56 protein-coding genes (1 of these 56 only partly in view) are annotated in these 57010 nt (G+C 63.4%); 29 read left to right on the top strand and 27 right to left on the bottom strand.

From position 1 onward, the window contains the following. The 6 genes from HHL25_RS04840 to HHL25_RS04815 form a co-directional block, all read left to right on the top strand. Positions 1-310 carry the end of a peptidylprolyl isomerase gene (locus HHL25_RS04840; RefSeq protein WP_169587794.1) on the top strand. 1580 nt of this gene lie to the left of the window's left edge, so the window shows 310 of its 1890 coding nt (coding positions 1581-1890); its start codon lies off the left edge, out of view; it ends in the stop codon at positions 308-310. Positions 311-324: 14 nt separating this feature from the next. Further along, positions 325-1353, top strand: a complete 1029-nt coding sequence (gene trpD / locus HHL25_RS04835) for an anthranilate phosphoribosyltransferase (RefSeq protein ID WP_169587792.1) — start codon at positions 325-327, stop codon at positions 1351-1353. A 3-nt stretch (positions 1354-1356) separates the two neighbouring features. Next, positions 1357-2169, top strand: coding sequence for an indole-3-glycerol phosphate synthase TrpC (gene trpC, locus HHL25_RS04830; RefSeq protein ID WP_169587790.1), 813 nt, complete (start codon positions 1357-1359; stop codon positions 2167-2169). Next, complete coding sequence (gene moaC, locus HHL25_RS04825) at positions 2169-2654, top strand: cyclic pyranopterin monophosphate synthase MoaC (protein ID WP_169587788.1); 486 nt, start codon at positions 2169-2171, stop codon at positions 2652-2654. Before trpC ends, moaC begins: the two co-directional genes overlap by 1 nt. Continuing rightward, the gene (locus HHL25_RS04820) at positions 2654-3877 is read left to right on the top strand and encodes a molybdopterin molybdotransferase MoeA (RefSeq protein ID WP_169587786.1); all 1224 of its coding nucleotides are present in this window, start codon (positions 2654-2656) and stop codon (positions 3875-3877) included. The genes moaC and HHL25_RS04820 overlap by 1 nt, the downstream gene beginning before the upstream one ends. 377 nt (positions 3878-4254) lie before the next feature. Further along, a complete protein-coding gene (locus tag HHL25_RS04815) occupies positions 4255-5418 on the top strand; it encodes a pilus assembly protein TadG-related protein (protein WP_246701685.1) in 1164 nt (387 codons plus the stop codon). Positions 5419-5524: 106 nt separating this feature from the next. Here HHL25_RS04815 and HHL25_RS04810 read toward each other — a convergent pair whose 3' ends face one another. Together HHL25_RS04810 and HHL25_RS04805 are read right to left on the bottom strand one after the other, a co-directional pair. Continuing rightward, positions 5525-6058: a DUF992 domain-containing protein gene (locus tag HHL25_RS04810; RefSeq protein WP_169587784.1), complete on the bottom strand. Its 534-nt coding sequence runs from the start codon at positions 6056-6058 to the stop codon at positions 5525-5527. A gap of 221 nt (positions 6059-6279) precedes the next feature. Next, positions 6280-6759, bottom strand: coding sequence for a cupin domain-containing protein (locus HHL25_RS04805; protein WP_169587782.1), 480 nt, complete (start codon positions 6757-6759; stop codon positions 6280-6282). A gap of 98 nt (positions 6760-6857) precedes the next feature. Here HHL25_RS04805 and HHL25_RS04800 point away from each other — a divergent pair, with 98 nt between their 5' ends. Continuing rightward, entirely contained in the window at positions 6858-7832 is a 975-nt protein-coding gene (locus HHL25_RS04800) for a LysR family transcriptional regulator (protein WP_169587780.1), read from the top strand. A 33-nt stretch (positions 7833-7865) separates the two neighbouring features. On the opposite strand, the gene HHL25_RS04795 is transcribed toward HHL25_RS04800, so the two are convergent. The 4 genes from HHL25_RS04795 to HHL25_RS04780 all read right to left on the bottom strand — a co-directional run bounded on the left by HHL25_RS04795 (position 7866) and on the right by HHL25_RS04780 (position 11952). Further along, positions 7866-9503: a CTP synthase gene (locus HHL25_RS04795; RefSeq protein WP_169587778.1), complete on the bottom strand. Its 1638-nt coding sequence runs from the start codon at positions 9501-9503 to the stop codon at positions 7866-7868. Between the two features lie 134 nt (positions 9504-9637). After that, positions 9638-10039 carry a preprotein translocase subunit SecG gene (gene secG / locus HHL25_RS04790; protein ID WP_169587776.1) on the bottom strand — a complete coding sequence of 134 codons (402 nt, stop codon included), beginning with the start codon at positions 10037-10039 and terminating at the stop codon, positions 9638-9640. A gap of 92 nt (positions 10040-10131) precedes the next feature. Further along, complete coding sequence (gene tpiA, locus HHL25_RS04785; protein WP_169587774.1) at positions 10132-10905, bottom strand: triose-phosphate isomerase; 774 nt, start codon at positions 10903-10905, stop codon at positions 10132-10134. Positions 10906-11064: 159 nt separating this feature from the next. Continuing rightward, positions 11065-11952 (bottom strand): alpha/beta hydrolase, encoded by an 888-nt coding sequence (locus HHL25_RS04780; protein WP_169587772.1) that lies wholly within the window; start codon positions 11950-11952, stop codon positions 11065-11067. A 231-nt stretch (positions 11953-12183) separates the two neighbouring features. Here HHL25_RS04780 and parE point away from each other — a divergent pair, with 231 nt between their 5' ends. Together parE and HHL25_RS04770 are read left to right on the top strand one after the other, a co-directional pair. Next, the gene (gene parE, locus HHL25_RS04775; RefSeq protein ID WP_169589576.1) at positions 12184-14274 is read left to right on the top strand and encodes a DNA topoisomerase IV subunit B; all 2091 of its coding nucleotides are present in this window, start codon (positions 12184-12186) and stop codon (positions 14272-14274) included. A gap of 518 nt (positions 14275-14792) precedes the next feature. Continuing rightward, complete coding sequence (locus HHL25_RS04770) at positions 14793-18359, top strand: putative Ig domain-containing protein (protein ID WP_169587769.1); 3567 nt, start codon at positions 14793-14795, stop codon at positions 18357-18359. A gap of 19 nt (positions 18360-18378) precedes the next feature. Here HHL25_RS04770 and HHL25_RS04765 read toward each other — a convergent pair whose 3' ends face one another. Next, a complete protein-coding gene (locus tag HHL25_RS04765; protein ID WP_315853025.1) occupies positions 18379-18840 on the bottom strand; it encodes a GNAT family N-acetyltransferase in 462 nt (153 codons plus the stop codon). Positions 18841-18998: 158 nt separating this feature from the next. Between HHL25_RS04765 and HHL25_RS04760 the strand changes: the two genes are divergently transcribed. Then, positions 18999-19442: a hypothetical protein gene (locus HHL25_RS04760; RefSeq protein ID WP_169587767.1), complete on the top strand. Its 444-nt coding sequence runs from the start codon at positions 18999-19001 to the stop codon at positions 19440-19442. 12 nt (positions 19443-19454) lie between these two features. Here the strand turns inward: HHL25_RS04760 and HHL25_RS04755 are convergent, their stop codons facing one another. Further along, positions 19455-20591 (bottom strand): DUF2336 domain-containing protein, encoded by a 1137-nt coding sequence (locus HHL25_RS04755; RefSeq protein WP_169587765.1) that lies wholly within the window; start codon positions 20589-20591, stop codon positions 19455-19457. Between the two features lie 35 nt (positions 20592-20626). Between HHL25_RS04755 and HHL25_RS04750 the strand changes: the two genes are divergently transcribed. After that, complete coding sequence (locus tag HHL25_RS04750) at positions 20627-21418, top strand: hypothetical protein (protein ID WP_169587763.1); 792 nt, start codon at positions 20627-20629, stop codon at positions 21416-21418. Here the strand turns inward: HHL25_RS04750 and HHL25_RS04745 are convergent. After that, positions 21409-22029 (bottom strand): flavin reductase family protein, encoded by a 621-nt coding sequence (locus HHL25_RS04745; RefSeq protein ID WP_169587761.1) that lies wholly within the window; start codon positions 22027-22029, stop codon positions 21409-21411. The genes HHL25_RS04750 and HHL25_RS04745 overlap by 10 nt on opposite strands. After that, complete coding sequence (locus HHL25_RS04740; protein WP_169587759.1) at positions 22029-22610, bottom strand: nitroreductase family protein; 582 nt, start codon at positions 22608-22610, stop codon at positions 22029-22031. The genes HHL25_RS04745 and HHL25_RS04740 overlap by 1 nt, the downstream gene beginning before the upstream one ends. A 109-nt stretch (positions 22611-22719) precedes the next feature. Between HHL25_RS04740 and HHL25_RS04735 the strand changes: the two genes are divergently transcribed. Further along, on the top strand, positions 22720-23667 hold the full coding sequence (locus HHL25_RS04735) for a hypothetical protein (RefSeq protein ID WP_205927710.1): 948 nt from the start codon (positions 22720-22722) through the stop codon (positions 23665-23667). 9 nt (positions 23668-23676) lie between these two features. On the opposite strand, the gene HHL25_RS04730 is transcribed toward HHL25_RS04735, so the two are convergent. From HHL25_RS04730 to HHL25_RS04710, 5 genes are all read right to left on the bottom strand, one after another. Then, positions 23677-24528, bottom strand: coding sequence for a lysophospholipid acyltransferase family protein (locus HHL25_RS04730; protein ID WP_169587756.1), 852 nt, complete (start codon positions 24526-24528; stop codon positions 23677-23679). Between the two features lie 112 nt (positions 24529-24640). Further along, positions 24641-26665, bottom strand: a complete 2025-nt coding sequence (gene thrS / locus HHL25_RS04725) for a threonine--tRNA ligase (protein ID WP_169587754.1) — start codon at positions 26663-26665, stop codon at positions 24641-24643. A 122-nt stretch (positions 26666-26787) separates the two neighbouring features. Then, complete coding sequence (locus HHL25_RS04720) at positions 26788-27207, bottom strand: DUF2267 domain-containing protein (RefSeq protein ID WP_169587752.1); 420 nt, start codon at positions 27205-27207, stop codon at positions 26788-26790. A 17-nt stretch (positions 27208-27224) separates the two neighbouring features. Then, complete coding sequence (gene yidD, locus HHL25_RS04715; RefSeq protein ID WP_169587750.1) at positions 27225-27590, bottom strand: membrane protein insertion efficiency factor YidD; 366 nt, start codon at positions 27588-27590, stop codon at positions 27225-27227. Position 27591: 1 nt separating this feature from the next. Further along, positions 27592-28044: an iron-sulfur cluster assembly scaffold protein gene (locus HHL25_RS04710; RefSeq protein ID WP_169589570.1), complete on the bottom strand. Its 453-nt coding sequence runs from the start codon at positions 28042-28044 to the stop codon at positions 27592-27594. Positions 28045-28318: 274 nt separating this feature from the next. Between HHL25_RS04710 and folE the strand changes: the two genes are divergently transcribed. The 3 genes from folE (at position 28319) to HHL25_RS04695 (ending at position 30476) form a co-directional block, all read left to right on the top strand. After that, a complete protein-coding gene (gene folE, locus HHL25_RS04705) occupies positions 28319-28924 on the top strand; it encodes a GTP cyclohydrolase I FolE (protein ID WP_169587748.1) in 606 nt (201 codons plus the stop codon). 23 nt (positions 28925-28947) lie between these two features. Then, positions 28948-29403 (top strand): phosphoribosyl-AMP cyclohydrolase, encoded by a 456-nt coding sequence (gene hisI / locus HHL25_RS04700; protein ID WP_169587746.1) that lies wholly within the window; start codon positions 28948-28950, stop codon positions 29401-29403. A 110-nt stretch (positions 29404-29513) separates the two neighbouring features. Beyond that, entirely contained in the window at positions 29514-30476 is a 963-nt protein-coding gene (locus HHL25_RS04695; RefSeq protein ID WP_169587744.1) for a patatin-like phospholipase family protein, read from the top strand. 106 nt (positions 30477-30582) lie between these two features. On the opposite strand, the gene HHL25_RS04690 is transcribed toward HHL25_RS04695, so the two are convergent. Together HHL25_RS04690 and HHL25_RS04685 are read right to left on the bottom strand one after the other, a co-directional pair. Beyond that, the gene (locus HHL25_RS04690; protein ID WP_169587742.1) at positions 30583-31017 is read right to left on the bottom strand and encodes a CBS domain-containing protein; all 435 of its coding nucleotides are present in this window, start codon (positions 31015-31017) and stop codon (positions 30583-30585) included. A 117-nt stretch (positions 31018-31134) separates the two neighbouring features. Next, positions 31135-31917, bottom strand: coding sequence for a rhomboid family intramembrane serine protease (locus tag HHL25_RS04685; protein WP_246701683.1), 783 nt, complete (start codon positions 31915-31917; stop codon positions 31135-31137). Positions 31918-32218: 301 nt separating this feature from the next. On the opposite strand from HHL25_RS04685, the gene HHL25_RS04680 reads away from it, so the two are divergent. Then, the gene (locus HHL25_RS04680) at positions 32219-32830 is read left to right on the top strand and encodes a PilZ domain-containing protein (protein WP_169587740.1); all 612 of its coding nucleotides are present in this window, start codon (positions 32219-32221) and stop codon (positions 32828-32830) included. Positions 32831-32863: 33 nt separating this feature from the next. Here HHL25_RS04680 and HHL25_RS04675 read toward each other — a convergent pair whose 3' ends face one another. Beyond that, on the bottom strand, positions 32864-36220 hold the full coding sequence (locus tag HHL25_RS04675) for a YhdP family protein (RefSeq protein WP_169587738.1): 3357 nt from the start codon (positions 36218-36220) through the stop codon (positions 32864-32866). A 177-nt stretch (positions 36221-36397) separates the two neighbouring features. Here HHL25_RS04675 and bcp point away from each other — a divergent pair, with 177 nt between their 5' ends. The 6 genes from bcp (at position 36398) to HHL25_RS04645 (ending at position 41825) form a co-directional block, all read left to right on the top strand. Then, complete coding sequence (bcp, locus tag HHL25_RS04670) at positions 36398-36868, top strand: thioredoxin-dependent thiol peroxidase (protein ID WP_169587736.1); 471 nt, start codon at positions 36398-36400, stop codon at positions 36866-36868. Beyond that, positions 36865-37698, top strand: coding sequence for a ferritin-like domain-containing protein (locus HHL25_RS04665; RefSeq protein WP_169587734.1), 834 nt, complete (start codon positions 36865-36867; stop codon positions 37696-37698). The genes bcp and HHL25_RS04665 overlap by 4 nt, the downstream gene beginning before the upstream one ends. Positions 37699-37797: 99 nt before the next feature. After that, entirely contained in the window at positions 37798-39099 is a 1302-nt protein-coding gene (locus HHL25_RS04660; RefSeq protein WP_169587732.1) for a M23 family metallopeptidase, read from the top strand. 52 nt (positions 39100-39151) lie between these two features. Further along, positions 39152-39775 (top strand): LysE family translocator, encoded by a 624-nt coding sequence (locus HHL25_RS04655; RefSeq protein WP_169587730.1) that lies wholly within the window; start codon positions 39152-39154, stop codon positions 39773-39775. Between the two features lie 145 nt (positions 39776-39920). Beyond that, positions 39921-41417: a DEAD/DEAH box helicase gene (locus HHL25_RS04650; protein ID WP_169587728.1), complete on the top strand. Its 1497-nt coding sequence runs from the start codon at positions 39921-39923 to the stop codon at positions 41415-41417. Continuing rightward, positions 41418-41825, top strand: coding sequence for an NUDIX domain-containing protein (locus HHL25_RS04645; RefSeq protein ID WP_169587726.1), 408 nt, complete (start codon positions 41418-41420; stop codon positions 41823-41825). Here the strand turns inward: HHL25_RS04645 and HHL25_RS04640 are convergent. The 7 genes from HHL25_RS04640 to HHL25_RS04610 are packed head-to-tail and all read right to left on the bottom strand — an operon-like array spanning position 41787 to position 47513. Further along, complete coding sequence (locus HHL25_RS04640) at positions 41787-42173, bottom strand: TfoX/Sxy family protein (RefSeq protein WP_169587724.1); 387 nt, start codon at positions 42171-42173, stop codon at positions 41787-41789. The two genes, HHL25_RS04645 and HHL25_RS04640, sit on opposite strands and share 39 nt — an antisense overlap. A gap of 3 nt (positions 42174-42176) precedes the next feature. Continuing rightward, entirely contained in the window at positions 42177-43811 is a 1635-nt protein-coding gene (locus tag HHL25_RS04635; protein WP_169587722.1) for an NTP transferase domain-containing protein, read from the bottom strand. Further along, entirely contained in the window at positions 43808-44515 is a 708-nt protein-coding gene (locus HHL25_RS04630; protein WP_169587720.1) for an XdhC family protein, read from the bottom strand. The genes HHL25_RS04635 and HHL25_RS04630 overlap by 4 nt, the downstream gene beginning before the upstream one ends. After that, complete coding sequence (locus HHL25_RS04625) at positions 44515-44844, bottom strand: XdhC family protein (RefSeq protein ID WP_169587718.1); 330 nt, start codon at positions 44842-44844, stop codon at positions 44515-44517. Before HHL25_RS04625 ends, HHL25_RS04630 begins: the two co-directional genes overlap by 1 nt. After that, on the bottom strand, positions 44841-46103 hold the full coding sequence (locus HHL25_RS04620) for a vWA domain-containing protein (protein ID WP_169587716.1): 1263 nt from the start codon (positions 46101-46103) through the stop codon (positions 44841-44843). Before HHL25_RS04620 ends, HHL25_RS04625 begins: the two co-directional genes overlap by 4 nt. Before the next feature lie 3 nt (positions 46104-46106). After that, positions 46107-47036 carry an AAA family ATPase gene (locus tag HHL25_RS04615; RefSeq protein WP_169587714.1) on the bottom strand — a complete coding sequence of 310 codons (930 nt, stop codon included), beginning with the start codon at positions 47034-47036 and terminating at the stop codon, positions 46107-46109. Between the two features lie 27 nt (positions 47037-47063). Beyond that, entirely contained in the window at positions 47064-47513 is a 450-nt protein-coding gene (locus tag HHL25_RS04610; RefSeq protein WP_169589565.1) for a flavin reductase, read from the bottom strand. A gap of 212 nt (positions 47514-47725) precedes the next feature. On the opposite strand from HHL25_RS04610, the gene HHL25_RS04605 reads away from it, so the two are divergent. Next, on the top strand, positions 47726-48823 hold the full coding sequence (locus tag HHL25_RS04605; RefSeq protein ID WP_246701682.1) for a branched-chain amino acid ABC transporter substrate-binding protein: 1098 nt from the start codon (positions 47726-47728) through the stop codon (positions 48821-48823). A 6-nt stretch (positions 48824-48829) separates the two neighbouring features. Here the strand turns inward: HHL25_RS04605 and HHL25_RS04600 are convergent, their stop codons facing one another. Beyond that, on the bottom strand, positions 48830-49594 hold the full coding sequence (locus HHL25_RS04600; protein ID WP_169587712.1) for an SDR family NAD(P)-dependent oxidoreductase: 765 nt from the start codon (positions 49592-49594) through the stop codon (positions 48830-48832). A 166-nt stretch (positions 49595-49760) separates the two neighbouring features. Between HHL25_RS04600 and rpe the strand changes: the two genes are divergently transcribed. The 6 genes from rpe to HHL25_RS04570 all read left to right on the top strand — a co-directional run bounded on the left by rpe (position 49761) and on the right by HHL25_RS04570 (position 56627). Then, the gene (gene rpe, locus HHL25_RS04595; RefSeq protein WP_169587710.1) at positions 49761-50438 is read left to right on the top strand and encodes a ribulose-phosphate 3-epimerase; all 678 of its coding nucleotides are present in this window, start codon (positions 49761-49763) and stop codon (positions 50436-50438) included. Positions 50439-50458: 20 nt separating this feature from the next. Then, positions 50459-51166: a DUF2259 domain-containing protein gene (locus tag HHL25_RS04590; protein ID WP_169587708.1), complete on the top strand. Its 708-nt coding sequence runs from the start codon at positions 50459-50461 to the stop codon at positions 51164-51166. Continuing rightward, a complete protein-coding gene (locus HHL25_RS04585) occupies positions 51163-51693 on the top strand; it encodes a hypothetical protein (RefSeq protein ID WP_205927707.1) in 531 nt (176 codons plus the stop codon). The genes HHL25_RS04590 and HHL25_RS04585 overlap by 4 nt, the downstream gene beginning before the upstream one ends. A 58-nt stretch (positions 51694-51751) precedes the next feature. Then, entirely contained in the window at positions 51752-53053 is a 1302-nt protein-coding gene (purB, locus tag HHL25_RS04580; RefSeq protein WP_169587705.1) for an adenylosuccinate lyase, read from the top strand. A 351-nt stretch (positions 53054-53404) separates the two neighbouring features. After that, positions 53405-53953, top strand: coding sequence for an RBBP9/YdeN family alpha/beta hydrolase (locus HHL25_RS04575; RefSeq protein WP_169587703.1), 549 nt, complete (start codon positions 53405-53407; stop codon positions 53951-53953). A 112-nt stretch (positions 53954-54065) separates the two neighbouring features. Then, positions 54066-56627, top strand: a complete 2562-nt coding sequence (locus HHL25_RS04570; protein ID WP_390624494.1) for a sensor domain-containing protein — start codon at positions 54066-54068, stop codon at positions 56625-56627. Between the two features lie 56 nt (positions 56628-56683). On the opposite strand, the gene HHL25_RS04565 is transcribed toward HHL25_RS04570, so the two are convergent. Continuing rightward, positions 56684-56998 (bottom strand): DUF1476 domain-containing protein, encoded by a 315-nt coding sequence (locus tag HHL25_RS04565; protein WP_169587702.1) that lies wholly within the window; start codon positions 56996-56998, stop codon positions 56684-56686. Positions 56999-57010 lie beyond the last annotated feature (12 nt).

Here is a 57010-nt window from a genome sequence, read left to right as displayed (position 1 = left end):
CAAGACTGGCCTTCGCCGCCAGTCCGACGATGCCGTACTCGGTCCGGCTGCCATCGTCGCCGCCTTTAGTGGTCCGGTCGGCACCGTCGGTTCCGCACCCGGCGCCGATCCGGCAAGCCAGATCCTGCTCAAGGTTGTCGACGTCAAGGACCAGCCGCCGGCTGACGCCCTGGCCAACGACGACGCACAGGTCGCCGAGATCGCCAAGGCAGCCGGCGATGACATCCTGGACCAGATGGTCAGCCGCCTCCAGAACGAATACGGTGTGTCGATCAACCAGACGCTCGCCGAGCAGGCCATGGTCCGTTAACGCCGGGGGAAACGATGTCGGGGCTCAAGCCATATATCGCCAAGATTGCCGCGCGGCAGGCGCTGACGCGCCAGGAGGCCAGCGAGGCCTTTGATGTGCTCATGTCCGGCGAAGCCAGCATGGCCCAGATCGGCGGCTTCCTGATGGGCCTCAGGGTCCGCGGCGAAACCGTCGACGAGATCGCCGGCGCTGTCTCGATCATGCGCTCGAAGATGGTGGCCGTCGAAGCGCCGGAGGACGCGATCGACATCGTCGGCACGGGTGGTGACGGAACCAATACCTACAACATCTCCACCCTTGCCGCCCTGATCGTCGCCGGCGCGGGCGTGCCGGTCGCCAAGCACGGCAACCGTGCCCTGAGCTCGAAGTCGGGTGCAGCCGACAGTCTTTCGGCCCTCGGCGTACGGCTCGACATCGATCCGGAAACGATCGCCCGCTGCATTCGCGAGGCGGGGATCGGCTTCATGTTCGCGCAATTGCACCATCCGGCGATGCGCCATGTCGGCCCTGCCCGCGTCGAACTCGGCACCCGCACAATCTTCAACATCGTCGGCCCCCTTTCGAGCCCCGCCAACGTCAAGCGTCAGCTGTTCGGCGTCTATTCGCCCGAATGGCTCGTGCCGGGGGCGGAAGCCCTGCGCGACCTCGGCCTGGTCAGCGCTTGGGTCGTCCATGGCAGCGGCCTCGATGAAATCACCACGACCGGCCCGACCCAGGTTGCGGCGCTCAAGGACGGCAAGATTACCACCTTCGAACTGACGCCGGACGATTTCGGCGTGCCGACCGTGGCGCTCGAAGCCATCCGCGGCGGAGACGGCACCGTCAATGCTGCGGCCCTGAAGGATGTTCTCGGGGGGGCGAAGAACGCCTATCGTGACATCGCGCTCTGCAATGCGGCCGCATCCCTTGTCGTCGCCGGCAAGGCGGAAAACGTGCGCGACGGCATGGTTCTGGCTGCAAGGTCCCTCGACGAGGGCGGAGCCGCCCGGGCGCTCGAAAAACTGGTCGCCGTCTCGAACCAGGATGCAGTGGAGAAAGCTTGAGACATGGCCGACATCCTCAAACGCATCGAAGAATACAAGCGCGAGGAAATCGCGGCGGCAAAGTCCGCGCGTCCTCTTGCTGAACTCAAGGCGGCGGCTGCCGACCAGCCGGCGCCCCGCGGCTTCTACCAGGTCCTCGCCGATCGCCGCGCCGCCGGCATCTTCGGCCTGATCGCCGAGATCAAGAAGGCAAGCCCATCCAAGGGCCTGATCCGTCCCGACTTCGACCCGCCGGCGCTGGCCGCCGCCTATGAGGCCGGTGGTGCTGCCTGCCTTTCGGTGCTGACCGACACGCCGAGCTTTCAGGGCAAACTCGACTATCTCGTCCAGGCGCGTCAGGCCTGCAGCCTGCCGGCTTTGCGCAAGGACTTCATGTTCGAGACCTATCAGGTCTACGAGGCCCGTGCCCACGGCGCCGATTGCATCCTGCTGATCATGGCGTCGCTCAGCGACGACGAAGCAAAAATGCTTGAGGACGACGCATTTTCTCTCGGCATGGACGTGCTGATCGAGGTGCATGATGAAGCGGAGATGGAGCGCGCGCTGAAACTCTCCTCGCCGATGATCGGCATCAACAATCGCAATCTTCGAACCTTCGAGGTCAGCCTTTCCGTCAGCGAGCGCCTTGCTCCGATGGTACCGCCGGAGCGTCTGCTGGTCGGAGAAAGCGGCATCTTCACCTATGCGGACTGCAAGCGGTTGGAAGCCTGCGCCATCTCGACCTTCCTCGTCGGCGAGAGCCTGATGCGACAGGCTGACGTCACCGCCGCGACGCGCCTGCTGCTGACCGGTGAAACGCCTGCACAGGTTGCCTGATGAGCGGCCTGACCCACATCAGCGCTTCGGGCGAAGCCCACATGGTGGATGTGGGAGAAAAGGCAGAGACGGAGCGCAGCGCGACGGCCGAAGGTTTCGTCCGCATGGCACCGGCAACGCTGAATCTGATCCGCACCGGCAATGCGAAGAAGGGCGACGTCATCGCCACCGCCAGAATTGCCGGGATCATGGCGGCGAAACAGACCGCCAGCCTCATTCCGCTTTGCCATCCCCTGATGCTGACGAAGGTGACGGTGGATATCGCCGAGGATGACGCCCTGCCCGGCCTGCGTGTCACGGCGACCGCAAAGCTCACCGGCAAGACCGGTGTCGAGATGGAGGCACTGACCGCCGTTTCAGTGACCTGCCTGACGATCTACGACATGGCCAAGGCCGCCGACAAGGCGATGGAAATCGGCGGGATCCGCCTTCTCGAAAAGACCGGCGGAAAGTCGGGCACCTTTCGTCATCCGGAGGCCGGCTGATGTCGCTCCTCTCGGTCGAAGACGCGCAGGCCCGGCTGCTCGGGGCCACCAGACCGGTCGAACGGCGTGAAACGATTGCGCTCGATCTTGCCGACGGCCGTGTTCTCGCAACCGACATTCGCTCGCGGCTGACCCAGCCGCCCTTCGATGCTTCCGCCATGGACGGTTATGCGCTGCGCGCCGAGGACGTACCTCAGCCTGGAGCGGAACTCAAGGTCATCGGCGTGTCCGCGGCCGGCCACGCCTTTGACGGCACCGTCGGACCGGGCGAAACGGTCCGTATCTTTACCGGCGCTCCGGTGCCTGCCGGCGCCGACGCCGTGCTCATCCAGGAAGACGCCGAGAAACGCGATGACGGCGTGATCCGCACGACGTTCGAGGTGACCAAGGGACGACATATCCGCCCGCGTGGACAGGATTTCGCAGAGGACGAAGTCGTTCTCCAGGCCGGCGATCGCCTCGATTTCAGCCGACTGATGCTGATTGCGGCGACGAACCATGCGACGGTCGACGTCTTCGAAAGGCCTAAGGTCGCCATCCTCGCGACCGGCGACGAACTCGTTCCGCCGGGCACCGAACCCGGCCCTTCGCAGATCATCGGCTCGAACACTTTCGCGATCGCCGCACTGGCACGGCAGAGCGGCGCCGAGGTGATCGATCTCGGCATCGTCCGTGACGACCGCGCAGCGATCACTGCGGCGATCGGCAGGGCCCGCGATGCGGGCGTCGACGTGCTGGTGACGCTCGGCGGCGCTTCCGTCGGCGATCATGACCTCGTGCAGTCGACGCTCGTCGCCTCCGGTATGCGGCTCGACTTCTGGAAGATCGCCATGCGCCCGGGCAAGCCGCTGATGGTCGGTGAACTCGACGGCATGCATGTCCTCGGCCTTCCCGGCAATCCGGTCTCGTCCATGGTCTGCGGCCTTCTTTTCCTTGAGCCCCTGCTCGCCGTCCTCACGCGACGCCCGCCGCTGTCACGCCAGGGGACCGCGAGGACGGCGACCTTTCTGTCTGCCAACGACAAGCGGCAGGATTATCTGCGCGCCCGCCTCGGCCGCGCCGCCGACGGAACGCTGGTCGCCGAGAGTTATGGCAAGCAGGATTCTTCGATGATGAAGATCTTCGCCCGGTCGGACTGCCTCATCATTCGGCCGCCTCAAGCACCGGAAATGGCTGCCGGCAGCCTGACCCCGATCCTGCTGCTTCGTCCCGACACCTATTGAGAGCCAGCCGTTTTCCGCGGCCTCTTCACCTGCAGCCCACGCTCGCCGGTTTCCATGTCGCTCATCGTCAGAACCATCGCCCGGCGCCGGTTGGCGGAAGGCATTCGGGAAGTATCAGCCGACGGTGCGGCGGTCCAGAGTGGGAAACATACTCCAAACGGCCAGATGGATCGAATCGACCTTCGGCCGTAATATTAGTTGCGTGATCATTTAAAAGTCGAAACGCCTCAAGAACTTCATATTAAATCATCCGGACTATTCGATAACGAAACAGTCCATCTCTCGCACCAGCCGGTTTTGACATGCGTCATATTAGAAATATATTGAATTCAGGCTTTCTAAAACGCTATCTGCGCGAACGTGGTGGCAACTTCGGCATGATCACCGCCCTTCTCCTTCCCGTTCTTCTGCTGGCTGCCGGCGGAGCGATCGATGCGGCCCGCGCCTTTGCGGAGAAGGAACGCCTGCAGGCACTGCTCGACAGCGCGGCGCTCGCAGCCGTCCGGGAAACATCCGAGGAAGCCCAGATAGAGAAGATCAAGCAATTCCTGGCCAATGCCAGCGAAGAAGAGATCGACTTCGAAAAGCTGCTGAAGATTGCCCAGAATTCGGACGGAAGCCTGACTCTGGATTTTGATACCGAAATCAATACACCGTTCCTGAGCCTTGTCGGCAAGAACAGTCTCCAGATCGCAGTGCGTTCGACGGCGATCGCCACGAAAAAAACGGCCACGAACACCGGCTGTATCTATGTGCTCGGCAGCACGGGTCAGGACGTATTGATCAATTCAGGCGCAAACGTCTATTCCAAGGCCTGCACCGTGAACGTCCATTCCAAGGCCTCGCCGGCCTTCATCATGAATTCCGGATCGAAGATCGATACCGCCAAGTTCTGCGTAAAGGGTACCAACTACATCAAGAACGGCGGCACCCTGACGAACATGCAGGTCGGCTGCACGCCGGATGCCGATCCGCATGCCGGAAAGCTGCCGGAACCGACCGTCTCTTCGACCTGCACGACCAGCGGCACGAAGGACGGTACCACCCAGTCGCTGAAACCGGGCGTGCACTGTGATGTCACCTTCAACGGTTCGCCGACCGTCACCTTCCAGCCGGGCCTTCACATCATCAAGGGTCGGATGATCATCAACAGCAATTCGACGGTGATCGCCGAGGGTGTGACCTTCTATTTCCCCGATGTCTACAGCGAGATCCGGATCAATGGCGGCGTGAAATTCACCGGGACGGCCCCGACCAGCGGCACCTACAAGGGCATCCTGATGTACGAGAAGACCAGCGACGCCGCGAACAACGCCAACAAGCAGCAGTATATCTTCAACGGCTCCAAGGGTGAGATCCTCGAAGGGATCGTCTACCTGCCCAACCGGAACGTCACCTATAACTCGACGACCAACCAGGTGAACAAGATCTCGCTCGTGGTCAACCAGATGATCGTCAACTCGGCCAACTGGCTGCTCGAACCCTATGACGGCGGTGCCTCGAGCTCTGCGGGCACCGAAGGTGTGCGCCTCGTCAACTGACGGCACGAGTCCGCATCAACATCAGAAAGGGGACGGTCGCTTTGACCGTCCCCTTTTTTCATTCGCGACAGAAGCGAGCGGCTGGCGTGGTCCGCCCGTTCGTCCGTCAGCCTTCCGGGGTGAGCGTCATCGAGGTCCCGGTCGCGGCAAGGTTGAGGCCGAGCTGGCCGGTCACGCTGACGGTCTGCAAGTGGATCGACCCGGCGGTTCCACCGACCAGCAGATTGGCGCCGATCCCTGCGCCGACGGTCGCCTCCGCACTGGCCCCCTGGTAGAGGCCGCCCAGCGATCCATGATGATAGCCCGCCGTCGGTGCAAACACCGCCCAGACGAGCTTCGAGCGGGTGGTGAAGCCGACATCGACGCCCATCTTGCGGACCACGCCGCTGTAGCGGTCCAGCGCCTCGCCCCCCATGGCCGAGGAGAAGACGCAGTCGGCCTGCTTGGCCGAACCCAGTACATAGCCGACGCCTCCCGCGATGTCGCAGGTCAGATAGCCGATCTTCACACCGCCCACCCGGTCGCTTTCCTGATAGGTCGGAACCGGTTCGCGCGCCGTCACCACATCCGCGGACACGGCCATGCCCGCCGATGTCAGCACCGGAAGAGCGGCAATTGCCATCGTGATTGTCTTCTTCATCCCTGTATTCCTTCTTGTCGTCTCGTTATCCGTCCGGGCCGGTTGGCCGACGCAGAGGCGGACCTTGGTGAACGCGCGTGGCGAAAGAATGATCCAATCGCGGCGGCACCGCGACCTTGACGGTTGCGAACGATTTCGGATCGCTGGAGATCAGGACAAAAGGGATATGCGGGTGGAGGGGCCGACCGCGCTCTGTCCTTGCTGCCGGTCCCCGATTGCCATCACGCCAATGGCGGACCGATGATGGCGATGTGATTTCGGGCGCAGGCGGCGACCAGACTGTCGATCATGCCCGGCGTCGGCACAACGGCCGGCGGCAGTTCCGGGCCGGGCGCGGGGCGGCTCGCTTCGCGCAGCATGGTTTCGAAATCGGCGCCGCGCATCAGTGTCAGGCAACGGGCGCCCGACAGGCTTTCCACCCGGAAGGCATGCGGAACGCCCTTCGGCGCGATGAGCGTGTCGCCCGCCCGGCCGATGACTTCGCGTCCATCGACCTCAAACCGCATGACGCCGTCGAGGATATGGAATACTTCGTCCTCGTTGTGATGCACGTGCAGCGGCGGCGCCTCGCCATACGGCATCCAGTGTTCGACGACAGAAAGGCCGTCCGCGCCGCTCGCCGAGGCGAGCCGGATGGCGATCAGGGTATTGCCGAACCAGTAGAGCTTGTCTTCGGCCTTGATGTTTGTCTGTATGTTCATGTCGAAATCCTCCGTATCCTCAAGTTTGGAACGAGGTTCGACTAACGTTTCGCGTGCATTCACTCCAATCCAATGATCGTATAGGCGGAATTCACGGGATGAATTTCAATGCACTCGACCTCAATCTGATCCGGGTCTTCGACGCACTGATGCACGAGCGCAGCGTGACCCGGGCCGGCGAGCGCATCGGCCTGTCGCAGCCGGCGGTGAGCGCCGCCCTGAATCGCCTCAGGCAGATCTTCAACGACGCCCTGTTCGTCCGCCAGGGAAACGAAATGCTGCCGACGCCGCTGGCAAGCCAGATGGGCGAGCGGGCGAGCGCGGCGCTGGCCGAAATCGAAGACATGATCCGCGGTGTCCGCGGCCTGGAGCTCGCGACGCTTGAACGGACCTTCTCGCTGTCGGGCGCAGACTTCTTTTCCATGCTGCTGATGCCGCCCCTCTCGCGCGCCGTGCGGCAGGAAGCGCCTTGCGTGCGCATGCGCCTCCTGGACAGCGCCCGCGGCGACGTGGGGCGCCTGCTCGCCGAAAGCACCGTGGACCTGGCACTCGAACGGCCTCTCGACGTACCCGACTACGTATCGTCCACCAAGTTGTTCCACTCGCCATTCGTGATTGTCGCGGCAAAGGACAATCCGTCGCTCGCCTCCGTCGAACCCTGGCATCCGATGCCGATCCAGATCTTCTCCGCCCTCCCGCATGTGTTGCGGTCCATCGACGGCAGCATGTCGGGGATGATCGACGAGGCCCTGGCCGCGTCTGGCCAGCGTCGCAACGTCGTGCTTGCATTGCCACATTTCCAAGCGGTGGCTCTTGCCGCCGCCGGCGGCGACATGATTGCCGCCCTGCCCGTGCAGTTTGCGCTGACCGTGTACGACGACTTGCAGCTCACGCTTTACCTTCCGCCGATCCCGGTCCCGGCCGGAGCGGTCAACCTCTATTGGCACGCCCGGTACGACAAGGACCCCGCGCACAAATGGCTGCGCGAGGTCGTGACGAGGATCTCGAACGATCTGGGATTCGCCAACTATGCCGCGCACGTGCCGGAGCACGCGCGGGAGCGGCTAGGATAGCGAGCGGCCTGGCCGCCCGCAGGCACGATCGGCTCACACCAGCCGGCTCTGCTCCATGGCCGCACCGATGAAGCTGGCGAACAGCGGATGCGGTTCGAGCGGGCGGGACTTGAGCTCGGGGTGATACTGGACGCCGATGAACCAGGGATGGTCGGGATACTCGACCGTCTCCGGCAGCAGGCCGTCCGGCGACATGCCGGAGAAGACCAGGCCACAGGCTTCCAGCCGGTCCTTGTAGTCGACGTTCACCTCGTACCGATGGCGATGCCGTTCGGAAATGTCCGTCGAGCCGTAGACCTCGGCGATCTTGGTACCCTTCTTCAGGGTCGCCTTGTAGGCGCCAAGCCGCATGGTGCCACCGAGATCACCGGAAGCTGCACGCTTCTCCAGCTGGTTGCCCTTCATCCACTCGGTCATCAGGCCAACAACCGGTTCGCCGGTCTTGCCGAATTCCGTCGACGATGCCTTCTCGATGCCGGCGAGGTGCCGTGCCGCCTCGACGACCGCCATCTGCATGCCGAAGCAGATGCCGAAATAGGGCACCTTGCGCTCGCGAGCGAACTGGGCCGCCAGGATCTTGCCTTCGGAACCGCGCTCGCCGAAGCCGCCGGGCACCAGGATGCCGTTGACCTTCTCGAGATACGGCGCTGGATCTTCCTTTTCGAAGACCTCCGACTCGATCCACTCGAGCTTGACCTTGACCCGATTGGCGATACCGCCGTGGTACAGAGCCTCGATCAGCGACTTGTAGGCATCCTTGAGGCCCGTGTACTTGCCGACGATGGCAATGGTCACTTCGCCTTCCGGTGTACGGATGCGGTTGCAGACCTCTTCCCACTGGTCGAGGCGCGGCTTGGGCGCCGGCTCGATGCCAAAGGCGGCCAGAACCTCGTTGTCGAGGCCTTCCTTGTGGTAGGCCATCGGCACGTCATAGATGTTGGCCACGTCGAGCGCCTGGATGACCGCGGTCGGGCGCACGTTGCAGAACAGCGACAGCTTGCGCCGCTCGGCCTCCGGGATCTCCCGGTCGGCACGGACCAGCAGGATGTCGGGATGAATGCCGAGCGCCTGCAGTTCCTTGACCGAGTGCTGCGTCGGCTTGGTCTTCAGCTCGCCGGCGGCCGGGATATACGGCATCAGCGTCAGGTGGACATAGACGGCCGTGCCACGCGGCAGATCGTTGCCAAGCTGGCGGATCGCCTCCATGAACGGCATTGCCTCGATGTCGCCGACCGTGCCGCCGATCTCGCAGATCACGAAGTCATAATCTTCGTTGCCTTCGACGACGAAGTCCTTGATCTCGTTCGTGACATGCGGAATGACCTGGACGGTCGCGCCGAGATAGTCGCCGCGGCGTTCCTTGTCGATGATGTTCTTGTAGATCCGACCGGTGGTGATGTTGTCGGTTTTGGTGGCCGAACGCCCCGTGAAGCGTTCGTAATGACCGAGGTCGAGGTCCGTCTCCGCGCCATCGTCGGTCACGAAGACTTCCCCGTGCTGGGTCGGGCTCATCGTGCCGGGATCGACGTTGAGATAGGGGTCCAGCTTGCGCAGACGAACGCGGTAACCCCGCGCCTGCAGCAATGCTCCGAGTGCCGCGGCCGCAATTCCTTTGCCAAGAGAGGAAACCACGCCGCCAGTGATGAATACATATCGCGCCATGGGAGTCACCGGATACCTTTTCGAAATCGATTCCGCCAGCCCCAAAGAAGCTCATCCCACTTTTTTTGTTAAGTGGGGCGGAATATGCACAAAAGAAAACCGGCGGACCCGAGAGCCCGCCGGAGCGAAGAGAGAAGACCCGATCAGTTGCCGGTCGGAACGGCGTTCGGATCGGCCTTGGGGGCGGCCGGCGCCGGTGCGGCAGCACCGTTGGCGGCGGGTGCCGTCGTCGTGGCCGGAGCAGCGCCCGGAAGCTGGTCGAGGACATTGCCTGAAGGTGCGGCGTTGCCGGCCGGGATCCGGTCGAGGATGTCCGTGGGCTTCGACTCATAGCGAGCCAGCAGGCCGAGGCCGAGCGACGTGATGAAGAACAGCGTCGCCAGGATCGCCGTGGTGCGGGTCAGTGCATTGGCCGTACCGCGCGCCGACATGAAGCCGGAACCGCCGCCGATGCCAAGGCCACCGCCTTCGGAACGCTGGATCAGCACCACGCCGACAAGCGCCAGCACGATCATGAGATGAATGACAATCAATACGGTCTGCATGGAATTTCCACCTGCCCGCTGAGGGCAAAATCAATCGGTTGGCCGCTCTTTACATGAGAGGCATCGGCAAAGAAAGACCCCTTCCCGCCTTTTCAGGCAGTGAGTTCTTCGTAAGCGCGGTATATGGCGAGGAAATCCTCGGCTTTCAAGCTGGCGCCACCGATCAGCGCACCGTCGACATTGGCAACGCCCATCAGTTCTTTGGCGTTCGAAGGCTTTACCGAACCGCCGTAGAGCACGCGCATTTTCGCGCCGGCCTCACCGAAACGCTTGACGAGTTCGCCACGCATGAAGGCATGCGCTTCGGCGACATCCGCAGCCGTCGGCGTCAGGCCCGTGCCGATCGCCCAGACGGGCTCATAGGCGATGACCGTGTTTTCCGCGGTCGCGGCATCCGGCACGGAGCCGGCAAGCTGGCGCTTCAAGATGTCGAGCGTCTGGCCGCCCTTGCGTTCATCGGCGGTCTCGCCGATGCAGATGATCGCGGTCAGCTCGGCGGCATAGGCGGCCTCCGCCTTGGCCCGAATCAGATGGTCGGTTTCGGCATGGTCGGTGCGACGCTCGGAGTGGCCGACGATGACATGGGTACCGAAGCAATCGGCGATCATCTCCGCCGAGATGTCACCGGTATGGGCACCCGAAGCCTTCTGGTGGCAATCCTGCGCACCGATCGCCAGTGGGCTGTCGTCGCAAAGTGCGGTTGCGACATAGAGCAGCGTGGCGGGCGGGCAGATCAGCGTTTCGACCTTCTCCGACAGCGGACCCTTGACGCCCTCTGCCATCGCCTTGATCTGGTCAAGCGAGGCGCGCGTGCCGTTCATCTTCCAGTTTCCCGCGACAAGCGGACGGACATTCGGTGTCGTCATGGTAAAAACCCACCCCATCTTACGTTCGGCCGGACGTAGCAAATCGGCACGCCGATGGAAAGCGCAGGCAGGGAAATTTGCCGCCAAATCGGGCGATATGGTGAAAATCAGGCTCATATTTGCAGCATTTATTAGCAAATTCTGCTGCACTAGGCGATTCTACCCCCGCGCGAAAAGCCAATTGAGGATCTGCCGCCAGTCGCTCATGCGCACCGGCGTGCCATGCGAACCCGTCTCGAACAGAGTGAAACGGGTCGGGTAGCCGGTCTTGTGGAGCCTCTCGTAGAGCGCGACCTGGTCGGTCGCCGCATAGACGCTGTCGCGGCTGCCATGGGTGAAGGCAATCGGCAGTTTCGCCTTGAAGGCGGCGCTCTTCGTAAAATCCGGATCCGTCGCGCCGCCGAGGATCGCAAGCCCGGCGAGCTGGCCGACGGCAGCGGCGTCCCGGGCCACGCCCCAGCAGATGAAACTGCCCATCGACGCGCAGGACAACACCACCGGCCGGCCCGGCGCCTGGCTGGCGGCATAGGCGATCAGCGACGAGATCGCCGCCACACCCGACGCATCAAAAGACGAGACGGAGGGTGCATAATAGACGCCGCCGCCCTTCACCGTGAGGTTCTTGAGCCGGTTGAAATTGCCGCCGAAGGAGAAGTCGTTGACGCCGAGACGCCGGTCACCGCCCCGGCCGTGAATGAAGATGACCGTGAAGGCAGCCTCCTCCGCCGGCCCGACACGCGCCACGTCGAGAGGGCCGGAGGCGAGGCGAAGCGTTTCGTTGACCTGCTCACGCTTCACCGAGAGGTCGACATACTTCTGCTTGACCCTGCGCTCCGGGATCTGGTCGCGGCCGTTGATGTCGCGCAGTTCCTGGTAATCAACGATCTCGAAATCGCCCCCGTCGCGGCTTTCGAGGATCGCCGGCGCGGAAAAAAGCTCGTCCTTGAACGGCGCAAGCGCCTGGGCATCGGCCCGACCGGACAACGATGCCACGATCAGGGCGGCAAGGACCGCCGCTGCACGGAAATGAGCTGTGGACATCTGCATCGAAGCGGGGTCTCCTTCCGGTCGCAGCCTTGCCATCGCCGGAACGGACACGCAAAGCTTTGACGAACCATACGCGGCAGCCTGCCGGCAAAGTCGCGCCTGCCCCGCCTTTCTGGCAATATCCCGGCGATTCGCAAGTGTGAATGGATCGCCTGCGAGATGGGGGCATGAGGCACTTGCCCCCGGCCAGGCGATCATGCCGATACAACGGACAGATTATTGAACGACACCATGGACGACAACGATCTTTTCGCCGGACTGCCGCTCGAACCGAAGGCGGCCGATAGCGCCGTGCCGGCCGCGACACCGAAAGCCGAGCCCGCACGCCCGACGGCATCCCCTGCTCCGACTGCATCCAATGCAGCCCCGGTTTCTGCCGCGCCGACCTCTGGCGGCGACGAATACGGCGCATCCTCCATCCGCGTCCTCGAAGGTCTCGAACCGGTCCGGATGCGCCCCGGCATGTATATCGGCGGCACCGACGAGAAGGCGCTGCATCACCTGTTCGCCGAAGTCATCGACAACTCGATGGACGAAGCCGTCGCGGGTCACGCCAATTTCATCGACGTGCACCTGGACACCGCCGGCTTTCTGACGGTGACCGACAACGGACGCGGTATTCCGGTCGAGCTGCACCCGCAGGTTCCCGGCAAGTCGACGCTCGAAGTCATCATGACCAAGCTGCATGCGGGCGGCAAGTTCGACGGCAAGGCCTACGAGACGTCGGGCGGTTTGCACGGCGTCGGCGTCTCGGTCGTCAACGCGCTTTCCGACCTGCTCGAGGTCGAGGTTGCGCGCAATCGCAAGCTCTACCGCCAGACCTTCTCGCGCGGCGTGCCGCAGGGCGGGCTCGAAGAACTGGGCGAAGTCCACAATCGTCGCGGCACCCGCGTGCGTTTCCATCCCGATCCGCAGATCTTCGGCGACCATGCGAAATTCGATCCGGGCCGGATCTTCCGTATGGCGCGGTCCAAGGCCTACCTGTTTGGCGGGGTGGAAATCCGCTGGTCCTGCGATCCGGGAATGGTGCCGGAAGGTGGCGACATCCCGGAAAAGGCCGTCTTCCATTTCCCCGGCGGGTTGAAGGATTATCTCGCCGCCACGCTCGGCAAGGAATTCACCGTCACGCGCGAAATCTTCTCCGGCAAGACGGAAAAGACCGGCGGTCACGGTGCGCTCGAATGGGCGGTGACCTGGTATGGCGGCGATCCCGCGGTCCACTCCTACTGCAACACCATCCCGACCCCGGAAGGCGGAACGCATGAGGCGGGGCTCCGCATCGCGCTGCTCAAGGGCCTGAAGAACTATGCCGAACTGACGCAAAACAAGCGCGCCAAGGACATCACCACAGACGACGTGATGATCTCGGCGGTCGGCATGCTCTCCGTGTTCATCCGTGAACCGGAATTCGTCGGCCAGACCAAAGACAAGCTCGCAACCGGCGAAGCGCAGAGGCTCGTCGAAAACGCGCTGCGCGATCCCTTCGACCACTATCTTGCCGACAACCCCAACGAAGCGGCCAAGCTGCTCGACTGGGTGATCGAGCGCGCCGAAGAACGCCTGCGTCGCCGCAAGGAAAAGGAAGTCAATCGCAAGACCGCCGTGCGCAAGCTGCGGCTGCCCGGCAAGCTTGCCGATTGCGCCCAGAACACCGCCGAAGGCGCCGAACTTTTCATCGTAGAAGGTGACTCGGCAGGCGGCTCGGCGAAGCAGGCCCGCAACCGAGCCAACCAGGCGATCCTGCCGCTGCGCGGCAAGATCCTCAACGTCGGCTCGGCCAGCCGCGAAAAGCTGATGGCCAACCAGCAGATCGCCGACCTCATCCAGGCGCTCGGCTGCGGGACGCGGTCGAAATACCGCGAGGAAGACCTTCGCTACGAGCGCATCATCGTCATGACCGATGCCGACGTCGACGGCGCCCACATCGCCTCGCTGCTGATCACCTTCTTCTACCAGGAAATGCCGGAGCTGATCCGCGGCCAGCACCTCTATCTGGCCGTGCCTCCCCTTTACGTCATCCGCCAGGGGGCCAAGACCGTCTATGCGCGCGACGACGCCCACCGTGCCGAGCTGATGGAAACCGTCTTCAAGGGCAAGAAGGTCGAGATCGGCCGGTTCAAAGGCCTGGGCGAGATGATGCCCGCGCAATTGAAGGAAACCACGATGGATCCGGCCCTGCGCACGCTGCTCAGGGTGGCAATCGACGAGGTCGATTTCGAAGGCACGCGGGACGCGGTGGAGGCCCTGATGGGCACGAAGCCCGAAGCCCGCTTCCGCTTCATCCAGGATCAGGCCGCTTTCGCCGAGAACCTCGACATCTGACGCGAGCAAGGCGGCGTTCGGTTGAACGCCGTCCGCGAATCGTCCGCACAGGGGTGGCCGGATCACCGGGAGCATCGCTTACCCTTGGCATGCGGTGCCTCCCCTTCGATCGTGTCTGGCAGCGCGGAGTGGCATCCCCAGCGAGACCCTGCACGCAGAACCTCGGTAGAACGCCTGCAGGCCCGACGGCCGGGTCTGGCCGAAGGTCCTTCGTCCCTTTACATCCATCCGCCGACAACAAATTAGTCCACCTGCTCAGGCGGCATTCCACCGCTCGGTCCGAACGCAATGGTTACGAGCCGCAAGCTCTGGGGATGCACCAACATGCATGACGCCCGGCGGATGGGCGGGTTATTTATCCCACGTCCAAGAAGCACACAATTTTGGCCTCTCGGAGCGTCCTCGCGCCCAGTATTGGACGATCGATGAGGCCGCGTTCCGCGCTAGAGCTGCCCCGAAACCGATTTCAGCAGTTCTGATTTGAACGCTGGCTCGCGCCAGCAAGAGTAGCTCAATCCATGTCCATTGCGATCACCAACCTTTTGCGGCGCTTCGCCGTCAGTGCGCTTGCAACGCTTGCCTTCCTCTTCGGCTCTTGGCAGCCAAGCGCCAGAGCGGCGGACATCCAACATGAGGTCTACAGCGGTGAGAGCACCAGGATTGTCGTGAACACATACGGCCAGAGCGCTATCGGATACGACTACCCCAACGGCAACGTTCATGGCACCTTGACGATGGCTCCTGACGCGAGCAGCGATCTGATCTATACCTCCAGCGCCGGTTTCGTCGGAACGGATGTGGTAAAGACCACTGCCTACACTGATCCGGTCACGTGGACCGCGGTGGGCTCGGACACCCACTACATCACGGTCAAACCGAGAATCACCTTTTCCGCAAGCAATTGGCCGAACGCCAAGAAGGGCGAAGTCTACAGCCAATCAGTCACCGCCACCTATAGCGCCAGTTCGACCGTGGTGACATATTCCGTCCTTGATGGCTCGCTGCCGCCAGGACTCGGCCTCGACGGTTCGAACGGCACGATCTCGGGTACACCGACCGCGACGGGGAGCTGGACATTCACCTATCAGGCCTTAAATGCCGATGGATATTCGTCCAGCCAGTCGATGACGTTGAAGGTCGGACCATCCGCGACCAACCATTCGATGACCGTCGCGGCCAACAGCAGCAACAACGCCGTTGCATTTACCGTATCCGGAACCGAACAGGTCTCGGCAGTGTCCTCGGCTGCCCATGGTACAACCAGCCTCTCCGGCTCCACTGGTGCCTACAGCCCGACCGCCGGCTATTCCGGCTCCGACAGCTTCACCTACACGGTGACGGACAGTGCGTCGGGCCTTTCATCGACGGCAACCGTCTTCGTGACCGTCACGCAGCCAACGCTTGCGATTGCGCCATCGGCCTTGCCGGATGGTGTTGTCGGCCAATCCTACTCGGCGACCCTCAGCGCCTCGCTGGGCGGACCGCTCGACCGATTCTCGGTCCAATCCGGAAGCCTCCCGGCGGGACTGACCCTGACGGATGGCGGGATACTTTCAGGGACCCCGACGCAACACGGAACGAGTTCCTTCACGGTCATTGTGCAGGACATCTACGGCGCGACAGGAACGCAGAGCTACGATCTTGTCGTTGCAATCGCACCGCCCGTCGCCGGCAGTGTCAACGCAACGGTTGCCGCGAACAGCACCAACAACAGCATCACCCTCTCGCTCTCCGGAGGAGCGGCCTCCAGCGTCGCCGTCGCAAGCGCGGCCAGCCACGGTACCGCAACGGCCAGCGGCACAACAATCACCTATACGCCGACGGCCGGCTATTCGGGTTCGGACAGTTTTACCTATACGGCGACGAACGCCAGCGGCACCTCCACTGCCGCGACGGTGACGGTCACGGTCACCGCCCCGACGGTCGCCATCTCACCCTCCAGCCTTCCAGCTGGCACCGCCGCTGTCGCCTATAGCCAGACGTTCACCGCTGCGAACGGCACGGCCCCCTACACCTTCGCCGTGACATCAGGCTCCCTGCCCGCCGGTCTGACGCTTTCCACCGGCGGTACTCTCTCCGGCACCCCCACGACTCCGGAAAACCCGACGTTCACCGTGACCGCCACCGACCACCATGGTGCAACCGGAGACCAGAGCTACACGTTGGCAATCGCCATCGCGGCGCCCGTCGCCGGTGATGTCACGACGACGGTTGCCGCCAACAGCAGTAGCAACAGCGTCGCCCTCTCGCTTACCGGCGGAACGGCCAGCACCGTTGCGATCGCAAGCGCCCCGGGCCACGGTACGGCAACGGCAAGCGGCACCTCGATCACCTACACCCCGACGGCCGGCTACTCCGGTTCGGACAGCTTCACCTATACCGCCACCAATGCCAGCGGCACCTCCACCCCGGCCACGGTGACCGTAACGGTCACGCAACCCACCCTCGCAATCTCGCCGACCGGCACGCTGACGCTCCGCGCGGGCGAAGCATTTTCCCAGACATTCTCCGCGGCCAACGGTACCGCACCCTACGACTATTCGATGAGCGGCACCCTGCCGGACGGGTTGACCTTCGTTCCGTCGTCCGGAACACTGTCCGGCACTCCGACCGAAAACGGCAGCTTCTCTCTGACGGTGACGGCGACCGATGCCTACGGCGCATCAACGTCGGCGAGCGTGACCCTCTCGATCGATGAGGCCCTTCCCGTCGCTCCGACCGTCACAACGGCAACGGCGTCCGGCGGCACCGTCACCATCGACCTTACCGATGGCGCGACCGGCGGTCCGTTCACCGGAGCCACGCTGGTCTCGCTGTCGCCACCATCGGCCGGCACCGCAATCATCACCCTCGGCGACACCGCGGCGTCGAGCGGACCGGCCGCCTTTGCCGCGGCTATGACGTCGGGGCGATATCGCCTCCAGTTCAAGGCGAACCCGACCTATACCGGCACTGCCGTCGCCACCTACACGCTGACCAGCGCCGCAGGCACCTCCGCGCCCGCCTCGGTCACCCTCCTTGTCAGCGCCCGCCCGGTGCTGAACGACGACGCCGACATGGTCGGCCTCGTCCGCGCCCAGGCAACCGCAGCCAAGCGGCTGGCCGAGAGCCAGATCGACAATGTCGCGGATCACATGAAGTCACTGCGAGGCAAGGTGTGCCTTGAAAACAGCCTCTCCGTCGCTCTCGGCGACGACGGTGACGGTGCAGCACCAGTCAGCGCCAATGCCGGCTGCTCGCCGATCACCAACGGCGATCTCGCCTTCTGGGCGGCAGGATCCGTCAGTCTCGGCGACAGCGAAAGCCTGGATGGGGAGAGCGCCTTCGACTACGCCACCGTCGCCCTTACCGGCGGCCTGGACTACCGGTTGACCGACACTGTGATCGGCGGCGTTGCCATCGGTTACTCACGCGACCGGACAGACATCGGCAGCAATGGCACGACCAGCCGCAACCGCGCGATGAGTGCCACCCTATACGCCTTGTATCAACCTGGCGGCGGGTTCTTCGTCGACGGCCTGGCCGGTGTCGGCCTCCTCGACTTCGACTCGTTGCGGATCACTGCCGCAAATGGAGCCGAGGCAGAAGCCGAAAGGACCGGCCGTCAGGTGTTTGCCGCGCTGACCGGCGGATACGACCTGAAAAGCGGCGACCTGTCTCTCTCCACATACGGACGGCTCTCGGGCTCCCGTTCGGTGCTCGACAGCGTGACCGAGACCGGCGCCGACTGGGAGAATGCGCTTCTGGGACGCCAGGAGATCGACAGCCTGACCGCGACGCTCGGGTTGTCGGTAGGTTATGACATCGACATCGACGATCTGATCGTCACCCCCGAGCTGACGCTCGATTTCTCGCACGACTTCCTCGACAGCAGCGAGACGGTCGTCACCTATGCCGAAGACGGCTGGCCGATCGACTACGTCATCCCCGGTGAGAGCAGCAGCCGCAACCGCGTGACCGTCGGCTTTGGCGTGACCGTCGCATCGGGCCGCGCGGCCACGCTCAGGGGCCGCTACAGCGCGACCATCGATCCGGGTGGCCTGCAGAGCCAGCGCTTCAGCCTCGACCTCTCGCGCCAGTTCTGACGCACGGTTCGCGGGGCGCTCATGTGCTCAGCCGCTTCTCCATGAACAGGCTGAGCGGATCGGGCCGATAGCTGCCGAACGGGGCGATCTCGAGATAGCCGAATCGTCGGTAGAGGCCAATCGCCTCCGGCTGCAGCGTCCCCGTCTCCAGCCGGATAGCGGAGAAACCCAGTCTTCGCCCCTCCTCTTCGATAGCCTCCATCAGGAGCCGGCCGATCGATAGCCCACGGGCGGCGGGATCGACGAACAATCGCTTGATCTCGGCCGTGCCGTCTCCGCTGGCAACAAGCGCGCAGCAGCCGACGATTTCGCCGGCATGGCGGGCGACCAGAAAGGAGACCTCGGGTCGCTCGAGCGAGGACACATCGACCAGATGATTGCTCTCGGCCGGATAGAGGCTCGCCATATAGGCATCGGACTGCGTGAGCAGCCGCAACACGCCGGGTTGGCGCGGCAGTTCACGGGCGACGGATACGGACACGACATTCGGCCTCTTGTTGGTGTCGGATCCGGTAATCTTGGGGGCCTCGGCTTTGTTGCGTCAAGGACGTGATGCGGTGTCTCCACCGTCTTGCTTTGGCTGCAATCCTCTGTTTCAAAAGGCTCCCGCCGCCATCCCAAGATCATCCGGACCGCCCCATGCAGACAGCGCTTATCGTAATGACCATCCTCGGCTGCGACGACACCGTCACCAACTGCCACTACGTCGCGACCGCCCAGGAGCACTTTGTCTCGGTCGAACTCTGCGACGCGGCATCCGAACGGGTCCTCGAAGGTTACTCGAGCGTCAGCTATCCGACGGTCGTCGCCGTCTGCCAGCCGCCGGAGGATAAGGCTGCAGAAATCCCCGCACCGCCCGCCGGCGCGCAGCTGCCTGCCGAAACGGCCCTGACGCCGGCACCGCTCCCTGGCCCGGCCGCGACCCTGCCTGAGGAAGAACGCCAGTCGCTGGCGGCGCGCGCCGTCTCGAAGATCCGCAAGGTGCTTCCCGATACGGCCGACATCAAGATGGTGTTCGAGACCCCGCTGCACGTCGTCTCCGACAGCTATTCCTGGGTCGCCAAGAAAATCTCGCGCCAATAGGTTCCGTTCGCCTCAGGCGACGAGCGCAAATCCGGAGGCGTAGTCCCGGGCGCGGCGCCGTTCTTCCGCGATAGAGAGCTTCTCGACCATCTCCATGAGCTCCGCCGCTGCAGCAGACGGCGCGCCTAGGCTGCGGTGGCGTTCGACCAGCAGGGCCGCGATGTTGTCCAGCTCCGCACCGACCGAGGCATGTGCAGCGTTCCGCCAGAGCATCACGGCCTCGACGAAGACGGCACTGACGTCCCGGGCAAGGCCGATCGATTCGAGGAGCGCCCTGACCGCATGGAACCGGGCCGTCGCCAGGATCGAACGCACCCGCCGCTCTTCGAGACCCGACAGGGAGACGAGCGCCGTGGCAAAAAAGTCGGTACGCCCGACGCAGAGCGCATGCATCAGGAAGGCTGGCGTCAGCCGACCGTCCGCGCGCAGTTGCTCGACGAGAGCCGGCAATTCGTCGGCGGAAATGGTGGCGAGGATCGCCATGGTCGCCGCGGTGCCCGCTTCGCGCGTGATCCGGTCAATGCGACGCGTGCCGATCGCGGCGCGCACCAGGCCGCAACCCGTCAGGGCTTCGGTGACGAACTGTACGAGAAGCTGGCGAACGGGAGCCGGCAGGTCGTCGCGATCGAGCAACAGCGCGCGCACCTGCTCGCTACGACCATGCCGCTCGGCAATGCGGCGCAAGGTCAGTCGGGCGATGGAGGCGCTGGCATTTTCAAGGAGTACGGCCACTTCCTCGGCATCCCCGACCTCGGCCAGGGCAGCGGCGACGCCACGCGAGAGCGAAGGACGGGCGGCAATCAGCGCACGTGTCACCGCGCTGCCGCGACCGGCGAGATCGACGAGATCCGAATCGGCGAGAACGGGAGAGTGAAGGATCGGCAGGGAGGCGATTTCCGGCTGGTCGTCGGCGAGCGACACCATGAGGGCCCGCGGCGCTTCGGAGGAAGAAGCCAGCGCCTCGGCCAGCGCCATGCGCACACGCGGCGACGGATCGTCCAGCAGATAGGTCATCGCCACATGGGCCGCCTGCCGTTCGGCCGGCGCCATGGCGGATCTGAGGTAAGCGCGGGCCAACGCATTGGCTGCTCGCGCACGGTCCCCCGCCTTTGCCGTTTCCACCCAACGAAGAAAAGCCGCAACGATCACTTTGAAAAACCCAACCCGAGCGAGAAGTGCCACGCGTGGTCATGCGACCACGGTTTCACGCTAGCGGCAAAACGTTTAAGAATTGGTTCACCATATTCATTAACCGCGGGATACGCCCCTTGCTTCGTCAGCCTGCACCGACCCTTTCCGGACGAGAGATCCGCGCGATCCTGCTGATAGAGGACACTGCGGCAACGTTGCCGGCTGCCGAAGGCCATCAAGCCGTTGCAATTCCCGTGGGAGACGATGTGGACAGCTTCCGGCGCGCAGCTGAAAGGCTGGCCGACCTTCGCCGTCAATCACCCGATACCGCGGGACTGATTCTCCTCACCGCGACGCTCGATTACGAAGCGCTGGACGCCTGTCTGCCGGTTGCGATCGGCGCACGGCCGGCTGGGGTCATCGTGACGGATCTTTCGAACGGATCGGAACTGCAGCGCATCGATGTCGCGCTGTCGGTTGCGGAAGCCGTGGCCGGTGTCGAGCCGGGCACGACGGCGATCATCGGGATATGCGGGGACAATGCCGCCGGCCTGCTCGCATCCTCCAGTTTTGAAGGCAAATCGCGGCGGCTCGTGGCACTGGGGCGCAATGCGGCAAGCCTTGCCCAATCGCTCTTCGCCGATCGATCGCACGAGTCACTGAGCGCCGGATTGACCGCGCTGGCTGGAGCCGCCGCCGGTGTTCCTATCATCGACTGGCTCGATCCGAGTCTTTTCGGGGACGACCTGCATGAGGCCTGCAACAAGGCCCGAGTCAACGGTTTTTCGGCCCTGCTGACAAGCAATCCCGACCACCTCAGATCGATCGCCGATGCCTATTCCTGATCGCGCACGGGTGCCTTGGGACGCAGAAGTTCAAAGACCGGCTGGATCTCCGCATAGTCCATGTAGCCCATCCGCGTGACCGGCCGTGCCAGGCCCGCGTCGAAGCGACCTTCCCGGATGACCCTTTCGTCGATGTGAATGCCGACCACCTGCCCGAACACCGCGTGACTGTCGGACGGCTCTCCCTCGATGGTCTTCAGCGTGTGGATCTCGGTGACCCGGCATTCGAGCACCACACAGGCCTCCCCGACATAGGGCGCCTCGACCAGCCGTCCGGACAAACGCGTCACGCCGGCAATCTCGAATTCGTCGGTACCGTAGGGCACGGCCACGGAGGACGCGTTCATCTGCAAAAGCAGATCGGCGCTGACGAAGTTCGTCGTGAACGCGCCGGTCTCTTCGGCATTGCGCAGCGTGTCCTTGCGACCGCTCGACGAGAACATCACGATCTTGGGATGATCACTGACGGCGTTGAAGAAGGAATAGGGCGACAGGTTGAACGAACCGTCCCTGCCCTTCGTGCCGATCCATCCGATCGGACGCGGCGCGACGATCGCCTTGAACGGATCATGCGCCAACCCGTGGCGATTGTCGCGCGTCTCGTAGAACATCAGGCCTCGCCGACCCAGGTGACCACGTCGGCAAGCGCCGGACGCGGGCGCTCCGTGGCGGGGAAAGTGGTCGAACCGACATGGATGAAGCCCGCGACCTTCTCGCCCGGCATGACGCCGAGCAGCGGATAGGCACGCTCGTCATAGGAGAACCACTCGGTGAGCCAGTTCGAAACGTAGCCGACGGCATTGGCGGCCATCAGCAGGTTGAGGCAGACCGCACCCGCCGACATCAGCTGTTCCCATTCCGGGATCTTCACATGCGGGCCGGCCTTGCTGATCACGCCGATCACCACCGGCGCCCGGGTGAAGCGCGTGCGCTCCACGCCGATCATCTCTTCGGAGAGCTCCGGGTTCTTCTCCAGCGCCATGGCGAGAAGCGCCTCGCCGATCCTCACCCGCTCCTCGCCGCGATAGACCACGAAGCGCCACGGCGCCAGCTTGCCATGGTCAGGCACGCGCACGGCAAGCGTGAGAATCTCCTCGATCTCGGCGGTCGACGGACCGGGCTCGCACATCTGGAAGGCCGGAATCGAGCGGCGAACGGCGAGATAGTCGACGAGTTTGATATCATTTTTCATTTTCGAATACTTTCACGGCTGGTCTTGCGGTCGCGACGTCTTGAAATTGCCATCGCATTCGGATTGAAGTTGCTGCCATTGGTGAGGAAGTCAACCTGTTGTGTCATTCATGAACGGCCATAAAAACACTGTCCGCTTCGTCGTCGTGGTGGTGTCGACGGTGATCGCGTTTGCACCTGCACGCGGCGAAGACGCCTTCAAAGCGTTCAAGCAGCTCGACAGCTCCGTCAAGATGCCGAAGCTCAATGCGTTCTCGCCCAATCTCGGCGCTACCTTCGAGCAATCGACGGTGCGCAATGTGAGCCTGGAGGCCAAGCTCACCAATGACGGCGAACCGATGCAGCAGGGCCTGTCCTGGCGCGTCTTCAGCCCGATCCCCGGTGACGACGGCAAACTTCCCTTGCTGGCAAGCGCCGAGGGCGGTTCGGCTGACTTCCAGCTCGAACCCGGCGACTATTTCGTCAACGTTTCCTTCGGCCGCGCCGGCGCCACCAAGAAGCTGATGGTGCCACGCGAGGGCGAAGTCGAAAAACAGGTGCTCGTGCTCGATGCCGGCGGTGTCGTGCTGAATGCCGTCTCCGGCTCCGATACCGGAATTCCGGCGAAGGACCTGAAGTTCGACGTCTATTCCTCGGAAGTCCAGGACGACGGCGAACGGGGCCTCGTCATCGCCGACGTCGCACCGAATACCATCGTGAGGCTGAACACCGGCACCTATCACATCGTCTCCGAATATGGCTCCGTGAATGCGGTGGTGCGCGCCAACATCAAGGTCGAGGCAGGCAAGCTGACGGAAGCGACGATCCAGCACCGCGCCTCGCAGATCAACCTGAAGCTCGTCTCCGAACCTGGCGGCGAGGCGATCGCCGACACCGCCTGGTCTGTCCTGACCTCATCGGGCGACATCGTGGCCGAAAGCGTCAGCGCCTTCCCGGTCATGGTGCTGGCCGAAGGCGAATATTCCGCCGTCGCCCGCAACAAGGACAAGATCTACCAGAAGGATTTTGTCGTCACCGCGGGCCGCAATACGGATGTCGAGGTGCTGCTCACGCAGTGAGTAGCCGGCTCATAACGCCGGTTCGAGCTTCCTGAGCCGCTTGCGGCGGCGAACGGGCGCCATGGCGAAGACGGCGTCATAGAGCTTGAGCAGCAGTTCCTTGCGGTCGCCGATCTGGCGCAGGTCATCCCAGCACATGACGGGACCGAGACGCGCGGTGATCGTCGAGCCCGAGAGACGCCGGAACTCGCGAATCAGGAGCGAGATACGCAGCGTGAGCGACAGCTTGCTGGCAATGTGGAACAGGCGGCCGTTCTGCCCCTCGAAAAACACCGGAATGACGTTTGCTCCCGCCGACTGGATGAGTTTTGCCGGAAAGATCTTCCACGGCAGGTCTTCTGCCCGGCCGAAACCCTTCTTGGCCGTCGCAACGCCGCCGGCGGGGAACACCACGATCGTCACGCCTTCCTTCAGCAGACGCACTGCCTCATGGCGGGTCTTCATGTTGATGGCCATCGCTTCCTTGGTCTCCTCGAAAGAGACCGCAAGCGAATAGGGTGCCATCTCCGGCACCTTCAGCAGCTCGTTGTTGATCAGCACGCGGAAGGGTCGGCCGAGCTGTTCGGCAAGGGCGAGCACTGCAATGCCGTCGCCGATGCCGAAAGGATGGTTGGCAACGATGACGATCGGGCCCGCGGGCAGTTCATAGGGAGGCCAGTTGCCCTGGACGCTCAGCGTCACGTCGATCAAGTCGAGCATCTTGCCAAAGACCCGGTCGGTCTTGCCGACGATGTCCTTGCGCCAGATGTCGTAGAGGCGTGCGAAACGGTCCCTGCCCGACAATCCCTCGATCGAACGGATGAACCAGCGCTTGAGGCGCGGGTCCCGCTCGTTGGCATAGGTCAGTTCTTCGAAACGCACTTGATCCCCCGCCGTCGACGCCGTCATCCTTCACGCTGGCGATCGCCGTATAACAACAAGATGACAGTAGTCTGACAGGGCCGGAAAGAACCGGCCCTGTCGTTGATGTGCATCAAGCCTTTGCTGCCCGAGCGGCAAGCCGGCGCTTCTGGTCCGGAGGGGTTGCCTCGAAGCTCAGCGAGGAGATCGCCTCGTCGAGCGTCATCGACACCTGGTCCTGCGAACCCAGCCGGCGAATGTTGACGGTGCGCTCTTCGGCCTCCCGCTTGCCGCAGACGATGATCACCGGAACCTTGGTCACCGAATGCTCGCGAACCTTGTAGTTGATCTTCTCGTTGCGGAAGTCGGTCTCGACCTGCAGACCCGCATCGCGCAACGCGTCGGCGACGTCCTGGCCATAGGCATCAGCCTCCGAGGTAATGGTCGCGACAACCACCTGCGTCGGCGCAAACCACAGCGGCATGTGACCGGCGAAGTTCTCGATCAGGATGCCGAGGAAACGTTCCATCGAGCCGCAGATCGCCCGGTGGATCATCACCGGCTGCTTCTTCTCCGAATTCTGGTCGATGTAGAAGGCACCGAAGCGTTCGGGCAGGTTGAAGTCGACCTGCGTGGTGCCGCACTGCCAGTCACGGCCGATCGCATCCTTCAGGGTGTATTCGAACTTCGGACCGTAGAAAGCGCCCTCGCCCGGCAGGATGCCGGTCTTGATGCGCCCGCCGGACTGTTCCTCGATGGTCTTCAGAACCTCCATCATCACGGCCTCGGCGCGATCCCAGAGCTCGTCGGAACCGACGCGCTTGTCCGGACGGGTCGAGAGCTTGACCACGACTTCCTGGAAGCCGAAGTCCTCGTAGACCGAAAGGATCAGGTCGTTGATGCGCAGGCACTCCGCCGCCATCTGCTCTTCGGTGCAGAAGACGTGCGCATCGTCCTGCGTGAAGCCACGCACGCGCATCAGGCCGTGAAGCGCGCCCGATGCCTCGTAGCGGTGTACGAGGCCGAATTCGGCGAGACGCACGGGCATGTCGCGATAGGACTTCAGGCCATGCTTGAAGATCTGCACGTGACCCGGGCAGTTCATCGGCTTCAGCGCGAAGACGCGCTGGTCGGCTTCCTCGTCGTCGGGATGGGTGAAGGCATGGGCGGACTTCACCGCGAACATGTTTTCCTGGTACCAGCCCCAGTGACCGGAGGTTTCCCACAGCGACTTGTCGAGCACCTGCGGCGCGTTGACTTCCTGATAGGTCCCGGACAGTCGGCGACGCATGTAGGACGACAGCGTCTGGAACATGCGCCAGCCCTTGCCGTGCCAGAAGACCACGCCCGGCCCTTCCTCCTGGAAGTGGTAGAGGTCCATTTCGCGGCCGATCTTGCGATGGTCGCGCTTCTCGGCCTCGGCGAGGACATGCAGGTAGTTGTCGAGCTGCTCCTGCTCGGCCCAGGCGGTGCCATAGATACGGGTCAGCATCGGCCGGGTGGAATCGCCACGCCAGTAGGCGCCGGCCACCTTCATCAGCTTGAAGGCGGTACCGATCTGGCCGGTCGAGGCCATATGCGGGCCACGGCAGAGGTCGAACCAGTCGCCCTGCTTGTAGATCTTCAGGTCCTGGCCCTCAGGGATCATATCGACCAGTTCGACCTTGTAGGCCTCGCCCTTGTCCGCGAACACGTCACGCGCCTTGTCACGCGACCACACTTCCTTGGTGAAGGCGGCGTTCTTCTGGATGATCTCCTTCATCTTCTTTTCGATCTTCGGAAGATCTTCGGGCGTGAAGGGCCAGTCCTCGCGGGTGTCCGGATGGACGCGCTTGAAATCGTAATAAAAGCCGTTCTCGATCACCGGGCCGATGGTCACCTGCGTGCCGGGCCAGAGCTCCTGCACGGCCTCGGCCATGACATGCGCCGCGTCGTGGCGGATCAGTTCGAGCGCGCGCGGATCGGTGCGAGTGACGATCTCGATGGTGCCGTTCTCGATCGGATCGGCAAGGTCGCGCAATGCGCCGTCGAGCGCGATGGCAACGGCCTTCTTGGCGAGCGACTTGGAGATCGATTCGGCGACGTCACGACCGGTGGTGCCGGCGGGAAACGCACGGACGGAACCATCGGGAAATGTAAGGGAAACGGATTCAGACATGGTTTTCTCCTTATCCAGTCCCGCCAACGAATGCGGGTGGTAAAAAAAGGCCGGCGCAGCCGGCTATCAACGGGCCGCGTGATAATCCGAAACAGCCTGTGAGTAAAGGTTTTGTTGGCCCGTCATGCAGTCCAGAACTGCTTCGCCCCCGGCGGCAATTCCGCAAGCACCGCTTCGAACGCAGTGAGGTCGATATGGCGGCGCATCACAGCGGCAACGTCGCTGAGCGCGGTATCCGTCGAGAAGTTGTGGTCGGGACGCAGCGCTTTGACTTCGCGGGTCATCTCCGCAAACGTGCCGAACGGCAGGCGCGGCTCTTCGACATCCCAGTCGCTGACGAACAGCGCCCGTAGAACCGGCGGCAGTGTATCGGCGAATGCGAGGGCCTGCTTCGTCGTCAGCCGCCGGCGGAAGACCTGAAACACGCCCTGCAGCATCGTGTAGCACTGATGCGTCGTCTGCAGCATCGAGGTGTCGCGCAGGTCTTCCATGAAGGCATCAAAATCGCGTGACGCCTGTCGATACTCCATCGGCATCGGCATAATTGACGCTCCTTCGACTAATGCCTTCGACCGAGCCGCCAGAAGGACCAAGGCGCCCACCAATGGGTGCTGACGGGCAGCGTCTCCGGAACAGGATCGACACCCCAGGTGCCCCCCGGCCCGCAGCGGCCTACCCGAAACAGCGTGAGCCAACCACCCGACCACAGACCATGCCGCGCGATCGCCTCATAGCCGTATTCCGAACAGGTCGGCATGTGGCGGCAGGAATTGCCGATGAGACTGGACAAGGTCAACTGATAGAGGCGGATGAAGCCCATCCCAATGAGCCGTCCGGGCGTCTTGCGGAACGGCCCCGACCAGTTGCGCGACCGCGAAACGCGACGCGGATCATTCTGATGCCCGCATCCGGGCGCGTCGCACATCTCAACCCGCCACGGCGACTGCCGGGCTTCTTGCCTCGATCTGGTCGAGACAATCGACCACCGCGTCGAAGGTGAGCATGGTAGACGCGTGGCGCGCCTTGTAGTCCTTGACCGGCTTCAGGAACCGCATGTCCTCGAACCGACCCGTCGGCCCCTCGCCTCCCTCCTTCAGCATGGCGAGCATGTCCAGACGCGCCTGCCGGATCTCAGCCCCGGTGGCTCCGACCACGTGCCGGGCCATGATGGAGGACGAGGCCTGGCCGAGGGCGCAGGCCTTGACCTCATGGGCAAAATCGCTGACGCGGCCGTCGGCCATCTTGATATAGACCTTGACCCGCGACCCGCAGAGCTTCGAGTGCTTCTCCGCGCTCGCATCCGCATCGGCAAGCCGGCCGCTACGCTCGATATTGCCGGCAAATTCTAGAATTCGCGAATTGTAGATGTCGTCCATGATCGCTCTGGCACTCTCCCAAACGGTGCATACGCAGAATCTTGCGGCCGGATTGTCGCCGTAAACGCAACACTGTGTAGCGCCGTCGTTCCTTCACACTCGGTGAAACGCTATTATATGAGAGTTGAGAATTCGGTCCAAACAAAACAAGGGCAATCCCCCTCGTCGGATCGACAATCGCAAGAACGGGCTTGCCAAGATGACCCAAGTTACGCATTTACAGGCGGAAAAAGCCAAACAGTCGGTCCGCGACCCGAAGGACCGGGAGGCCACCAGAATGGATGCCATCGTGAACAAACTCGCCCCCGTCGACCAGCGACCGAGCCGCGAGGAAGCCGAAGACGCAGTCCGCGTACTTCTGCGCTGGGCCGGCGACGACCCGGACCGCGAGGGCCTGCTCGACACTCCGAAGCGCGTAGCCAAGGCCTATCGAGAACTTTTCTCCGGTTATGACGCCGATATCGAGGAGGTGCTGGGCACCACCTTCGAGGAGGTTGCCGGCTATGACGACATCGTCCTCGTGCGCGACATCCCGTTCTTCTCCCATTGCGAACACCACATGCTTCCCGTCATCGGCAAGGCGCATGTCGCCTATCTGCCTGACGGCCGTGTGCTCGGATTGTCCAAGATCGCCCGCGTCGTCGAAGTCTTCGGTCGCCGTCTCCAGACGCAGGAAGCCATGACCGCGCAGATCGCCGCCGCGATCGACGAGAGCCTGAGCCCGAAGGGCGTCGCAGTCTTCATCGAGGCCGAGCACATGTGCATGGCCATGCGCGGCGTCCAGAAATCGGGCTCCACCACCCTCACCACCACCTTCACCGGCCGGTTCAAGGACAACGCCGCCGAACAGGCGCGCTTCATGTCGATGGTCCGCGGCCGCTGACGCTTTACCGAACGGAAAACCCGATGGCCGTCGCTTTCGATCCGCCGCCTGCCGACAAGCACGCCCTCGAGGGCGCCGGTCCCTTCACGCCGAAGTTCGACGCCAACGGTCTCGTCACCGCCGTGGTGACGGACGCCCGTGACGGCGAACTGCTGATGGTCGCCCATATGAATGCCGAGGCCGTCGCCCTCACCCTGGAAACCGGCATCGCCCATTACTACAGCCGCTCGCGCGCAAAAATCTGGAAGAAGGGCGAAAGCTCGGGCAACCTCCAGACCGTCCGCTCGTTCCGCACCGATTGCGACCAGGATGCCGTCTGGCTGAAGGTCGAGGTCGCCGGCCACGATGCAACCTGCCACACCGGCCGCCGCTCCTGCTTCTACAGAACCGTCGAACTCAAGGACGGCCAAGCGGTGCTTGCAATCACCGACGACCACCGGCATTTTGATCCGGATACGGTTTACGGCGACGGCAAATAGGCAGGACGGCCCACTTTCGGACATCTCCGTCCGGCCACTTAACGAATGGGTAAACATCCAGTGCGCTAAATGAGCTCTGGGAGTTGTTCAGCCATAAGGGTGTTGCGGAGATGCTGAACTGGAGTCTGAAGAATGCTGCGTCGGCCAAATCGTTGCAGCCTGCGGAGAACACGCCGGTGATCGGCCTGCCGCCCGAAAAAGAACCTGAAAAACCGAAGAAGACCAAGATCGCGTTGGCGCTTGGTGGCGGCGCCGCCCGTGGCTGGGCCCATATCGGTGTATTGCGCGCTCTCGACGAGGCAGAGATCGAAGTCGGCATGATCGCCGGAACCTCGATCGGCGCGCTTGTCGGCGGCTGTTATCTCGCCGGAAAGCTCGACGAACTGGAAGTCTTTGCCCGCTCGCTCACCATGCGCCGCATTGCCTCGCTGCTCGATCTGACGATCGGCGGCGGCGGATTGCTCGGCGGCATGCGGCTTACCAAGCGCATGCAGGAACACCTGCAGGGTCTGATGATCGAGGATCTGCCCAAGCCCTTCGTGGCAGTGGCATCCGAGTTGAACAGTGGCCATGAAGTCTGGATCGACGGGGGGCACCTGATCACGGCGCTGCGCGCATCCTACGCCCTTCCCGGCATTTTCGAGCCGGTGAAATGCAACAACCGCTCGCTGATCGACGGCGCGCTCGTCAATCCGGTGCCGGTTTCCGTCTGCCGCGCCTACGAACAGCCGCTGGTCATGGCCGTGAACCTGCATTACGACGTCTTCGGGCGTTCCGCAGTCGTCAAGCACCGAGCGGGCGAACTGCGCGACGGGTCAAGCGCCGAAGCGCCGAAGGATCCCAACAAGATCGGCCTCACCGGCGTCATGGTGCAGGCCTTCAACATCATCCAGGACCGGATTTCGCGCGCCCGCCTCGCCGGCGATCCTCCGGATCTGGCGTTGCATCCCCGTGTCAACGAGATCGGCCTTTCGGAATTCCACAAGGCGGGAGAAGCAATCGAGCGTGGCTACGAGGAAGCGAAGGCCCGCATCGGCGAGTTGAAGCGCATGCAGGAAGCTTACGCCCGCTGAACCCTTCAGCGGCGCCCCGTCGAGCGACGCCGCAACTGACATGAAAACCGCGGGGCACGATCGACCAGGCAAGCGTCACCGGCGCCGATCCACCCCGCAGGATGCCTCAGCCGGCGATGTAGGCCTTGATCTGCTCGGCCTCGGTCTCGATCTCGTGGATGCGGGATTTCACCACGTCCCCGATCGAGATGATGCCGCAAAGCTTGCCGTTGTCTTCGACCGGTACGTGGCGGAAACGACGGCTCGACATCACTTCCATCAATTCGTTGACGGTCGTTTCCTCGCGGCAGCGAAAGACGTTCGCGGTCATCATGGATGAGACCGGCTGATCGAGAGACGAAGAACCGGCCTGGCCGATCGCGCGCACGACGTCGCGTTCCGTGAAGATCCCGACGATCCGGCCTTCCATGCCCACGACCACGACCGCACCGATCTTGTGTTCTTCGAGCACGCGGGCGGCTTCGGCCAGCGTCACGTTCGGTCCAATCGTGACGACGCTGCGTCCCTTCACTTCGAGTATGCTTCTGACAGTCGCAGACATTTCGCTCCTCCTTCGCATTCATCCCGTTCGCGTCAAAAGCCCCACCCTCCATGCGGCCGCGACGCACGAAAATGGTGCCTGTTATCTCAGGAGATTGCAATACGCCGTTGTAGCGGCCTAACGGAGCCGAATTTCGCTGCGTATCGGATCGAACAGCGCAAAGAACAGGAAGCCGAACAGGAAGCCGCCGATATGGGCATCCCAGGCAACGGTTCCGGCAAAATCGCCGAACAACGGCAGGCCGAGCGCGATGGCCACATTGCCGGCAAACCAGACGAGAATGAACACCCGGACCGTCTTCAGGGAAAGTGCCGCACCGATGGACAGTCGCGGCGGCTGGTAGCCGGTAAAGGACGGCAAGGCGCGCCCGGACAGGCCGATCGCAAATCGGCAGGCGGCCCCCATCAATCCCGAAACGACACCCGAGGCGCCGATCATGACGGTCGGTTCGCCCCAATTGAAGGCAGCATGGAAGATCGCCCCGGCAGCCGAAGAGGTGATCCAGAAAATTACGAACCGCATGTTGCCGATGCGGCGCAGGACCGGCGTTCCGAACGCGGCGAGCCAGAGGCCGTTGAAAGCGAGATGTTCGATGCTACCATGCAGGAACGAATACGTCACCGGGCTCCACAGCCACTCGAAACCCTGCTCGGAAAGTGGATAGACATAACGAACCGGCGAGAACCCGAAGGTGATGGCGAGCCACTGCGCGAGCGGCGCCGACAGCACGAGCGACTGAATGGCATAGATCAGTGCGAGCCCGCCGAGCACAATCAGGATACCGGAGGGCAGATTGAAGATCGGCTCCGCCTTGCGGGGATGAGGGGCACCACCTTCGGCAGGGCCGTCGCCATCGGGCGACTGGGGTGGCATTTCATCCATGACTTCGACCTTCCGCATATCTTCCCCGTGACATATCCCAGGGACGGAACAAAAAAAAGCCGTCCGGGGCAAACCGGACGGCTATCGGGTCCCCCAGGTTTTAACCCGTACCCGAAAGTCTGTGCCGAAGGACAACCTTCGTGAAGTCATGAAAACGTTTGCCACATCACGAAAATCCACGCAACGCTTGGAAAGTATTAACCTTAACTGCGGTTCTTGAAGAACTTCCACCGGCGGCATGTCCGCCTCTGATAAAACCATATGTTAACGGCTTGCCGCTAAGCATTTAACGATAGCCAAATATTTCAGAACCTGACTCATGTATTCAACTCAGGCAGCGCAGAACAGCGGTCTCGTATCCCCTGCACAAAGGCGGGCGTTCCAACGCGTGGCCGTCAATCTGCAGGGCCGCCTGATGCTGGCCAACTACGAGGAATATGTCTGCAAGGTCGTCGACATGTCACCGGGCGACGTGCGCTTCGCCTGCGCCGGCTGCCCGCTGCCCAATGAACGGGTCATCGCCTATATCGACCATCTCGGCCGCGTCGAAGGCACCGTGCTCAAGCTGGTCGATGACGGTTTCGTGATGTCGATCAACGCCACGGGACGCAAGCGCGAGAAGCTCGCCGCGCAGCTGACCTGGATTGCCAACAAGCATGAACTCGGACTCCCCGAGGATCGCCGCCACGATCGTCTGACACCGCGGAACACGCGGACCGAGCTCCTCCTCGAAGACGGGCGCCGCTACCCCTGCCGCCTCATGGACCTGTCGCTTTCGGGTGCCGCCGTCGATATCGACATCCGCCCACCGATCGGCACGGCCGTACAGCTCGGCAACATGCGCGGCCGTATCGTCCGCCACTTCCTCGAAGGCGTGGCAATCGAGTTCCTGACGCTCCAGTCACGGGAAGCGCTCACCGAATTCCTGTAAGCCTGCCCGCCGGTCATCCGGCAGCCAATACCATCACCGGAATTCGAAGATCTGCCGGAACACACCCGGCGCGATGATCGACAACGGATTGATGACGAGTTTCGGCTGATCCGCAGCCCCCGTCAGCTTGAAGGTGATGCCCAGCAGCCCGCGGTCCCGGCCATTGCCGAGAAGGATGCCGATGACCGGTAACTCGCCGAACAACCGGTTGAGGCCATAGGCCGGCATGAAGGTTCCGGTCATGTCGATCTGGCCACGGCTGTCGCGCACCAGTCCCTGGAACGTCGCCCCGATCTGCTCTCCCCGCACGATGCCATTGTCGACCCGAAGCGCGCCGTCCGAATACACGAGCCGTGCAAAGGCCCGCTGGAACCGCGCAGAACTGACGTCGATATCCTTCTTGACCGCGCTGTTCAGGCTCTGGCCGCCCGCTCCGGCCGGCGTGGTGACGATCGATTGCAGACGCTCTTCGTTCTCCACCTGAAAATTGCGGATGTCGAAGGAGCCGTTCCAGATGCCGTTGGCGCCTTCGGAAAGCTTGAGATTGAGCAGCCCGCCATTCATACGGTTGTAGAGATTGACGAAACGCGCGAGCGCCCCGGCATCGCTGGTCGTCACGGAAACCTCGCTCAGCCCCTCGGGGCGACGCAGCTTCGAAACGACCGCCTGGCCACTGTCAGTCACACCGGAAAAGTCGAGCGCCGTCGTCTTGCCGTCGCGCGATCCATAGACGATCGAAACACCCGACAGGCTTCGGTCACCGAAGCCCACCACGCGGTCGAGACGTCCCTGGAGCTTGATGCCAGGAGACTTGCTGCCGCCATTCTTGGCCGCACCGTCGCCCGGCGATTTCAGCTGCGAAATCAGCGAGCGGACATCGGCCGACTTGCCCGACACCGAGACATCGTAGCCGCCCTTGCTTTGACGTATGACGAGCGCATAGTCATCCGCCGGAGAGAGCCGCATCCGGGACAGATCGGCTGAAACAAGCCCGGACTTGCCGACAATCAGCTTGCCGACTGCGCCGAAACCGTCGCCGGTCAACTCGAACTTGTCGATCGCGGTCTGGTCATCACCTTCAACGACCTCGAAGCTTGCCTTGGCGGGGATGCCCTGCCCCTTCGACCATCCGACCCAAGGAACGGTCAGCGTCGCACCGCGCATGTCGATCATCGCGGACTGGCGCTTGTCGTCGACCCGCGTCAACTCGACGGTGATTGGCCCATTGACCAGATCGTCGAGCCCCGGAACGAGCCGCCGCCGTTCCTCGTTGTCGAGCTTGACCTTGACGACACGCTCCCGCTCCACCGGTTCATCCTTGTCGACGGGTTCGACCAGCCGGATGTCAATGGGCACGCCGTCGATGCTTGCCTTGCCTTCCAGCCGTGCCGCTTTCGGATCGACGTCCAGCTTGCCCGCGAGGTCGGTCACCTTTCGGTTGGCGAAGGGCTTGGCGACATCGACGTCGGCAAGATCCAGATGGGCGCTCCACACCGGCTCGGGCGGGTTCTGGTCGGAGATCAGGCCGAGCCGCACGGACGCATCGCCCTTGACGGCGCCGGAGAAATCCTCGACCGCAAATCCGATCCGCTCCAGCGCCCGGATGGGCTTGAACGAAACAAGTTCGGCCACGGCGTCCGCCGCACCTGACACTGACACATCGATATCGGCCATCAGCGGCTTGACGTAGACATTCTCCAGAGCGAGTTGGCCGTGTTCGAGTTTCACCACGCGTCCGGACGGGAAATAGGATGCAGCCGAATGAATCGTCGTCACCACCTTCTGGCCCGAGAGCTCGAAATGGGCATTGGTGTCGCGCAGCGGCGGGATGTCGCCAGTGATGTTCATCCGCGCATCGGCGATGTCGAAGCTGATCCTCAGCTCGTCCTGGTTGAGGTGCAGCGGACGCGGCTCGACGGTCAGCCGGTCCTGAGGGATGAAGACGGAGATCTGCCCGTTACTGATCGTGCCGCCGAAGATGTTGGCAAGCACCCAGCGCCGCGCCTTGGAGGCGATCCAGTAGGGCCACAGCTGCTTGACGACCGACGACTTCATGTTGCCGATCAGCGCATCGAAACGCACCTCCGGACCGGTCCCCACAAAACGGACGCCGAGAGAAGCATCCATCCTGCCCTGCGGAGTCGACACCGTCAGGGTATCGAGCTGAAGCTCATGTGCGTCATTCACATATTTCCCGAACGCCTTGAGAGAAAACGGAAAAGGTTCATCACCCGAGGCAGGAACAGCGGCCCGGCCCTCGCTGACGACAAGATCGATTCCGAACCCGGAGCCCGATTTTTCATTTCCGGGCAACCGATCGAGGTCGATCAGTCCTCCGGACAACGGCATTACCATCGGGCCGAACTCGGCCTTGGAATTGGCAAGTTCAAGCGTGTGCTTGTCGAAATTGTAGGATAGATTCAGCCGGGCACGGGTCAGGTCCTGGTCATTGCCGTCGGCATAAATCTTGCCGCCGGCCGTATCGACGATGGCGCTCATGGCTGGCGCCTGGCCGTCGGCACCGCGCTTGGCGGAAATCGTCACCTCCGCGGACCCGTCGAGACCCTGCCTCGCATTGCCCTTCTTGTCCCGCTTCAACAGGAATGGAGTGAGACGCACATCCGCAAGCCGTAGCGTGAAGGACCGGGCCTTGCCGCCGCTATTGGCAGTGAGCGCGGAGATCTCTGTCTGCTGGCCATTGACGGACACCGCCCCGAAGAAGGACAGGGAATCATCCGCTCCCCGTTCCATGGCGAGATCATCGACCGTAATCGTCAGGGGGCGTCCGCCGACGCCCTTCGCGGCGATCGAGAGCCCGCCGACGCGCATCCGGTCCAGACCACCCTTGGCGATGAAGGCCTGGATCGTATCGAGTTCGAGGAAAGCCCGCTCGAGCGCTGTGGGGATCTTGTCGACCCGCAGTGTCGAGAGATCGATCGGCGGCCCGGATGGCAGGAGGTTGGCGTCGAGCGCGACACCTTCCGTGACGATCTCGCGAACCTGGAACTTGCCACGAAACAGCGCCATCGGATCGAGTACCAGGCCAACCGACTTCGTCAGCGCCAGCGGGCTTGCGCCGCCCTCGGGCACGATCGACACGTCGCGGGCTTCGACAGCCAGCTGGAAATTGTCCGAGAAGCGGATCGCGGTGCTACCGACCTCTGCACGAAATTTGGGACCGACGGCTGCGTTGAGAACGCTGCGTGCGCCTTCGGAAAGCGTCGAATCGAGCGCCCCGCTCTCGATGACGGCAAAGACGCCCCCGGAGACGACCACGGCGATCCCGACGATGCCGACAAGATAGCGCGTGACACGCCGACCCCAGGACGACGGCGGAGGGCAATGGACGATCAGGGGATCATCGACGCGAGACGACGGTAGCTCGTGCAAGGGCACGATGTCCTGCCTGCGAAAACGTATCTTTTCGCCCCGGATTTCTCCCATCTGCCGGTGATTGTCTCCGTCGATCGATGCCGATATCACAGCCGGGGTGGACGGCTGCGTTGCGGACTATATATCGAAGGCGCGGATATTCATCCACAAAGCGGGCAAAAGAAAGGTTATCCCATGGCAGATTTGGCAGCGGGCGACATGGCTCCGGACTTCACCTTGCCGACCGGCGGCGGCGGCGAGGTCTCGCTTTCAGCCCTTCGAGGCGCCCCGGTGGTTGTCTATTTCTACCCGAAGGACGACACGAGCGGCTGCACGACCGAGGCACGCGATTTTACCGCGCTCGCCGAAGAATTCAAAAAAGCAGGGACGAAAGTCATCGGCGTCTCGCCCGATTCGGTGAAAAGCCACGACAAGTTCGCCGCCAAGCACGGCCTCAACGTGCTGCTGGCCTCCGACGAGGAAAAGTCCATGCTCTCCGCCTATGGCGTCTGGAAGGAAAAGAGCATGTATGGCCGCACCTACATGGGTGTCGAGCGCACCACGTTCCTGATCGATGCGGACGGCCGCATCGCGGCCATCTGGCGCAAGGTCAAGGTGGCGGGCCACGCGGAAACCGTCCTCAACTCGGCTCGCGCGCTGCGATGACCGGCAGCATTACGGGCCTGACGATCGGTTCGCTGCGGGATGGCGCGACACACGCCATCCGCTCCTCCGATCTCGACGAGAAGATCGAACTGGCCCAGGAAACCGCGCGCCGATGGCACGAACGGCGGCTGTCGCTCCGTTCGCCCCTCGACCCGGACCTCCCCGAGCGCCCTGGCCGTCCCGCAAGGCCAGAGCTCGTGCCTCCGCGGGCAACCGAGAAGCGCTCTCTGCACACCCTGCCCGGCCGCATCGCCATGCTGCATGCGCTCGCCCATATCGAACTCAACGCCGTCGACCTTGCCCTCGACATCGTCGCCCGCTTTGCCAGCGAACCGGTGCCTCATTCCTTCTTTGACGGTTGGATGCAGGTCGCCTTCGAGGAGGCGAAGCACTTCCGCATGGTGCGCGACCGCCTGAAGGCCCTTGGGGCCGACTATGGCGACATGCCGGCCCATGACGGTCTCTGGCAGGCCGCCCACTCGACCCGCAATGACCTTACCGCAAGGCTCGCGGTCGTGCCCCTCATTCTCGAGGCCCGCGGCCTCGACGTGACGCCGTCGCTGCAGGACAAGATGCGCGAGACCGGCGACATCGAAAGCGCCGACGTGCTGAAGGTGATCTACGAGGATGAAAAGGGCCATGTGGCCGTCGGCGCGAAATGGTTCCGTTTCCTCTGTGCCCGCGAGAAGAAGGACCCGGCCGCGACCTTCAAGGACCTGGTCCGTGCGAACTTCCGTGGAGCCCTCAAGGCGCCATTCAACGACGTCGCGCGCGCCGAGGCCGGCCTCACGCCATCCTTCTACCGCTCGCTGACCTCGACCAGCAGCTGAGCCCCTCCCCAAGTCCTTCAATTCACTCTAATTCAGTGAATATTAACCTTAACCGCGTGTAATCGCGTCAGGTTTCAGTCGGATTCGGCTGGAGGCGTGATGGAGATACCCGTGGCGGGCAAGTCAACAAACCAGGTCTTTGGCAAGCGTCGGCAACAGCATGTTGTCATCCTGGCAAGCGGCGACAAGATTCGCCACATGACAATCCGCCCCTGGATGGCCGGCCTTGCCCTGTGTTTTGTCGGCATGATGGCGATCGGCTATCTCGGCGCGACCACCTATCTCGTCTTTCGCGACAACCTGATTGGCGCCTCGATGGCCCGTCAGGCTCGCATGCAGCACGAATATGAGGATCGCATCGCGGCCCTCCGAGCCCAGGTCGATCGCGTCACCTCCCGTCAGCTGCTCGATCAGCAAGTGGTCGAGGAGAAGGTCGAGAAGCTGCTCGAGCAGCAGATGGCGCTGACGACGCGCCACGGCCGACTGGGCGCGCTGCTCGACCGCGCCGAGGCTGCCGGCGAACTGCCTTCCTCCGGCCCCCTCCCTACAGTCAAGCCGAACACGGACAACCGCCAGGCAAGCCTTTCAGGCGGGGTTCAGGCGATCGAGAAACTGCTCGGCGGCAAGCCCGACACGTCGCAATCCAGCACCACCGCGCTCGGCTACGTGCCGTTGCAGGACACCGTCGCCGATCGGGCCGACCGGGTTTTCTCCCACATGACCCTGTCGCTGAAGGACATCGAACAGGATCAGCTCGAGCGTATCCAGCGACTGACCACCGGCGCCAGTGCCACCGCCGACGAAATTTCGGGTATTCTCCGCCGCAACGGCGTAGCGGTCGACGACGAGATATCACTTCAGGACAGCGACGCGATCGGCGGGCCTTACATGGCGCCCCAGCCGTCGGAAGCTTTCAACGCATCGCTCAACGAACTGGACGCGGCACTGAGCCGTCTCGAAACCGTGCGCGACACGGCCAAGCGCCTGCCCTTTGCAAATCCCGCTCCCGGCAAGGACATCACCAGCCGCTTCGGCAACCGACCCGATCCGTTCTTCGGCGGGCTCGCCATGCATGCCGGCATCGACTTCCGCTCTCCCGTCGGGGGCGAGATCCGCAGCACCGGCGCCGGCAAGGTCATTGCGGCGGGGCCGGCCGGCGGCTATGGCAACATGGTCGAGATCGACCACGGGCTTGGCATCACGACCCGCTTCGGCCACATGTCGCGCATTCTTGTGAAGGTCGGAGACGAGGTCGCCAGCGGGGACCTGATCGGCCTTTCCGGCAACACCGGCCGCTCGACCGGGCCGCATATCCACTACGAGGTCCGCCGCAACGGCGAAGCGGTCGACCCCATGCACTTCCTCAATGCCGGCATGAAACTCACCAGCCTGATCGATTGACAGCAACCGCTCCGAGCCTAGACTTCCGATCCGGATCGACGCCGGAGGAATCATGGAACCGCAGGCTCTGCTGGGATTTGCCCTTGCATTCTTTGTCTTCGCGGCCAGCCCCGGCCCCGACAACATGACCATCATCGCGAGAACGGTTTCCCATGGTGCAGCGTCCGGCGTAGCCTATGGCACGGGAACGGTGATCGGCATCCTGATCTATCTCGCCCTTGCGGCTTTCGGCCTGTCGATCCTCGCCGAGGAGATGGGCTTCCTCATGAGCGTGCTGCGCTACGGCGGGGCGGCCTATCTGATCTACATGGGCATAAGGCTCTGGATTGCCGTGCCGGTCATCCCCGAAACGACATCGCGCGAACGTTCCGGCGACCTCGTGACCGTCTGCCTGACGGCCGTCGCCCTCAATCTCGGCAATCCCAAGATGCCCCTCTTCTATCTGGCTCTCCTGCCGAACTTCGTCGGAACCGACTTCGGCCACGAGGCCTATCTCGCCCTCGCCGCAGTGATCGTCGCCGTCGAGGCAATCGTCATCGGCACCCATGTCTGGCTGGCCGGGAGGGCGCGGCGTCTGTTGCGCACCCCGCGGGTTATCAAAACCGTCAACCGCGGTGCCGGAACGGTCCTTGCGGCAGCCGGACTTGCGGTTATTGCCACCCACCGCGGCAATTGATGCGTCTATTCACCCTTTATTACTGCAAATGCCGGGGTTTCCTTGACTTTCAAGCTTTTTGGCACTATCCCGCGCTGACGTTAGCGCCCGCGTTCAGGGCGATTCAACAGTGTTCGCAAGAACCGGAACGGAAACAGATTCCCCTTTGACCACATTTGCTGACCTTGGCCTGAGCCAAAAAGTACTTTCAGCCGTCACCGACGCCGGCTACACCACGCCCACGCCGATCCAGGCCGGCGCCATCCCGCCGGCCCTGCAGCGTCGCGACATTTGCGGCATAGCCCAGACCGGAACGGGCAAGACGGCATCCTTCGTGCTGCCGATGCTGACGCTTCTTGAAAATGGCCGGGCCCGGGCGCGCATGCCGCGCACCCTGATCCTTGAGCCGACGCGCGAACTCGCCGCGCAGGTTGCCGAGAATTTCGAAAAATATGGCAAGAACCACAAGCTGAACGTAGCCCTCCTGATCGGTGGCGTTTCCTTCGAGGAACAGAACCGCAAGCTCGAGCGTGGCGCCGACGTGCTGATCTGCACGCCCGGCCGCCTGCTCGACCATTGCGAACGCGGCAAGCTGCTGATGACCGGCGTCGAGATCCTCGTCATCGACGAAGCCGACCGCATGCTGGACATGGGTTTCATCCCGGACATCGAGCGCATCGCCAAGATGATCCCGTTCACCCGGCAGACGCTGTTCTTCTCGGCGACCATGCCGCCCGAGATCCAGAAGCTCGCCGATCGCTTCCTGCAGAACCCCGAACGCATCGAAGTCGCACCACCGTCCTCGACCGCGAAGACGGTCACGCAGCGCATCGTCGCCGTCCACAACAAGGACTACGAGAAGCGTTCGCGCCTGCGCGACCTGATCCGCGCCCAGGACGACCTGAAGAACGGCATCATCTTCTGCAACCGCAAGAAGGATGTCGCGGACCTGTTCCGTTCGTTGGAGCGTCATGGATTTTCGGTCGGTGCGCTTCACGGTGACATGGACCAGCGTTCGCGCACCAACATGCTGGCGGGCTTCAAGGACAACCAGATCACGCTGCTCGTCGCCTCCGACGTCGCCGCACGCGGCCTCGACATTCCCGACGTCAGCCACGTTTTCAACTTCGACATTCCGATCCATGCGGAAGACTATGTCCACCGCATCGGTCGTACCGGTCGCGCCGGTCGCTCCGGCGCCGCCTTTACGCTTGTGTCGCGCGCCGATACCAAATATCTCGACGCGATCGAGAAGCTGATCGGTCAGCAGATCGAATGGCTCGACGGCGACCTTTCGACGCTTCCCGCCATGGCCGAAAGCCATGACGAAGGTCGCAGCAAGCGCGGCTCGCGCGACAAGGACAAGGGACGCGAACGCCGCGGCGGTCAGAAGTCTGAAACAAAGACCGAGCATAGCAAGGCTCGGGACGTCGAAGAGAGTGTTGTGGAAGTGGCAAGGACCGAAACAGTGACCAGCGAGCGCAAGGCAGACAGGCGGCCCAGCCAGGCCAACCGCAACACCAGGCCGAACCCTGCCAACGACGACCAGCGCGAGCGTCGCCGCAACCACTATCGCGATCACGACGACGGCCCGACCCCGGTCGGCTTCGGCGACGAAATTCCGGCCTTCATGCTGATCGTAGCAGCCGCCGCGAAATCCTGAATGGGTAAGCCCGGCATCGATTTTCCCGGTGTCGGCGTCGGGCTGGCAATACTGCGCGACGGCAAGCTTCTGCTCTGCCGTCGCCTCAAGGCACCGGAAGCCGGATTCTGGAACATTGTCGGCGGCAAGGTCGATCATCTCGAACCCGCCGAGACGGCAGCGCGCCGTGAGGCGGAAGAAGAAACCGGACTGACGATCGGCAGGCTCTCCTTCGTCATGGCTTCCGAGCAGATCATCGACGCCGACCGCCAGCACTGGGTCTCCCTGCTCTACAAGACCGATGACGTCAAAGGCGAACCGCAACTGACCGAGCCGGACAAGCTTGCGGAAATCGGCTGGTTCGATCTCGACGCCCTGCCGACACCCCTCTCAGCCTTTACCCACGCCATCCTTCCGTTTCTTCGCTGACATCCGCGATCGCTGCGGCTTGACCTTGCCGGCCTCGACCCTGAGGCCCGCCTCGAAGGCAAGCCGCGCCCATTTCGCCATCTCGTCGGGATCATCCAGCGCATCTTCGGGCGTCGACCAGTAGGGCATAGCGACGGGGCTCTTGCCCTCGCGTTGATAGACCCACTGGCGCGCGCCGGCAGCCGAGAAGAGCGGTGCGGTCTCTTCATCTACCTTCAGCATGATTTCGTCGAACAGATAAAGCGCAAAGATGACGCCCTGGCAGTAGATGCCCTTGCCGCCGAACATCCGCTTCACCGTGACCGGCCCTAGCGAGGCAAAAAGATCCTCGATTTCGACGTTGTCCATCCTCTATCCCTTCAAGACGCCCCCGGCCGCGACAATCGCCTCCGGCGTATCCACGTCGAGACGCGCAGCGGCGCCGATCTCGATGTCGATGACCGGAAGGCCGGCCGTCTCGATGATCGGTCGCGCACCAATGTCGCCTTCCAGCGTCTTCACCGCCTCGAAGGTCGAACGCGGTAGGATCACGGGATTGCCCCTTTGACCGTCGGCCACGGCACGCACGATCGCGCGGCCGCCGGACGCCTGGAAGGCCGAAACCAGGGCGTCGAGATCGTGAGCCGATACGCCCGGCATGTCCGCGAGCATGACGAGCACGCCATCGGCTCCGCCGGCATTGGCGGCACTGACGCCGGCCTTCAGCGAGCTTGCCATGCCGCTCGCATAGTCCGGATTGTCGATGCAAGTGACGTCCAGCCCCTCAAGACAGGCGGAGATTTCGGTGGCACGGTGTCCGGTGACCACGAAAACCGGGCCTGCCTCGGCCTCTCGCGCGATCCGGGCCGAGCGGCGCACCAGCGGCTCCCCGTCGAATTCGGAGAGAAGCTTGTGGCGCCCGTCGTCACCCATCCGGCTCGCCCGTCCGGCGGCAAGCAGGACAACAGCGACCCGGGTCGGATGCGGTTCGGACCCGACAAGTTCGCGCGGCAGCGGCCGGCTCGGGATTTCCATCAGCAATCCCCCTACGCCAAGTCCGGTCAATTCATGGCTCGCTGGGAACTCGCCCGCCAGCAATCGGTTCAGCACCCAGTCGAATCCGTTTTCCTTGGGCGAGCGCGCGCAACCCGGCGCACCGATGACCGGCACGTCGGCGGCATGACCGAGCACCAACAGGTTCCCCGGATCGACCGGGAGCCCCACCTGATCGACCACGCCCCCGGCCATCCGGATTGATTCGGGGATGACGTCGACCGCATCGCACATCGCCGATGCCCCGAACACGATGATCATCGACGGCTCGGCGCAACGCCGTCCAAGCGCCGCCTCGATGGCGGAGGCGACCGCATCCGCCCGATGCGCCACCCGCTGCTCGTGGACGAGCCGGCTTCCCGATGGCGCAAGCCGGTGTTCCAGCACACGCGCCGTCTTGTCCATAACCGAAACCTTCAGCGACGGCAGTTCGGTGGCGATCAGGTGGACGGCATGCGGCCGATACGGTTTCAGCGCAAAGGCGTCGCCCTCGCAAAGGATCTGCCGCGCCGTCTCGACACTGTCGCGCCGTGCTGCGAGCGGAATGATCTTCGCGGTCGCGACAAGGTCGCCGTCGCGCACGTCGCTGTGGTCGGCAAGCGTGGCCAGCGTGATCGAGGGATCGACGCGATTGAAGCGATCGACGAGCGACCGGTCGGCGACGAAGAGCCCGTTGCAGGTCGCGTAGAAATTCACCCGTCCGGTCGAGGCCGGCGAGAGACGCAGATGCGCCGGATGGATCGCGGACGCGCAACGGTCCGCCGCGGCGTCTTCACCGAGATCGTCATCCTCCATCCGGCAGGCGATCACGCTGGCGATGCCGGCCGCTGACAGGAGCGCGAGGTCGACTTCCTGCAGCACATGGCCCTTGGCCAGCTTGCCCGACGGCAGCTTCACCGCATGGGCAAGGATGAGGCCTTCGGCATCGGCTACGGAAAACTCGCCGAAGATCATGCGGCAGCACTCCCCGCGCCGTCGAGCGAACGCCGGCGGAAGGCCTGGATGACGTCGGCGAGCACCGCGACCGCGATTTCGGCCGGTGTCGCCGCCCCGATATCGATGCCGACGGGAGCAGAAATCCGCCCGATTTCCGCGTCGGAGAACCCCTCCGCCTTCAGCCGCTCGACCCGTTTCGCGTGGGTCTTGCGGCTGCCCAGTGCCCCGACATAGAAGCAGCCGGCCCGTAGAGCCGCTGCAATCGGGAAATCATCGATCTTGGGATCGTGCGTGACGGCGACCAGCGCCGAGTAGCGGTCGAGCGGACGGCTTGAAAGCACGTCCTCCGGCCAGTCTGCCACGAGATCGACCCCTTCGAAACGCTCGGGGGTGGCAAAGGCCGTGCGCGGATCGATGATGGTCATGTCATATCCGGCGATCGCAGCCATCGGATAGAGCGCCTGGCTGATATGCACCGCCCCGATCACGACGATCCGCGGCGGCGGCAGGTGCACGTTGAGAAAGACCGACCGCCCCTCAATCTCGACGGAGCCGGACTTGCCGGAGCGGAAACGCTCCACAATTTCCTCGCCGAGCGGCCCCGGCACAGTCTCCCCCTCGACCACGAGCCGGTCTCCGCCCTCGGCAAGATCCGTGACCAGGACCGCCGCTTTCCGTGCGAGCCGCGCCTCGTTCAGACGCTTGAGATTGTCAAAATCCATCAGCCGAGCCTTTCGACATAGACGCGGATCCTGCCGCCGCATGACAGGCCGACCCGCCATGCCGTCTCGTCGGCAACGCCGAATTCCAGCATCTTCGCCTGACCTGACTGCAATACGTCGAGTGCCTCGGTGATCACGGCGCCCTCGACGCAACCACCCGACACCGAGCCCTCGAAATTGCCCTCTGCGTCGATCACCAGATGGCTGCCCACCGGGCGGGGCGCCGAGCCCCAGGTTTCGACGACCGTCGCAATGGCGACGTCCCGCCCCTGCCCCACCCAGTCCTCGGCAATGAAAAGCGGATCCCTGACCTGCGTGTCGATTGTCACTGATACCTCCTGAGATCGTTGATCAGGCGCCGCCGATCGCCGCCGTCGTCGGCCGTGCCGGACAATGCCGCGACCAGATCCGCGAGCGAATTCAGATTGTGCACCGGTCTCAGCTCGTCGACATGCGGCAGGATTGCCCGTACGCCGCGCGCCCGCGCCTCGAACCCCTCGAAACGCAGGAGCGGATTGAGCCAGATCAGCCGGCGGCAGGAGCGGTGCAGGCGGTCCGTCTCGGCCGCAAGCAGCTCCGTGCCCTCGCGTTCCAGTCCGTCCGTGATCAGCAAGACGATCGCTCCCTGCCCGAGTACGCGCCGAGCCCATTTATGGTTGAACTCCCGGAACGTCTCGCCGATCCGCGTCCCGCCGGACCAGTCGCGGACGACCCCCGTGCATTGATCGATCGCCTCGTCCGGATCGCGATTGCGCATCTGCCGTGTCACGTTGGTGAGCCGGGTCCCGAAGAGAAACGTGTGCACCTGTCGCCGGCGCTCGGTCAGCACGTGCAGGAAATGCAGGAAGATGCGCGTGTACTGGCTCATCGATCCGGAAATGTCGGCGAGCACGACAACCGGCGGCGGACGGCGGCGGCGTTCGCGGTATCTCGGCAGGATGAGATCGCCACCGGTGCGCATCGCAGCGCGCATCATTGCACGCGCATCGACATGGCGTGAGCGCGGCGCCGGACGGTGCCGGCGGGTCGCAATGTCGTCGACCGGCATCGCCATGCGTTCGATCTGCCGGCGGGCCTCCGACAACTCGTCGGCCGTCATCTGTGCAAAATCGGTGCGGCGCAGAACCTCGCTGCCGGACACCGTCATCCGCGCATCGATCTCGATGTCGGGCTCGTCGCGTTCGCGGCTGCTGCGATCACGGGCGGCGAACAGCGCATCGCTGACCCTGGAAGCTCCGGCCTTCGCCTTTTCGCGCTCGCTGCTGTCGAGCGCGACCGGCGACATCATCGCGATCATCTTCTCGACGAGGTCGCGTGATCGCCAGAACAGTCGGAATGCCTCGTCGAAAACCGGCTGGTCCTCGTGGCGCTTGACGAAGATCGCCGAGAGGGCCGCGTGGAATTCCTCGCGCGATCCGATCCCGATGACACTGACGGCGGAAATCGCATCGGCCACGGCCCCCGGCCCCGGCTTGAGCCCCGCCTTGCGAAGCACGCGGCCGAAATAGACGATGTTGTCGGCAAGCCTTCCGTCACCGATCGGCGGCGTCACGACGACAATGCCTTCCCCGGTCCCGGGCGTCTGCATGGCCTAGCCCGCCGCCAGCAGTTCGGCCTTGACCTCGGCGAGCACCTTGTGGCCCTCGCCACCCTGGATCCGCGCAATGTCCTCCTGGTATTTCAAGAGGGTGCCGAGCGTGTCGGCGATCGTCTCGGGATCGAGTGCCAGCCGGTCGAGCTCGGTCAAAGCGGTCGCCCAGTCGATGGTCTCTGCGATACCGGGGTTCTTGAAGAGATCGATAGTCCTGATCTTCTGCACATAGGCAACGATCTGGCGCGACAGCTGTTCGTTGCAGCCCGGCACCTTCTTCCGGATGATGGCAAGCTCTTCCGCTGCCTTCGGATAGTCGACCCAGTGGTAGAGACAGCGGCGCTTCAAGGCGTCATGCACCTCGCGGGTGCGGTTGCTGGTGACGATGACGATCGGCGGCTCGGCGGCCTTCACTGTACCAAATTCGGGGATGGTCACCTGGAAGTCGGACAGCACCTCGAGCAGGAAGGCCTCGAAGGCCTCGTCGGTGCGGTCGAGTTCGTCGATGAGGAACACCGGCGCTCGGCCCGGCGTCGACTGCAGGGCCTGAAGGACGGGCCGTCGGATCAGGTGCTTCTCGGAAAAGAGATCGTGCTCCAGCCTGTCGCGGTCGGAGATGCCTGTCGCTTCGGCGAGGCGGATTTCCAGCATCTGCGCCGGATAGTTCCACTCGTAGACGGCGGACGCGACATCGAGCCCTTCGTAGCACTGCAGGCGTATCAGCGGCCGGTCGAGCGCCGCTGCCAGCACCTTGGCGACCTCGGTCTTGCCGACGCCCGCCTCGCCCTCGAGGAAGAGTGGGCGCTGCATGCGAAGCGCCAGGAAAAGCACAGTCGCCAATGGCCGCCCGGCCAGATAGTCGTGACGAGCGAGAAGCTCGATGACGGCATCGATCGATGCCGGCAAACCGGTTCTTGACGTTTCCGCCATTGTTCCTCCCCTTTATTGGAGAGGAGCTTACAGGGTGCGGTAGCCGCGGTCCAGATAGATGAGCGAAGCCTCCTGCCGGCCGAAATGCACGGCCTTGACCTCGCCGAAAAGGACTGTGTGCGTGGCCGTCACCTTCCGGTCAGTGACCCTGCAATCGAACGACACGATCGCATCGGAAAGAACCGGCGCGCCGGTCGAGAGCGTCTGCCATTCCCCGAGCGCGAAGCGATCCTCGACAGGAAGACCGCCGAATCCGGCAAAGGCGTTGGCGAGCGCCTGGTGATGCGCCCCGAGCGTATTGAGGGCGAAGAACCCGCTTTCGAAAAAGACCGAATTGTTCGCGTTGTTGTTGTTGAGGCAGACGAGCAGGCTCGGCGGACGGTCGGAAACGGAGCAGGCTGCGGTAATCGTCACCCCCCGTCTGACGCCTTCGTACTCGGTCGTCACGACCTGTACGTGGCCGGCATAGCGGCTCATCGCTTCCCGGTAGACGACGGGGTCCATCTGCTGCGAATTCAACACTCTCTTCTCCGGGGCGAGACCCGCCCAGTTGGCGCATTGCGCACCAATATGGCCTTCAAGGTTTACGTTTTCCACAACGCGGCTCAAATTTCGCCACGCCCGACGACATCGAATGACGTTGCCGGATCGATCCGCCTGCGGCTAGGATGGCCTAACCGATTTGAGGAATGGAAGAAACCGCCGCGATGCGTCGTCCCCTGCTGCTCTCCGCACTGCTTGGCCTGGGCCTCGCGCTTCCTGCCTTGGCCGACATGCCGAAGGTCGCGCTGGTCGCCCCGCAATCGGGGCCGTTTGCCGCCCTTGGCAAGCAGATGCGCGACGGGGCGACGCTTGCCGCCGGAAAGTCAGGCGTTGAGATCGTGCCGATCGACGAGACCTGCGAACCCGGCAGCGGCCAGACGATTGCCAATCAGATCCTCGAGTCGGGCGCAAAGGCTGCGATCGGTTTCCTCTGCTCCGAATCGCTCGACGGCGCGCTCGCACCGCTCAAGGAGCCAGGCATTCCCGCCATCACCCTCTCCGTGCGTTGGAAGGGCATCATGGAGGATGCCCTGAAGAACGGCTGGCCGCTCTTCCGTATGGCGCCATCCACGGAAGACGAGGCCGAGCGGCTGGCAGAGGTCATCCTTCGCGACTGGCCGGACGTCGCTCTCGCCCTGATCGACGACGGCACCATCCACGGCCGTGAACTCGCCGAGGCGATCCGTGGCAATATCGAGACCCATGGCCTGAAACCCGCTTTCACCGACACCTTCCGCCCCGGCCAGGAGCAGCAGCTTTCCCTCGTGCGCCGCCTGCAGAAGGCCGGCGCCACCCACGTCTTCGTCGGTGGGGACCGCAACGACGTGGCCGTCATCGCCCGGGACGCAACCGCCGAAGGGATCCCGTTGACGGTGATCGGTGGCGAAGCGATGAACGCCGCCGACATGCCGGTGCCGCTTGCGGACGGCACGCTCGCCGTCATCCTGCCGGACGGGACAGCCGAGCCCGATGCGACGGCGGCCGTGGCCGAGCTGAAGGCGGCCGGAATACAAGCCGAAGGCTATGTGCTGCCCGGCTATGCGGCGGTCACCGTCTTTGCCGAGGCTCTCGGTGCATCCGGCGCGCTCAAGATCCCGCTGGCCGAGGCTTTGGCCGATGCGCGTTTTGCAACCGCAATCGGACCGGTTTCCTTCAACGAAGGCCACGAACTCTCGGACAATCCCTATCGCCTCGCCGAATGGCGCGACGGACGTTTCGTGCCGGTGCCGCCTGCTGGCCAGTGATCCCGGTCAGGATTGGTATGGCCAGAAGGCCTGGGTGAAGACGCCTCCGTCGACCCAGATGGTCTGGCCGGTGACAAATCCAGCATTCGCGCCCGCAAGGAAAAGCACCGGCCCGGCAATGTCGGCAGGCGTACCCACCCGCCGAAGCGGCGTGACCCGGCCCCAGGTTTCGGCGTAGTCCGGCGCCTCGGCCTTCGTGCGTTCGGTTTCGATCGCCCCGGGAGCGACACAGTTGACGCGGATACCGTGCGGCCCAAGTTCCACCGCCGCCACCTTGGTGAACTGCTCGACGCCACCCTTCGAGGCCGTGTAGTCGACCAGTCCCGGAAACGCCAGCTTGTTGCAGCCGGAGCCGATATTGACGATCGCGCCCCTCTTGCCGGCGGAAACCATGCGCTTGGCGGCTTCCCGCGTATTGAGGAAGCAGCCGGTCAGATTGGTCCGCAGGACGGCATCCCAGCGGGCTTGCGTCAATTCGAGCAGAGGCGACCAGGTCTGGATGCCGGCATTGTTCACCAGCACGTCGGGCGCATCGCCGAACCATTCGGCAGCCTCGTCCATCAGCCGCGCGACGGCGGCTTCCTCCCCGACGTCAGAATCGAAGGCCCGTGCCCGGCCGCCCGCGGCCGCAGCCTCGGCGATAGTCTCGGCTGCACCGGCCTCCTCACGGAAATGCGTGAAGGCCACGTCATATCCCGCCGCGACGAAGGCCGTGACGAGATGCCGGCCGATGCCGCTGCTCCCGCCGGTGATGATTGCATGCCGTCCCATTGCCGTCCTCCCATGTCATCCGCGTCAAGAAGTGGCCAAGGATAAACCGGCGGTCAAGGCGACACCGATCCGTTGCAGACCTTCGCAGTGTTGCCCGGGATCGAGTTGCGGTGCTATGGGCAGGCCAGAACGCGCCACAAACCGCTGGTAATCCGGAGCCTCCGCCATGAACCGTCCCCTTTTCATCGCCCCTTCCATCCTCGCCGCCAATTTCGCCAAACTCGGCCAGGAAGTGGCAGACGTCGTCGAAGCCGGCGCCGACTGGATCCATCTCGATGTCATGGACGGCCATTTCGTCCCGAACATTTCCTACGGACCTGCCGTCATCAAGGCCCTGCGTCCCTACACCAAGGCCGTGTTCGACTGCCATCTGATGATCTCGCCGGCCGATCCCTATCTCGAGGCCTTCGCCGATGCCGGTTGCGACGTGATCACCGTCCATGCCGAGGCAGGTCCCCACCTGCACCGCTCGCTGCAGAAGATCCGCTCGCTCGGCAAGAAGGCCGGTGTCTCGCTCAATCCCGCAACCCCGGTTTCAGTTCTCGAACACGTCCTCGACGATCTCGACCTGATCCTCATCATGAGCGTCAACCCCGGCTTCGGCGGTCAGAAATTCATCCCCGCCGCCACCGCCAAGCTTGCCCAGGCCAACATGCTGATCGGCAACCGGCCGATCGATCTGGAAGTGGACGGCGGCGTGACGGCCGAGACGGCCCCGCTCGTGACCGCGGCAGGCGCCAACGTCCTGGTTGCCGGCTCCGCCGTCTACAAGGGCGAAGGCGTTGACGACTACCGCAAGACCGTCGAAACTCTGCGCAAGGCCGCAGAAGAGGGACGCCGTTGATTGATTGCCGGACATGGTCGGTGGGACTGGCGACGATGCTCGTCGCCCTGCCGGCCATGGCGGCCGAGTTTTCCGAATTCCGGTCGCTCGGCTTTTCGAAGGACGGAAGCGTCTACGCCTTCGAGGAATTCGGCATCAGCGACAGCTCCGGTCTCGCCTATTCGAACATCTTCGTGATCGACACGGTCAAGGACAAGTTCCTGCCGGGTACCCCTATCCGCGTCGGCGTGGAGCGGGATACGGACAGCCTTGCGAAGGTCCGCAAGCTGGCGCTCGAGAAAGCCGCCCCCTTGATCGAAGAGAACAATCTGCTCGATCACCCCGGCGAGGTCGTCGCCTTCAATCCGATCAGCGAACTCGGGCCGTCGAATGATGAGCTCAAATACTTCGAGCATCCGGCAGATCCTTCCTTCGGCGAACCCTACACCCTGACGATCGAGGAATTCTTCGCGCCGCCGACCCGATACTGCGTGGACATGGTCGATACGCTGAAGGCCTTTCGTCTGCGCTTCAAAGTTAAGGCCGGGAAACCGGCAGACGATCTTGTTTACACCGACGGCCCGGAGATTCCGGAGAGCCGCCAATGCGTCGTTGGTTATCGGCTGGGCGGTGTCATCACCTATGCGGCAGAGACGGGCCAAACCGTGCACATGGCCCTCGTCAACGTTTTGAGCATCGGCTACGAGGGCAACAACGGGCGCTGGATCGCCGTACCGGTGCATCCTTGACCGACGAGAAAAGGCCGACACACTCAATTCGCCCGGGCTTACGTAGCCGGCTGGCGGCATCGCGCCCGCCGACGCGCGACTGGCTCCTCGGCGCGCTCCTTTGGGGCGCTGCGATCGCGGTATCGATCCTGCTGCCCCACTACGGTGAGAACCGACTGCCCGAGAGCCACCGTGCCCTGGTCTTGGCCCTATACTTCGTCGGCGCGGTGCTCGGGTGGCTCGCGGCTCTTCCGCTGGTCCGCTTCTTCAGCCACGGGCAGGCCGCGGAAACCCGGTTCGCGGCAGCCTTCCTGCTTCTCGGCATCAGCACGGCCGGCTTTACCGCCCTGATCTTCGCCCTTCATTATCGCCTTTTCTATTCCCAGTGGCACGAGCCGTTCGGAACGATGATCTGGCTGTTCCAGTTCGTCTTCACATCCGCAGCGGCCGTCTATCAGTTCGCGGTGCTTGGCATCCGACACTACCTGCCCTTCGGCCTGATCATACTTCTTGCCGTCAGCATCCTCCATGCGCGGCGCAGCCGTTGAGATTAGCCGTCGTCTTTGCTAAAGCGACGCCAACTCCAGCCGCAAGGAAAGAAAGCCGATGATCCCGCGTTATTCCCGGCCCGAAATGGTCGCCATCTGGTCTCCCGAAACCAAGTTCCGCATCTGGTTCGAGATCGAGGCCCATGCCTGCGACGCTCTTGCCGATCTCGGCGTCATCCCGAAGGAATCCGCCCGCACCATCTGGGAAAAAGGCGGCGCGGCCGAATTCGACGTGGCCCGCATCGACGAGATCGAAGCCGTCACCAAGCATGACGTCATCGCCTTCCTCACCCACCTTGCCGAATTCATCGGACCGGACAGCCGTTTCGTCCATCAGGGCATGACGTCGTCCGACGTGCTCGACACCACGCTCAACATCCAGCTGGTCCGCGCCGCCGACATCCTGATCGCCGACATGGACCGTGTTCTGGCGGCTCTCAAGACGCGCGCCTTCGAGCACAAGGATACGGTGCGCATCGGCCGCAGCCACGGCATCCACGCCGAGCCGACGACGATGGGCCTGACCTTTGCCCGCTTCTATGCTGAGATGACCCGCAACCGTGCCCGCCTCGTCGCGGCCCGCGCCGAGATCGCGACCGGTGCGATCTCCGGTGCCGTCGGCACCTTCGCCAATATCGACCCGCGCGTCGAGGAACATGTCTGCGAAAAGCTCGGCCTCGTCCCGGAGCCGGTTTCGACCCAGGTCATTCCGCGCGACCGTCACGCCATGTTCTTCGCCACCCTCGGCGTCATCGCCTCCTCGATCGAAAACGTCGCGATCGAGATCCGCCACATGCAGCGCACCGAAGTTCTGGAGGCAGAAGAATTCTTCTCGCCGGGCCAGAAGGGTTCGTCCGCCATGCCGCACAAGCGCAACCCGGTCCTCACCGAGAACCTGACGGGTCTCGCCCGGCTGGTGCGCATGTCAGTCGTTCCGGCCATGGAAAACGTGGCCCTCTGGCACGAGCGCGACATCAGCCATTCGAGCGTCGAGCGTGCCATCGGCCCGGACACCACGATCACCCTCGACTTCGCGCTGAACCGCCTTGCCGGCGTTATCGAGAAGCTCGTCATCTATCCTGAGAACATGTTGAAGAACATGAACAAGTTCAAGGGCCTGGTGATGAGCCAGCGGGTTCTCCTGGCCCTCACCCAGGCCGGTGTTTCCCGCGAGGACGCCTATCGACTGGTCCAGCGCAACGCCATGAAGGTCTGGGAAAAGGGCGCCGACTTCCTTGAGGAACTGCTGGCGGACGAGGAAGTGCGCGCGGCCCTCTCCGAGGAAGAGATCCGCGAAAAATTCGACCTTGGCTACCACACCAAGCACGTCGACACGATCTTCAAGCGGGTCTTCGGCTGATCCTCGTCTCAAAACTTGCGACCGGCATGCGCCACGCCTGCCGGTCGCCTGCGGTCGGCGCCAACGGGGGGCGCGCTCAACCGCTTTCGGCCCGCCGCCCACAAGCGGCTTCCCGGTGTTCATTGTCGTCGCCCGTCCGTTCCAATCCGATGCAGGACGTCGCAGACAAGGGTGTTCGAACCGGCAGATTATGCGGCAAGAAGACGTCTGACGCGAGCCCCTGTTTCATCATGACCGGTGCCAGGAACACCCCTCCTCAACTGTCCTGACATGAAGGGCCACGCGGTTTCACTGCTGCAAAGCACAACGCGGCTCTTGACGGCAGACGCACGCGACCGCAATTAAGGCAGCATGAAAGCATCTGACGCCGATATCCTGATCATCCCGGGCTACACCAATTCCGGACCCGACCACTGGCAGAGCCGTTGGGAGGCCAAGCTGTCGACCGCGCGTCGCGTCGAGCAGGCGGAGTGGGCGAAGCCGGTGCGCGAGGACTGGGTCAAGCGGATCGTCGAGGAAGTCAACGCCTCGACGCGTCCTGTCGTGCTGGTTGCCCATTCGCTCGGCGTTCCGACGGCCATTCATGCCGTGCCCGAGATCAGCAAGAAGGTCGCCGGCGCTTTCCTCGTGGCACCGCCGGATGTCGCCAACCCGGAGATCCGTCCGAAGCATCTCATGACCTTCGGTCCCTATCCGCGCAACCCGCTGCCCTTCCCGTCGATCACGATCGCCAGCCGAAACGACCCGTTCGGCACCTACGAGCACGCCGACGACATAGCGAATGCATGGGGTTCGCTCCTGATCGACGCGGGCGAATCCGGTCACATCAATGCAGATTCGGGCCATGGCCCGTGGCCCGAGGGGACCATGGTCTTCGCCCAGTTCCTCGCACGCCTCTGAGCGGGTTGCACACAATGTCGCAGCGTGAACCTCTGCGGTGTAATTAAGCACAATTTAATTCTGCCTCACTACTCTGGCGCGATCTCGAAATTCGTTTTCGAAAGAGCAGCCGTTGCACCCGAGTACAACTGAACAAGCCAGCCCAAAAGACCCTGTCCGCGACGATTTCAACGACCTCCTGGCGATCCTCCCCCTCGCCAGTGCGGTCGTCGGCGCTGACGGTCGCATCCTCGGCTGCAACGATCCCTTCCTGGAACTCGTGGGAGCAGTCGCCGGTCTGGGCGAAATGACGTTCGCCGGCCTTCTCGACGGGTTGGAGCGCCCGACCTTTCAGGCGATACACGTCGCGTCTCTTGCTGACGCGGCCTTGCCGCGCTCCCTCGAATTCGCAATCGGGCTCGACGACACCCGGCGCAGACACGTCATCGCCTCCATCAAGCCCTTTCGTCCGACGTCCAACCAGGCGCTCCCCTACCTTCTGATCCAGTGCACCGACATCCAGCCAATCCGCGACAGCGAGGCTTCCCTCGTCGAACGGGAGCGTCGCTGGAACCACGCGCTCGTGGGCTCGTCATCCGGCGTGTGGGACCAGCGAATGGATACGGGCGAAATGTCCTATTCCGACGTCTGGCGCTCGATCCGCGGCCTCGGCCCCGATGACCCGATCGCCGGCACGACGGAGGAATGGCTCGACATGGTTCATCCCGACGATCGGAGCCGTGTCCTGCATTCGATTGAGAGACAGAACGCCGGTGACCCGGAATACACGACATTCGAATATCGGGAGCGCCACAAAAAGGGGCATTGGATTTGGATCGAATGCCGCGGCGCCTGCGTCGAATGGGACGACGAGGGCCAGCCGGTCCGCATCGTCGGCACGGACACCGACATTACCGAACGCAAGGCAGCGGAGGAAGCACTGGCCCGGATGTCGCGCCGCCTGAAACTCGCCTTGGACGCCTCCGGCATCGGCGTTTTCGAAGCCGACTTCAGTACCGGAATGTGCGAGTGGGATTCCGGAATGCGCGCCATCTACGGGCTCGACACCGATCCGCTCATCCGCATCAACGGCGAATGGGAGGACATGCTGCATCCCGACGACGCCGAGCGCGTGCAGACGAAGGTGAACCGCCACGTCGAACAGTTGATCCCGTTCTCCGACGAGTACCGCGTCGTCCTGAAGGATGGCTCAACCCATTACATTCGCTCGCGCACCCTGCCATTCATCGATGGCGATGGTCATCGCAAGATGGTCGGCGCCAACTGGGATATCACGGCGGACCTCGAACTCCGCAAGGAACTCGAGCGCGCCAAAACGCTCGCCGAGGCCCGGAACCGGGATCTCGAACAGGCCAAGGCACGCATCGAGCACATTGCCCTGCACGACCATCTCACCGACCTTCCCAACCGGCGCTACCTCGACGAGATGCTGGAGAGCCTGGATGGTGAGGGACGCGCGGACAAGGGTGGCCTGGCCATCCTTCACATCGACCTCGACCGGTTCAAGCAGATCAACGATACGCTCGGTCACAATGCCGGCGACGCGATGTTGAGGCATGTGGCACGCATCCTGCGCGACAACGTTCGCGGCGGCGATTTCGTCGCCCGCATCGGTGGAGACGAATTCGTCTTTGTCGCCCGCTTCGACGGTAACCAACGCATGCTGACCGCCCTCGCCGAGCGCCTCATCAGCGAACTCCGCAAGCCGGTGGCCTACGACGGACAGGATTGCCGGTTCGGAGCCAGCATCGGCATCGCCTGCGACCGGACAGGCACGGTCGCACCGCGCCAGTTGCTGCTCAATGCCGACATCGCGCTCTACAACGCAAAAAACAGCGGCCGCAGTCGTTACGCTTTCTTCTCCCGCGACAGCCACAGCCGGATGGTGGACAGCAAGAGGATCGCCGACGACATTCTGCGCGGCCTCGAACAGAACGAATTCCTGCCCTTCTACCAGTTCCAGTTCGATGCCAGGACGCTGGATGTGAGCGGGGCCGAGACACTTGCCCGCTGGCGCCATCCGGAACACGGCATCCTCACCCCGGACAAGTTCCTCGCCGTCGCCGAAGATATCGGCGTGGTGGGAGAAATCGACGGCCTTATCCTCGAGCGGGCGCTCGCCGACATGACCCGCTGGGAAAAACTCGGGTTGAGCATCCCCAAGATTTCCGTCAACGTGTCCTCGCGGCGCCTTCACGATCCCTCCCTGAAGAAGAAGCTGAGCGCCCTCGACTTCGATCCCGGAACGGTCTCTTTCGAACTGCTTGAATCGATCTTCCTCGACGACAACGATGATCAGGCGATCGACAACCTGCGTCACCTCAAGAAGATGGGGATCGATCTCGAAATCGATGATTTCGGAACCGGTCACGCCTCGATCGTCAGCCTGCTGAGACTGAGCCCGAAGACCCTCAAGATCGACCGCGAACTGGTACAGACCGTCCCCGGATCGCGTGCGCGCCGCAATCTTGTCGGCTCGATCATCGACATCGGCCACTCGCTTGGTATTCGGGTTGTGGCGGAGGGGGTGGAAACGCCGGATCACGTCCGCGTATTGCGGGGTCTCGGCTGCGATGTCTTGCAAGGCTTCGGCCTTGCCGTGCCCATGCCCTTCGAGGACACGGTCACCTTCCTGCGCGATGAAAGCTGGCGTAGCTGCGCTCTCTCGGCGTGACGAAAGGTCAGGACGGGCGCCGGACGGCGCCCGATCGCATCAAACCATAGGGACGATCACTCGCCCTGGATCTGTTCCACGGCCTGGGCGAGGAACTCGATCATCTTGGCGCGGATCTCTTCTTCCGTGACCGCAATGCCACCAGCAGCGAGGTCGCCGCTCAGCTTGCGCAGCACGTCTGCGTCGCCGGCCTCTTCGAAGTCGGAAGCAACCACTTCCTTGGCATAGGCATCAACATCAGCCTTGCCGAGCAGGCTACCGGCCCACAGGCCGAGCAGCTTGTTGCGTCGTGCTTCCGCCTTGAAACGGAGTTCCTGGTCGTGCGCGAACTTGTTTTCAAAAGCCTTTTCGCGATCACTCATGCCGCTCATCTGCGTCTCCCA

Origin of the sequence: Rhizobium terricola (assembly GCF_012927355.1) — a bacterium.
Lineage (GTDB): Bacteria > Pseudomonadota > Alphaproteobacteria > Rhizobiales > Rhizobiaceae > Allorhizobium > Allorhizobium terricola.
The sequence above is the reverse complement of the archived record's forward strand: the minus strand, read 5'-3'. Positions and strand labels throughout refer to the sequence as shown.

Excerpts from the sequence above, each read along its gene's own strand:
- parE (WP_169589576.1), top strand. The coding sequence starts at position 12,184 with ATGGACGACAACGATCTTTTCGCCGGACTGCCGCTCGAACCGAAGGCG.
- HHL25_RS04630 (WP_169587720.1), bottom strand. The coding sequence starts at position 44,515 with ATGGATTTTGACAATCTCAAGCGTCTGAACGAGGCGCGGCTCGCACGG.
- trpD (WP_169587792.1), top strand. The coding sequence starts at position 325 with ATGTCGGGGCTCAAGCCATATATCGCCAAGATTGCCGCGCGGCAGGCG.
- HHL25_RS04640 (WP_169587724.1), bottom strand. The coding sequence starts at position 42,173 with ATGGACAACGTCGAAATCGAGGATCTTTTTGCCTCGCTAGGGCCGGTC.
- rpe (WP_169587710.1), top strand. The coding sequence starts at position 49,761 with ATGAACCGTCCCCTTTTCATCGCCCCTTCCATCCTCGCCGCCAATTTC.
- hisI (WP_169587746.1), top strand. The coding sequence starts at position 28,948 with ATGGCCGTCGCTTTCGATCCGCCGCCTGCCGACAAGCACGCCCTCGAG.
- HHL25_RS04720 (WP_169587752.1), bottom strand. The coding sequence starts at position 27,207 with ATGCCGATGCCGATGGAGTATCGACAGGCGTCACGCGATTTTGATGCC.
- HHL25_RS04690 (WP_169587742.1), bottom strand. The coding sequence starts at position 31,017 with ATGTCTGCGACTGTCAGAAGCATACTCGAAGTGAAGGGACGCAGCGTC.
- HHL25_RS04665 (WP_169587734.1), top strand. The coding sequence starts at position 36,865 with ATGACCGGCAGCATTACGGGCCTGACGATCGGTTCGCTGCGGGATGGC.
- moaC (WP_169587788.1), top strand. The coding sequence starts at position 2,169 with ATGAGCGGCCTGACCCACATCAGCGCTTCGGGCGAAGCCCACATGGTG.
- HHL25_RS04800 (WP_169587780.1), top strand. The coding sequence starts at position 6,858 with ATGAATTTCAATGCACTCGACCTCAATCTGATCCGGGTCTTCGACGCA.
- folE (WP_169587748.1), top strand. The coding sequence starts at position 28,319 with ATGGATGCCATCGTGAACAAACTCGCCCCCGTCGACCAGCGACCGAGC.
- bcp (WP_169587736.1), top strand. The coding sequence starts at position 36,398 with ATGGCAGATTTGGCAGCGGGCGACATGGCTCCGGACTTCACCTTGCCG.
- HHL25_RS04615 (WP_169587714.1), bottom strand. The coding sequence starts at position 47,036 with ATGGCGGAAACGTCAAGAACCGGTTTGCCGGCATCGATCGATGCCGTC.
- HHL25_RS04780 (WP_169587772.1), bottom strand. The coding sequence starts at position 11,952 with ATGCAGATGTCCACAGCTCATTTCCGTGCAGCGGCGGTCCTTGCCGCC.
- HHL25_RS04745 (WP_169587761.1), bottom strand. The coding sequence starts at position 22,029 with ATGTTCTACGAGACGCGCGACAATCGCCACGGGTTGGCGCATGATCCG.
- HHL25_RS04815 (WP_246701685.1), top strand. The coding sequence starts at position 4,255 with ATGATCACCGCCCTTCTCCTTCCCGTTCTTCTGCTGGCTGCCGGCGGA.
- yidD (WP_169587750.1), bottom strand. The coding sequence starts at position 27,590 with ATGTGCGACGCGCCCGGATGCGGGCATCAGAATGATCCGCGTCGCGTT.
- purB (WP_169587705.1), top strand. The coding sequence starts at position 51,752 with ATGATCCCGCGTTATTCCCGGCCCGAAATGGTCGCCATCTGGTCTCCC.
- HHL25_RS04610 (WP_169589565.1), bottom strand. The coding sequence starts at position 47,513 with ATGAGCCGCTATGCCGGCCACGTACAGGTCGTGACGACCGAGTACGAA.
- HHL25_RS04805 (WP_169587782.1), bottom strand. The coding sequence starts at position 6,759 with ATGAACATACAGACAAACATCAAGGCCGAAGACAAGCTCTACTGGTTC.
- HHL25_RS04760 (WP_169587767.1), top strand. The coding sequence starts at position 18,999 with ATGCAGACAGCGCTTATCGTAATGACCATCCTCGGCTGCGACGACACC.
- thrS (WP_169587754.1), bottom strand. The coding sequence starts at position 26,665 with ATGTCTGAATCCGTTTCCCTTACATTTCCCGATGGTTCCGTCCGTGCG.
- HHL25_RS04735 (WP_205927710.1), top strand. The coding sequence starts at position 22,720 with ATGAACGGCCATAAAAACACTGTCCGCTTCGTCGTCGTGGTGGTGTCG.
- HHL25_RS04810 (WP_169587784.1), bottom strand. The coding sequence starts at position 6,058 with ATGAAGAAGACAATCACGATGGCAATTGCCGCTCTTCCGGTGCTGACA.
- HHL25_RS04645 (WP_169587726.1), top strand. The coding sequence starts at position 41,418 with ATGGGTAAGCCCGGCATCGATTTTCCCGGTGTCGGCGTCGGGCTGGCA.
- HHL25_RS04635 (WP_169587722.1), bottom strand. The coding sequence starts at position 43,811 with ATGATCTTCGGCGAGTTTTCCGTAGCCGATGCCGAAGGCCTCATCCTT.
- HHL25_RS04820 (WP_169587786.1), top strand. The coding sequence starts at position 2,654 with ATGTCGCTCCTCTCGGTCGAAGACGCGCAGGCCCGGCTGCTCGGGGCC.
- HHL25_RS04565 (WP_169587702.1), bottom strand. The coding sequence starts at position 56,998 with ATGAGCGGCATGAGTGATCGCGAAAAGGCTTTTGAAAACAAGTTCGCG.
- tpiA (WP_169587774.1), bottom strand. The coding sequence starts at position 10,905 with ATGACGACACCGAATGTCCGTCCGCTTGTCGCGGGAAACTGGAAGATG.
- HHL25_RS04740 (WP_169587759.1), bottom strand. The coding sequence starts at position 22,610 with ATGAAAAATGATATCAAACTCGTCGACTATCTCGCCGTTCGCCGCTCG.
- trpC (WP_169587790.1), top strand. The coding sequence starts at position 1,357 with ATGGCCGACATCCTCAAACGCATCGAAGAATACAAGCGCGAGGAAATC.
- HHL25_RS04655 (WP_169587730.1), top strand. The coding sequence starts at position 39,152 with ATGGAACCGCAGGCTCTGCTGGGATTTGCCCTTGCATTCTTTGTCTTC.
- HHL25_RS04575 (WP_169587703.1), top strand. The coding sequence starts at position 53,405 with ATGAAAGCATCTGACGCCGATATCCTGATCATCCCGGGCTACACCAAT.
- HHL25_RS04660 (WP_169587732.1), top strand. The coding sequence starts at position 37,798 with ATGGAGATACCCGTGGCGGGCAAGTCAACAAACCAGGTCTTTGGCAAG.
- HHL25_RS04680 (WP_169587740.1), top strand. The coding sequence starts at position 32,219 with ATGTATTCAACTCAGGCAGCGCAGAACAGCGGTCTCGTATCCCCTGCA.
- HHL25_RS04620 (WP_169587716.1), bottom strand. The coding sequence starts at position 46,103 with ATGCAGACGCCCGGGACCGGGGAAGGCATTGTCGTCGTGACGCCGCCG.
- HHL25_RS04685 (WP_246701683.1), bottom strand. The coding sequence starts at position 31,917 with ATGCGGAAGGTCGAAGTCATGGATGAAATGCCACCCCAGTCGCCCGAT.
- HHL25_RS04770 (WP_169587769.1), top strand. The coding sequence starts at position 14,793 with ATGTCCATTGCGATCACCAACCTTTTGCGGCGCTTCGCCGTCAGTGCG.
- secG (WP_169587776.1), bottom strand. The coding sequence starts at position 10,039 with ATGCAGACCGTATTGATTGTCATTCATCTCATGATCGTGCTGGCGCTT.
- HHL25_RS04600 (WP_169587712.1), bottom strand. The coding sequence starts at position 49,594 with ATGGGACGGCATGCAATCATCACCGGCGGGAGCAGCGGCATCGGCCGG.
- HHL25_RS04605 (WP_246701682.1), top strand. The coding sequence starts at position 47,726 with ATGGAAGAAACCGCCGCGATGCGTCGTCCCCTGCTGCTCTCCGCACTG.
- HHL25_RS04695 (WP_169587744.1), top strand. The coding sequence starts at position 29,514 with ATGCTGAACTGGAGTCTGAAGAATGCTGCGTCGGCCAAATCGTTGCAG.